We start from the raw sequence: 51,378 nt of genomic DNA, 5'->3' as shown, positions 1-51,378 counted from the left end.
CTACAATTGTGTGCGAATTCAAGAAAAATTAAACCACCTATCCCCTAAAGAATATAGGGAACAGATGGTTTAGGTGTTTTGATATGTGTCCCGTTTTCGGGGTTCACTTCAATTTAAGATAAGGCTTTTTTCTTTGTATAACTTTTACTATTAGAAGGATCATAGCATCGCCATCAAGATAAGATTTTGAAGTACTTTCAATAGGGGGTTCGATGGTCAAGATAGAAAAAATCGTTTGGAATCGTCTTATTAGCTCTAAATCATATAATAGGCATAGAGGGAGTTAACTGCTTTTCTTGTTTTTGGTTGGTGTCGTTATTCGCATTATACAAGAATTTGGAATGGTACTCCTTTTTGTGTCCTCAAAACCCTTGGTATATTAGAATTGGAAATTATGAAATTGATTCATATGATAAAATTGGATCGCATGTAATTTTGAACATTTCCGTAGAAAATAAAAGACGGAAAATCGAAAAGAGTCTGGATTGTATCAAAATTCTTTTTGTAGAGAGTAGGGTGAATACATGAACGAACAATATTATGATGCAGTACTAAATATAAAAACAGTAGGAGAACAAAAGGGATTCAACAAGTCGTTGCACTACCACCGTTATGAACCGACGCCATATAGCGCATTGGAAACATTATTTAATCAATATGAACTAAGCAGCAGTGAGCGAGTTGTTGATTTTGGATGCGGAAAAGGCCGGCTGAATTTCTATATTCATCATGCATGTGGTGCGTCAGCTGTTGGAATAGAAATGAACGAGATGTTCTACAAAGAAGCAATGGGAAATTTAGAACGTTATGCAAAGAAATCGAGAAATAGTAAAGATAAAATTCAATTTCAATGCTGCTTAGCGCAAGAATATGAGATTGATCCGCGTGACAATCGATTTTATTTCTTTAATCCATTTTCAGTGCAAGTGTTTATGAATGTAATCAATAATATATTGCTTTCGGTGGAGGAAGTAGAGAGAGAAATAGAGATTATTTTATATTATCCATCGGAAGATTATATCTTTTTCTTAGAGAATCAAACGGCATTTGAATTGAAAGAGGAAGTTAGATTGCCTGGGGTGTATGAGCGGAATGGGAACGAGAGGTTTTTGATTTATGGATTGAGAAGCTAGAAGGAGTAAAAAGATAAATAGTAAATGTCAGTGAGTATTTAGAATTAAATACGGTGAATCGTATCATAAATAAAACATAATGAAGTACAGGATATTTGAACTTTGCTCATTATGTAAGATTGATAGGGGATAAAGCGTATTAAATAAAAAGGAAGCAAGAAGATCTTAAAATACAAAAGTAGCTTCTCGTTTTCATATAGGAAAACATTGACTCCCATCCCCAACAAGCTATAATAAAAACTAGATGTTCGGTTCAAACAAAATATGATACAAAAAGAACATATAACATAGATTGAAAAAATACTTTCAATCTATTATTTTTGCGGCTTTTAGAAAACGCTTACATTTAGTGTGGAGGGAGAAACCATGTCTAAGTTCACAGAGTATTTTTTAATGGAAGCTAATAATGTTATTGAGTATGTGAAAGAGAAGTTACCAATGTTTGAAAACGCAAAAGATTTGCAGTGCAAGGAAATTGGGGATGGCAATTTAAATTATGTGTTTCGTGTTTGGGATAAGGGGAAAGGAACTTCTGTCATTGTGAAGCAAGCCGGAGATACGGCGCGTATTTCAGATGAGTTTAAGTTGTCTACGAATCGAATTCGCATTGAATCAAACGTTTTACAGTTAGAGGGGAAGCTGGCACCTGAGCTTGTACCAGATGTATATTTATTTGATAGCATGATGAATTGCTGTGTGATGGAAGATTTATCAGACCATACAATTTTACGGACGGCACTGATTAACCATCAAATGTTTCCAAAGCTTGCGGATGATTTAACTACTTTCATGGTAAACACGCTTTTATTAACATCTGATGTAGTGATGAATCATAAGGAGAAAAAGGAACTTGTGAAGAATTATATCAATCCAGAGTTATGTGAGATTACAGAGGATCTTGTGTACTCGGAGCCATTTACAGATCATAACAAGCGCAATGAGTTGTTTTCGTTAAATGAAGGTTGGATTCGGGAGCATATATATGGAGATGAAGCACTTCGTATGGAAGTAGCGAAGCTTAAGTTTTCGTTTATGACGAATGCGCAGGCACTACTTCATGGTGATTTACATACTGGCTCTGTGTTTGTACGAAAGGATTCTACAAAGGTCATTGATCCAGAATTTGCTTTCTATGGTCCGATGGGATATGACGTTGGGAATGTGATGGCAAATTTAATATTTGCTTGGGTGAATGCAGATGTAGCGATGGTTGATGGAGTGGAAAAAGATACCTATATGAGTTGGCTGGAGTCTACGATTATAGATGTAATCGACTTGTTTAAGAAGAAGTTTTTAGAAGCGTGGAGCACGCATGTAACAGAGATTATGGCAAAGGAAACTGGCTTTGATTGTTGGTATTTGCAATCTGTGTTAGTGGATACAGCGGTTGTGACGGGTTTAGAGTTGATTCGCCGCATTGTTGGATTAGCAAAGGTGAAAGATATTACATCGATTTCAAGTGATGAAGCTCGGGCGAGAGCAGAACGGATTTGTTTACAGGCAGCGAAGAAGTTTATTTTACGAGCAAATGAATATAAAACAGGCGCTAGTTTTTTACAAACGTTAAAAGAGCAGTCTGTCCATAGTGCAAAGTAAGGAGAGAAGATGATGACAGAGCAATTAATACCAATTCAGTGGAAAGATGATGCTTTAGTTTTATTAGATCAAACTCTATTACCGAATGAGGTAGTCTATGAATCTTTTACAACAGCTGAGGGTGTATGGGATGCCATTCAAGTAATGAAAGTACGCGGGGCACCGGCGATTGGTGTTTCAGCAGCTTACGGTGTGTATTTAGGTGTAAAAGAGACATCCGAAGATTCAGTGGAGTCATTTATAGAAGAAGTAAATAAAGTCTGCACGTACTTAGCGACATCTCGACCGACAGCGGTGAACTTATTTTGGGCACTTGAGAGAATGGAAAATGCGGCAAAAGAACATTCCCATTTATCTATCGCTGATTTGAAAAATAGGTTATTAGAGGAAGCAAAAGGAATTCATAAAGAAGATGAAGAGATTAACCGCCAAATTGGGGAATATGCATTAACATTGTTCCAAGATGGCATGGGTGTACTAACGCATTGTAATGCAGGTGCGTTAGCAACAACGAAATATGGTACTGCAACAGCGCCGATGTACCTAGCGAAAGAAAAGGGATGGGATTTAAAGATTTATTCTGATGAGACACGTCCTAGATTACAAGGATCTACGTTAACAGCACTAGAACTTCAGCGAGCTGGGATTGATGTAACAGTCATTACGGATAATATGGCGGCAATGGTTATGTCACAAGGAAAAATTGATGCAGTTATTGTTGGCTGCGATCGTGTAGCGGCAAACGGTGATGTGGCAAATAAAATTGGAACGCTTGGTGTATCCATTTTAGCGAAATATTATAACATTCCATTTTATGTTGCAGCACCGACTCCGACAATTGATGTAAAAACACCAACAGGTAAGGAGATTCCAATCGAGGAGCGTGATGCTTCTGAAGTGATTAACCGCTTTGGGCAATATTCAGCTCCAAAAGAAAGTAAAGTATATAATCCAGCGTTTGATGTAACACCRCATGAGAATGTAACAGCAATTATTACGGAAAAGGGAATTGTTAGGGCTCCATTTACCGAGAATTTAAGAAAGTTATTTTAGTAATTATGAAATATATAAGTACAAATTGAAAAACTGATATAAAACCTTTCTTTTTAGATGGGGGAGAGCGTCCGTCCATGCATAGAAGCGGCCAGAGCCTCATTCTGCCCCATACCAAGTTAAAACAGGGAGAGAAAACGAGTGCAGATCATGTGTTGTTTTCATAGCAGTAACTTATATGTGAAAACCAAAAAGGAGTTATCCCTAAAAAACACGATAGGAAATGGAAATTTCACTTTATATAAGTACAAATTGGAAAAACGATTTAAAACCTTTCTTTTTAGGTGGGAGAGAGCGCCTGTCCATGCATAGAAGCGGTCAGGTCCTCTTCCTGCCCCATGCCAAGTGAAAACAGAGAGAAAACAAGTAGCGATCATCTTTTGTTCTTCGTAGTAGCGACTTATATGTTGAAAAATCAGGATGGGTTTATATAGAAAATTGCTTATGTATATTAGACATATAAGAAAATAACTAAAAAGAGGACCGATTATCATGTCTAATTCACCGGTAGAGAGAAGAAATAAAATCATTGAGATGCTTGAACAAAGGGAGCACGTGGATGTTTCATATTTAAGCGATGCTTAGTAAATCGAATGAAGTCATTGTTTTAGCAGATCATACGAAGCTCGGAAAGGTTGCTTTCTATAAGGTTTGTGATAAACAGGGTATTACAAAAATTATTACAGATGAGCTCATACCGTTGACACCACTGCAGCAAGAATGTATTAACAGCTATAAAGAATATGGTACACCCATTATTCTAGCAAACTAGTCGTCACAAGGTTCACACCAAGGGGGATGTATATATATGTTACTACAAAAAGAAAGAGAAGAGATTGTAGCGTATGGAAAGAAAATGATCGCTAGCGGATTAACAAAGGGGACTGGGGGTAATATTAGTATTTTTAATCGTGAACAAGGTCTTATTGCAATAAGTCCAAGTGGTTTAGATTATTTTGAAACAGTGCCTGAAGATGTAGCTATATTGAATTTAGATGGTGAAATTGTGGAAGGTGATAGAAAGCCTTCTAGTGAACTAGATATGCACCTTATTTATTATAGAAAGCGTGAGGACATCAACGCACTTGTTCACACGCACTCCCCTTACGCAAAAACAATAGCATCATTAGGATGGGAACTTCCCGCAGTATCTTACTTAATTGCTTTCGCAGGGCCGAATGTACGTTGTGCGCCGTATGAAACATTCGGAACAAAGGAACTAGCAGAAGCGGCTTTTGAAGGAATGATTGATCGCCGTGCGGTTTTACTTGCTAATCACGGCTTAATGGCCGGTGGGAACAATATAAAAATGGCGTTTACTGTTGCGGAGGAAATTGAATTTTGCGCGCAAATTTATTATCAAACGAAGTGCATTGGAGAGCCAAAATTGTTGCCAGAGGAAGAGATGGCAAGATTGGCGAAGAAGTTTGATGGGTATGGGCAACAATAGAATTAATAAATAGAAAAAGTCCCTCGAGAACAAATCGATTCTCAAGGGATTTTATTTTTATTTCTTAAGTAACAAATACATAAAATAAGGAGCACCAATCAAAGCAACCATGATCCCCGCTGGAATTCCACTTGGCTCTACAATATGACGACCAATTGTATCTGCAAGTAACAATAGCCATCCCCCAATTAAAATGGCAACAGGAAGAAATAATTGATGCCTCGGCCCGACTAAAGATTTTGCGATGTGAGGAGCCATAAGTCCGATAAAGGCAATTCCTCCTGTGACTGAAACGGCAGAAGCTGCTAATGCAACGGCTACTATAAGGAGTGAGCGGCGTTCTTTTTCGAGTGCGACACCAACACCAATTGCTACATGCTCGTTTAAAGCAAGGAGATTTAAGCGATTTGCTTTATAGAGAGTAAATGGAATGAGTACAGCTAACCATGGAAGAAGGGCGAGAACAAAAACCCAGTCATCTCCCCAAATGTTTCCGGCAATCCATTTTGCGATAAAGTCTACTTTTGCACGTTCAGCAGATGAAATGAGAACAATCATCGTTCCAGAAAGTGCGAATGCAAATCCAATTCCTGTTAGTGTCAATCTTATTGGCTGAAGCCCAGCAGTTTTACTATATGAAAATACATAGATGAGACAAGCTGTAAGAAAGGCACCGATAAATCCCACAATTGGCAGGAAGTAAACAAATGAGCCTGCGTCTATTGGAAAATATAAAAAGAAAAGGGCAACTGCAACGCCTGCCCCTGAGTTAATACCGATAATACCAGGCTCGGCTAGATCATTACGCGTTATACCTTGTAGTATAGCTCCTGATAAGGCAAGTGCCATACCAGCTAATAGTGTAATCACAATTCGTGGTAATCGAAGAGAAAATAAAATAAATTCTTCTTTAAATGTACCTTGGCCAAAAAGTGTAGGTAGCAGTCTATCATAGGACAATGAAGCTGCTCCTAAGCCCATTCCAATTGTAATGGTTGCTGCAATAAGCAGGAGTAAGGCAAGTACGATTACTCGTTGTTTTTTAGCTTGTTGAATCATGAGAACGACCTTCCTCCTTTACGTACGATGAATAGGAAGAATGGTAAGCCTACGATTGCGACAATGGCAGCTATTGGTGTTTCATAAGGAGCGTTAATTGTGCGTCCAAGTGTGTCAGCTAATAGCATAAAAGAAGCACCCGCAATAGCAGACATCGGTATAACAAATCGATAGTCAGGTCCGACAATAGGGCGGACCATATGAGGTATCATTAAACCGATAAATGCCATGTTTCCAACAAGTGCGACAGAAGCACCAGCGAGTAAAATGATGACAATAAAAAGAATGATTTTAATGACGATGATTTTTTGACCGAGTCCTATTGCTACTTCTTCGCTTAAGCTAAGAATCGTCAATTTCTTTGAAAATAAGATTGCAATGAATATACTGATTGAAATAACTGGAACAATGACCTGTAATTGGCTCCATGATGTTCCGATTATGCCCCCGGCAGTCCACATGGATACATCTTGTGAGATTTTAAAATAAATCCCGATGCCTTCTGAAATCGCGACTAAAAATGCTGAAACCGCGGCACCAGCAAGTACGATACGAAGAGGAGAAAGCCCACCTTTTTTCATCATACCAATTCCGAAAACCATAATGGCGCCGATAGCAGCACCGATAAAACAAGCAATCATTATATAAAAATAGTTTACAGAAGGAATAAGGGCAAGTGTAATTGCCAAGGCAGCGTTGGCACCACCAGTTAGCCCGAGTAATCCTGGATCAGCGAGTGGATTTCGCGTTATACCTTGCATAATCGCACCAGAAACAGCGAGCCCAGCTCCAACAAAAATGGCTGCAATTTCACGTGGTAAGCGAAGTTCACGGATAATGGAGAACTTTTCTCCATTAGCATTAGAAGTAAGCGCTATCCATACATCCTTTATAGTGGTATCTGCTGCGCCAAATACCATGGCAGCCATAAATATAATAAAGAACACAATGGTTCCTAAAATGAGCTTGTATACAAAGGAAGTGGAACGTAGATTGTCTTTTGTCATTAGTTTCACATCTTTTCTTTTCATAGAATAAAGGAAGAGGAATTCTTTAAATAAGAATTCCTCATTGTTGTGTTATTTACCAAGAAAGCTTTTCTTGAAGAAATCTAGTTGGAAATCTAATGTGATTGGATCATTAAAATAGAATTCTTTCGCGTTTATTTCAAATGCTTTATTGTTTTTAACAGCTGGAATGTTTTTGTACGATTCTGTTTCTTGGAATGAATTATTCGTATCGTTGTTTTTACTTATAATTAAGTAATCCCCAGCATACTCAGGTAGAACTTCAGCAGATAATGCATAGTAGCCATCTTTTAACGCTTTTTCTTTTACTTTTTCCGGCATTTTTAATTTCATTTCTTGATACAGGATTTCTGTTCCACGGCCCCAGTTATCGCCGAATACATAGATTTGTTTGTCAAAGTTTTCAATAACAGAAACGGTTGTATCTTCACCAATTTTTGCTTTAATATCTTTTCCTGCAGCAGCAGCACGTTTTTTGAAATCATCAACCCAAGCTTTTGCTTCTTTTTCTTTATTTAGTAGTTTACCGATTTCTAAATGTTGTGTTAAGTAGTCAACTTTTCCATATGTGAATGTTACAGTAGGAGCGATTTTCTTTAACTTATCGATATTTTTAATGTTTGATAAACCAATGATTAAATCTGGATTTAATTCGATAATTTTTTCAACATTTTCATCAGATACTTCTGTAACATCTTTTAATTTATTCTCAAAACGCGGATTCATTTTAGACCATGAATCTACACCAACAAGGTTTACACCTAAAGACATTACGTTACCTGCGAATGATGATAGTACAACAACGCGTTTTGGATTTGCAGGAACTTCAACTTTACCATTCTCAGATTGGTATGTAATTGTTTCTGATTTGCTTCCCTTTGCATTTGAATCGTTTTTCTGATCTGTCGAACCGTTGCTACAAGCACTCATAACGAGTACGAATAGAACTGTAAGTGAAATGAATAACTTTTTCATTTTTTCTTTCTCCTTTTTTATATAGCTTTCTAACGGGATAGATGTCGTGCACTTAGTAGTTAAGGAATCTTATAAATCTTGATATCGAGATTTATTATAATAAAATACTTGAGTGATCTATAAATAAACGAGCCGCTATTTCCCCTACAAATTTGTTAATAGTTTACAAAACGATAATGATTATCAATATCGATTCTTTAATAATATAATTTTATATTTTTTTATTGTCAATAGTTATTTTGATTGAAAACCTGAAGGAAAAAGGTTATATTTTATTGAGAATGATAATCAATTGTATTTGATAGCTGGGGAGTGAACATAAATGAATCCAGAAGAATTATTTGATGTGACCGTGATTGGAGGAGGTCCGGCAGGGCTTTATTCAGCGTTTTATAGTGGACTAAGAGAGATGAAAACAAAAATAATTGAATTTCAACCACAGTTAGGTGGAAAGATACACGTTTATCCAGAAAAAATGATTTGGGATATCGGGGGACTGCCGCCAGTTACTGGAGCGCAGTTAATTGAGCAGCTTGTGGAGCAAGGGTTAACATTTCATCCAGAAGTAGTGTTGAATGAAAAGATAGAGTCAATCACTCGGAATGAAGAGGGAGTTTTTGTGCTAACAATTTTCTCTGGTCAAAAGCATTTTTCAAAAACAGTTATTGTAGCTACTGGAAGTGGAATATTAAAACCACAAAAGTTAGCAATTGAAGGTGCAGAGAGGTTTGAAGTATCAAATTTAAATTATACTGTCAAATCTTTAAAGAGTTTTAAAGATAAGACTGTAATTATTTCAGGTGGAGGAAACTCAGCGATCGATTGGGCAAATGAATTAGAGCCCATTGCGAAAAAGGTTTATTTAACATATAGAAAAGATACCTTAGCTGGTCATGAAGCACAAGTTACTCAGCTTATGAATAGTTCAGTGGATTGTCTCTTTAATACGTCGATTACAAAGTTGATGGCTGATGATAATCACGAAGCAATTGAATATATTGAGTTAACGAATCATGAAACAAGTGAAGTTTCTCATTTACCTATTGACGAAGTCATTATTAATCATGGGTATGAACGTGATATGACATTATTGGAAAATAGTGAACTAAATGTTGAAATCGTTGATAATTATTTTATTGCCGGGAGTGCGAACAGTGAATCTTCAATAGAAGGGCTATATGCTGCTGGAGATATTTTAAAGCATGAGGGCAAATTGCACTTAATAGCTGGTGCTTTCCAAGATGCTGGAAACGCTGTAAATAAAGCAAAACAATTTATCCAACCAGATGCGAGTGAATATGGAATGGTCTCTTCTCATAATGATGTTTTCAAACAACGTAACCGAGAACTTATTAAGCAAATGATGAAATAATGGGTAGTGTTGAGAAGTTTAAAGAGTGGAAAGAAATAAATAGAGAAGAATATGTAAATGAATTATGAGAGATTTGAAATAAGTATCTTTTTAATAGATAAACACCCAGTTACTTTCCCATCTTTATTAAGTAAGGAAGTAGGCTGGGTGTTTATCTGTTTACTATCTTTTTTCTGATTTGTATTACACCGGTTTCTTCAGTTCACGTCTTTTACATGTATTTTGAGAAGAGAATACATGTAAAAGACGTGAACATTTGACTTGTAAATCTTTTTTGGGGGTTTATATTTTTTATAGACAAGGAAAATTATGCTGTTCCTTGTGCGTACTGATCAGGAAAGTGCTTATTTTGCACAGAGGCAATATATTGTTTCCCGTGTTTTCTAGCCAAAGATTCTAGTATGTGACGTACACGTTTTGTAAGATGCCCCTGGTTTTGTAACGCTTCACAGTATGCATCATAGTAAGCATATTTAGCCCAAAGAAAATCGTCTTGTTGAAATATGAAATGATGTTTATACCATTCTCCAATTGTATTATAGTTTACGCTTTCATTTGCAGCCTTTGTTTGTTCAATGATTCTTTTTGGTAAAGCTTTAGAAAGCTGAGAAGCAGTATTTGTTGTTTCAGTTTGTAATGATTGCTCTAACATTGTAATGATGTGACGAGTAGCCATATGTTTAACTCTCCTTTGTGTAAATGGATAAATGCCATCTATATTTTTTAATACTTACTATATTATTATACAATATATGGAATGCATCTACCTGCTTTTTGATTTGTATTTACAAAATCTTTTTATTTTATTTATAAAAATCTTTTATAATAATGTAGACATAAAAAATAATAAGGGAATGAAACAATTGTATATAACGGTAAAAGAAGCAGCAGAATATTTAAATCTTCCGGAATCTTACATTGAAGAACTAGTTCAGCAAAAACGAATTCGTGCCGTGTATGACGGTGAGCAATATTTGCTGAATAAAGAACAGTTCAATACGCATTTAGAGCAAATGGAAAAATATAAACAGTTAGTAGAAGAAATATTAAATGAGCCAATTCCAGAGGATATGGATGTAAAAGACGAAGATTAAAACTCATGGGCCTATAGCGTAGTACTCTATGAAAAATGATACAGAATCATTTTTATCCTGCTATTTGTGGGCAGTAATATTCCCACTTTAATTTCAACAAAAGTAAAGAAGCTAGGTGGAGAATAAACTGCCCGTAAAAGCCCGATTGGTGAGGGCTAATACTAGTGGAGGATGAAAAATCCTCTACTAAGTAAAGTTTCACTTTATAAATACTGTTTCAAGATCTGTAGGATAAGTATCTTGAAGCGGTATTTTTTTATGATGAAATAGTAAAATTGTGTGCATAAATGGCGGCTAATGACATGCTGGGTATTGATAGAAGCCATGTTAGTCTTTTGTACATCAGAGATATACATATTGGATAGATGTACCCCCGTGTTAAAAACATATTTTTATATAATGGGACAGTCATAGAGAACGTAACCTGTACAGATACATATACTATCAGTGCAAACGACTTATAAAACAATGAAAGGGGTTTTCTCATGAGCACGATTAGTAGTGATTTGTTGTATGGATTGATTGGAGAGAGTGTTAGAGTGAATCGAGGTGGACCAGAGTCTCAAAAAGGTACAGTGGTCGCAGTGTATTCGGATCATTTTATTTTATTGAGTGAAAACAGAACGTTTTACTATTATCAGTTTCAACATCTAAAAAGTATTACAAAAAATGCGAAAGATGTTGCTGCAGACATTGGAGTTTTACCAACATTTGCACAAGGTGAAGATTTTCAAGGTTTGCTTCAAAATTTAAAGTATCGTTGGGTGAAAATTAACCGCGGCGGCCCAGAAAAGATTGAAGGAATTCTACAAGATGTTTCTTATGAATATGTGACATTAATTGTAAAAGAGGAAGTTGTACAGATTCCACATTTCCATATTAAAAGTATGAATTATGGTCTGCAAGCACTAGAAGAAGATGACTATCAGTCAAATAACCAACAATCCGATCAGACAGCATATGTTCAATATTCAAGAGCAAGAGCAACAAAACAATCAAGTCGATATAATCGATCCAAATAATAACAAAAGAGGGGAAGGAGGGATGAAATTGGAAAATATATTTCCTGAAAATCAAATAAAAAGCTTGGTTTATCAAGGTGTAAAAGTAAACCTTGGTGGACCAGAAAGCCGTACAGGTGTGTTGCTGGCAGTAGGTGATGATTATCTTGTTCTGCAAGGAAATACAGGAGAGGTCATTTATTATCAACAGAAGCATGTAAAGGGTGTTGTAAAAAAAGCAAAAGAGATAGAGTTAAATCCTTATTTTATTGAGCAATCCTATGCGGATGGTGCAACGTTTCAAGAGATACTAGGTAGTCTTAAGTATAAATGGGTCAAAATTAATCGCGGTGGTCCAGAAAGCGTAGAAGGTTTATTAAGTGATGTAAATGAAGAATACGTTACATTAGTGAACCGCGATGAGGTAATTTACGTTATTAACTTTCACATTAAAAACGTCAATCAAATCGTTAAAACCAATAAAGATGAAGAAGAGTAATGTTTGATAAATAAGAGGGGGCAGTATGGAATAGGTAGTGGCGAATGTTTTTTGTTCAATTGCTATTATTTTACTATAGTCTAAATGTCCCCCTCTACTATTCATACAGATAGAAAGAGAGCATTGTATCACTTTGCATACATGTTTTAGCTCCCTATTATTCTTTTTTAGCTACATGTGAATGAGAGATAAAGAGGAAGTTACGCTTTGGAGAAAGGAGGATACAGATGAACGAACTAAGCAAAAATATTGGAGAACATATCTATGTTAAATTAATTGGCGAGAAAAGGTTTAAAGGATTATTAATTGATGTAGGCAATGATATTGTTGTTATTTATGATGGGAAAGACTACATCTATATTTCCTTATATCATATACAATATTATAAATTTATGGCGAGTCTTGTGACCGAAATACAAAAGCCAGAAACAGATTCTGTTATTAAAAGAGAGTCACCGTCAATTTCCCTTCGAAAAGTACTGAGCACATCTAAAGGGATTTTTACGGAGATTTATGTAGTTGGTGGTTATCCTATTCATGGTTATGTTGCAAGTGTTATGAATGATTATTTAGTATTCTATAGCCCTGTGTACAAAACAGTATATATTTCTTTAAAACATCTAAAATGGTTAATCCCCTATCAAGAAAATCAAATTCCGTATTCCCTCAATAAAAATGAGCTTCCAGTTAATCCATTAAATATTACACTAGCTAGAACATTTGAAGAACAACTAATCAAAATGGCAGGAAAAATTATGGTGTTTGATTTAGGCGAACATTCAAATAAAATTGGGAAGATGACGAAAATTGAAGATGGTCATATTGAATTGATCAAGGCGCGTGATGAAAAAGTATATTTAAATATTCAACATGTAAAATCGGTTCATTTTCCGTAAGTTTGTTAAGAAGGCTTGCTTTTTCTTTTATGGGTGTAAAAGAAAAGGTCGAGCCTATTTTTATCCCCTAAAAGCCCGATTGGTGAGGGCTAATAATCAGTGTGGAATGAGGCCGCCACTAATTAAGGTTTCATTTTATGTAATTGTTAACAGGGGGAGTTTGTTCACTCTCTCTTTTAGTGTTGTGGTATGAAAGGGAGTTAGAATAAAAATAGTATAGCTATTTAATATAGGATAATATTACTAGAAATTTCACATGACGTAAAAGTTAGATAGGAATGACTTTAAAGGGCTTTACTCAAATTCAAAAAGAGCGCAATCAAGCTGATAATGCTAGTTATGATATTATGCTGCAGGAAATTGAGAGAATCGATGGATTTGTTAGTGAGTTAATGTTACTTGGAAAATCGAAACCAACAATGTATCAATTATGTGATATGCGAAAAGTTCTGTTATATGTTGTTCATTTGATGGAAAGTTATGCAATGCAGTACGCTGTGAAAATTCATATGCAAGTAGATGAGGCTTTACCTGATATAAAGGGTGATGAAAAACAATTAAAGCAAGTCTTATTAAACCTTGTAAAAAATGGGATTGAATCGATGATGCATGGTGGGAGTTTGAAAATTACTGTCTATAAAACAATAGAAAAAAATTGTTTATTTGTATTCAAGATGAGGGATGCGGTATGGATAGCGAAAGAATAGAGAGACTTGGAAAAGTTGTTTACACGACAAAGGAGAATGGAACAGGTCTTGGTTTAATCATTACACATAAAATTATTGAAGAGCATCAAGGAATGATTCAATTCAAAAGTAACATTGGCACAGGGACAAAAGTAGAAGTGACATTGCCAACTATATAGAATTTAAAGACAAGAGTACTTTTCAGAAAAGTGCTCTTGTTATGTAAATATAAACATTTTATAAAAAGCTTCAAGAATGCTTTTTTTTATAAAAAACTTAGTTTATAATGGAGGAAAATATCGACATGTAGTTTTATTACTCATGTACCGGTTTGTAGTTTTTACTTGTATGAATGTTTATATTGAATTGGGTTTTATGTGAATTAAAAAAGAGGGGTGCACATGCATCCTTTTTTCTATGCTGATATTATGACAGAGGTGGTACGATGGAACTAACATTAAATTCGACCGTATGTTTACACACGATTCAATTTCGAAAAGATCAAAAGAATTATATTGTAAAGGATACAATTACAGGAGAAAAATATGAAATGCCGCCACTTTGGATTGATGCACTTGCAATGATGCGTGACGGATTTTTATTGGGAGAAATTGAAGAAAAGCTAAAGGAAGAGTATCCAAAAGAAGAAGTGAATATTCTAGAATTTACGAGGCAATTGTTAGAACTAGAGCTTGTCGGAATGGTTGATGGAAAAGAAATTATTTGTAAGAAAAAGAAAGATAAAGATTATTTTGCATGGGTTCGTCCTCGGATTGAACAGTTTTTTCTTAATTTAAATCGAAAATATCGAAGCAGAGGTCAATGATGATCTCTGCTTTTTTGTTGCAAGAATGAAATTAGGTATTCACCCAATTAAAGCCTCAAGCATATTGTAACTTATGTAAGTAGACTGCTATAAAGGAGTGAGGGCAGTGACAGGGAAAATTTTAAATTATTATGCTGGAGGAAATACCGCGAGAGGTTTTTATAGTTTATATGAGGAAAATGTAAGGGGATTGGAAAGACTTTTCATTTTGAAAGGTGGTCCAGGGACAGGGAAATCCTCATTGATGAAAGCAATTGGGCGTGAGTGGGTTGGAAAAGGATATGATATTGAACTGTTGCATTGTTCTTCTGATAATAAATCCATCGATGGTGTTATTATTCCAAAATTAAAAGTAGGAATTGTAGATGGAACAGCACCACATGTCATTGAGCCAAAAACACCTGGAGTTGTAGAGGAATACGTGAACTTAGGAGTTGCATGGGATTCAGAGAAATTACGAAAACATAAAGGTGAAATTACACATTATATTTCTGAAGCAAGTGATGCATTTCAATCAGCGTATGCTTGTTTTAAAGAGGCGCTAGCTATACATGATGATTGGGAGAGAATTTATATTGATAATATTGATTTTCAAAAAGCGAATGAATTAACAAAGCAGCTTATACAAAAGCTATTTGCAGATAACAAAGGAAAACAAGCGGTGGTAAAGCACCGTTTCTTAGGGGCAGCAACACCAAAAGGGGCGGTTGATTTCGTTCCAAATTTAACAGAAGATATCCCGCATCGTTATTTTATAAAAGGACGACCGGGTTCAGGAAAATCAACGATGTTAAAAAAATTAGCAGGGGCAGCGGAAGAGAAAGGATTTGAAGTTGAAGTATATCATTGCGGCTTTGATCCAAATAGCCTAGATATGATTATTGTAAGAGAATTAGGTTTTGCGATCTTTGACAGCACCGCGCCACATGAATATTTTCCAGAGCGAGAAGGTGATGAGATTATTGATATGTATGATCTCATTGTTACGCCAGGAACGGATGAAAAATATGCAACAGAAATTCGGGATGTTTCCATTCAATATAAAACAAAAATGAGTGAAGCAATGTCGTTCTTAGCGAAGGCAAAAGCAGTTCGAGATAAATTAGAACGGATTTATATTGCTGCGATGGATTTTACAAAAGTAGATATGTATAAAAATGAAATTCAGGGTGAGTTTGAGCGAATTGCAAAGCTTGTTAGCGAGCAACAAAAATGAAATGTTTATAGAGCTGCCAGGGAAGGCCTAGCAGCTTCCTTTTAAATTTAGTTATGTTACATACTATAGAGTTACTGAGATATTGATGTTGAAAGTAGAATAACACGCCAATAATAAGTAGATTATATTTGTCGAATTTCCAGGTAAATGATCAGAAAATGAGGATGATACATATGAGAGACAAAATTCAATTGGAATTAAGGAGAATTGAGAAAGCGAATAATGTGAAGGTTTTATTTGCGGTGGAATCTGGAAGTCGTGCATGGGGATTCCCGTCGAAAGATAGTGATTATGATGTTAGATTTGTATACATTCATCCAGTAGATTGGTATTTATCTATAAGTGAAAAATGTGATGTTATTGAATATCCAATTAGTGATGCTTTAGACATAAGTGGTTGGGATATTAGAAAAGCTCTGCAGCTATTTGCAAAATCAAATCCTGCATTATTAGAATGGATTCGTTCGCCAATCTTTTATTCTAAGAACTCTGATCTTCCAGAGCGTCTACAGAAAATGAGCGGAAATGATTTTGATCCTAAAGCAACGATTTATCACTACTTACATATGGCTTCAAAAAACTATCGTGAATTTCTACAAGGAGAGAGCGTGAAGTTGAAAAAGTACTTCTATGTATTGCGTCCTATTTTAGCTTGCAAATGGTTAGAAGAGAAAGGGACATTGCCGCCTGTAGAGTTTGAGAAGTTAATTACTGAACTAGTGTTAAAACAAAATATTTTAGCTGAGATTAATGATTTACTAATAAAGAAAAAAGATGGTATTGAGCTGGATATTGGTCTGAACATTACATTATTAAATGAATTTTTGGAAGAGCAGATTGCCTATTATCAAGAATATGTGAAAAGAATTGAAAAAGGGAAGGGCATTGAAGTTGAGAAGTTGAATGGTTTATTTCGCGATATGTTATTTGAAGTAATGGAAACAGAGCACCGATAATTTGGTGCTCTGTTTCTGTTAGCAGATTTTATTCTCCATCAACCCGTTTCAAAGGTTCATCCGCCGGCCCCTCAATTACATCCCCTTCAATTGAAAAGCGTGATCCATGACAAGGACAATCCCACGTACAATCACCGCTATTCCATTCTACTTCACAGCCAAGGTGTGTACAGGTCGTATCAACAATATGCAATTTTCCTTCGTTGTCTTTATAAGCGCCTGCACGTTTTCCATGTACTCTTACAACGGCACCTTCACCATTTTCAAGATCTTCTGGTTTACGCAGAGCAAATTCTAACTTGCCTTCAATCAGATGTTTTGCTACATCAAGGTTTTGAGAAACAAATGTTTTTATATCTGGATCTGCATGGAATCGTGATGGGGCAAAGAGTTCTTTATACGGGTTATCTATTTTTGTAATAGAGTCCTTTAGTAGCTGGGCTGCAGCAGTTCCTGTTGTCATCCCCCATTTTCGATAACCTGTTGCAACGAATATATTTGGATTATTTTCATTAATATGGCCGATGTAAGGTAGTTTATCTAGGGTAATTAAGTCTTGTGTTGACCATCTGTAAGGGATTGCATCTATTCCAAATGTTTCTTCTGCGAAAGAGTACAATGCTTCATAATGAAGCATTGTATTGATTCCTTGTCCTGTTTTATGACTTTCACCCCCAACAAGAATAATTTTTTCTCCATTTACTGTTGTGTAACGTAAGGAGCGTGTAGGAGTGTCTATGCTTAAATACATGCCTCCGGGATAATCTTTTTTTGCTTTTATAGCTAGAACGTAGGAACGTTCTGCATACATTCTTGTGAAGAAAAAGCTATTTGCATCATAGAAAGGAAAATGAGAACAGGAGACGACATATCCACATGTAATACGATGGCCATCTTTTGTAATGACTTGCGGATAGAATCCTTTCTCGATATCGATTGCAGTGGTTTGCTCATAGATTGTTCCACCTGCTTCAATGAACTGTTCAATAAGATTTTTTAAATAATGAAGAGGGTGGAACTGTGCTTGTTTTTTCATAACAAGTGCTCCCTGAACTGAGATAGGAAGTGGAATGGACTCTACATAGTCACAAGGAATATTTAGCTTTTTATAAGCTTCATATTCTTTTGTTAATTTCCGTAATCCGTCATTGCAAGTTGTATATAAGTAGGCGTCTTCTTCAGTAAAGTCACAATCAATGTTATTTGTTCGGACTGTTTCTTTTATAAATCGCAATGCTTTTTCGTTTGCCTCATAGTATAGGCGTGCTTGATCAGCTCCAAAATGATCAATGAGCTCATCATAAATAAGGTCGTGTTGCGCAGTAATTTTTGCGGTCGTATGGCCTGTCGTTCCATTTAAAATATTTCCGGAATCGATTAAAACAACTTTCATGCCCTCTTTTGCAAGTAAATAAGCAGTTGTGATGCCTGTAATTCCAGCACCGATAATTGCAACTTCTGCTTTTATATTTTCTGATAGCTTGGGGAAAATAGGGAATGAAGTAGAGTCACGCCAGTACGGTTCTGGAAATTGGGGAAATGAATTGTTTGTCATCGTATGTCCCTCCTGTTTTAAAATAATTTACTACTTATTTTTTCCAATTTATATAAAATTCATGTAGATTATTTTCAATCTAGGAGAAGGAGATAATGTACAGTGAACAGAAGAAATTAAGAATAAGTTTTAAATATTTACAAAACATAAATATTATTCTAATATAATAAAAATGAGTATTCCTTTATAAGGTTATTTTAAATGACAGTCGATTCTATAAAGAATTATTGATGTTCATATATAAGCTGTTCTTGAGTGAAGCAGACYTTCTTATATGTGAAAGTATTTATATATATATAATGGATAAAAGCTTATAAAACCTATGCTTTTCCTTTGGTGAAATAAAATATTATTATGAAAATATAACCACATTTTATTACTAGGTCATAAAAGCTATTGACAATGTAGAAAGTCTATTGATATGATTCATCATGTGGAAAGGTTGATAAAGAGTAAAAAGAGAAATGTTTTTCATTGATAATAAAAGCGAAAATGAGTGACGATAGAGTGAGTATGATTTACTTATTATAAATGCTTTTTGTAATTAACTAGTATTATCAATCTGGAAACAAGAATTGATTTATGCAAGTTGCGTAAGCGCGGCATAAGAAAGGGGCAAAAGGATGAAGGAGCTTCATACGTTTGGATGGTATGCAGCACGTGTATCGCCGCATTTGCCAAAAAAAGCATTTAAACCAGTTCCAACTCGTTTGTTTGGTGGACTGGCTTATTTACTTGTGGCGGTAGCTGGGTTAATAGCGATTGGTTTATTCGATTTGAATGTGTGGGCAAATCTTGGAATTGCAATTGTTCTAGGATTATGTTTTGCTTCACTTGGGTTTTTAGGACATGAAATTTTGCACGGAACAGTTGTAAGGAAAGCATGGCTTCGTGATTTTTTAGGGGCAATTGCATTTATGCCATTATCTACAGGACCGAAATTGTGGAGAAAATGGCACAATGCGACGCACCATGTTCATACACAGCATGAAGAACATGACCCTGATGCGTGGCCAACACTTGAAAAGATGAAGAAGAGTAAATTTTTAAGATGGGTGTATCGTATGCCCTTGCATGTACGTTCTTTCTTCAGTTTTCTGTCACTAACAATTCAATTTACAATACATTCAACTCGTATGTTCTTTCATTTTATAAAAGAATTTAAGTCATCGAATCAGAAGTCTGTATGGCTTCAACTTCTTTTGCCATGGACGGTTTGGATTAGTTTGCTATTTATTATGGGGCCTACGAAGTGGTTGTTTGCTTATGTGATTCCATTATTAATTGCAAACTTTATTGTAATGGGCTATATTGCAACCAATCACCGCTTAAATCCAATTGTTCCTGTAAATGATCCATTAGCTAACTGTTTATCTGTAACAGTGCCGCGCTGGGTTGATGTTTTGCATTTTAACTTCTCATATCATACGGAACATCATTTGTTCCCTGCTATGAGTTCTAAGTATTACCCATTAGTAAAAGAAAAAATTAAAGAAATGTGGCCGGAGCGTTATCATGAAATGCCGATGACGAAAGCAATGGCAGCACTTTGGAACACACCTCGCGTATATTATCAAGGCAGTGAATTAGTTGATCCTCATAGGGAACATTTCTATGGTTCTTTAGGGAATGGGTTAGACCCTAATAATATTGCATATCGTGAGGAGCATATAAAAGAGCAGGAAACTATCAAAAAAGTGAATCCATGATTCTGGAATAGATTATTTAGAACCCTTTAACTAAAAAAAGCAAGCTACCTAAAAAGTAGCTTGCTTTTTTTAGTTTGTATTTTGATTGTTTTTTTGCATGTAATAGTAACTTTTCATTGATCCCTTTTTCAATCTAATAGATGAAAGGGTTGCTACAATTCTTCCTATAAAGAGACTGCTTTTTCTTTCTCTTTATTTACTTGTAAAGAATTACTCTGTTTACGCTGAAGTCTTTTTTCTAAGAGGTTTACGAGATAGGTAAATAAAAGGACGAGTGCAAGATAATATATACCAACAACAATATATGTTTCTAATTGTTGGAAATTCCCAGCCGCTATAGAAAGACCAGAGCCCCATAATTCTGGCATACCTACATAGGCAACAAGTGAAGAATCCTTTAACCCGATAATAAATTGGTTTCCTAGGGGCGGAATAGAGAGACGAAATGCTTGTGGTAAGATAATGCGTCGCATAGCCAGTGGATAAGACATCCCAAGGGAACGGGCAGCCTCTAATTGTCCACGATCGACGGATTGAATAGATCCGCGGAAAATTTCTGTAATATATGCTCCGTTATGAATAGCTAAAGCGATTGCCCCCGCCCAAAAAGGTGTGAAGACAATGATAGATGTAATCCCGAAGTAAAGAATGGCAATTTGTACGATTAAAGGTGTACCACGGATAATAGCAATGTAAACATGTGCAATACTATTTAATACTTTATTATTAGAAATACGAAAGAAGGCAAATAGTAGTCCGATTAATGAACCGAGTAGTAAGGAAGTTAATGTTAATTGTAATGTTATGCCAACAGCCTTTAGAAGTGTAGGGTACGTAGATATGAAAATTTCAAACATTAATTTCACCTCAATATAGAATTTATTTTAGGAAATAGATGCAAATACCCCACGGCTGAGGTGGGGCATCGCTTATGGATTAAAAATGATTTGTTTTTTAGAAGGGTAAATCATTTTATTTTGTCTTTTCCTCTTCTCCAAGAATATTTTTTCCAAACCATTTTTTACTGATTTTTTCATATGTGCCATCTTTAATAATTTCCTCCAATGCTTTGTTTACTTTCTTCACCATTTCTTTATCATCTTTGCGAATTGCAATTCCCATTTCCTCAAGATTTAATGGTTTGCCAGCTTCTTTTATATTTGATTTCCCTTCTTTTATCATGCGAAGACCAACCATTTGATCCGTAATAACAGCATCTACTCGGCCTGGTTCTAAATCCATAAGAGCTGTAATGTCACTGTCGTATTCTGTGATTTGATCTGTATGTTTTTCCACAAGTGTTTTAAATGTACTAGCTTTTACAACACCGATTTTTTTTCCTTTTAAGTCTTCTACTGAAGAAATGGAATTGTTCTTTTTAGCTACGAAAATTTGTGCACCAGAGCGATAGTATGGATTCGTAAAATTAACGGCTTTTAGGCGGTCTTCTGTAATTGCCATACTTCCTAATATGACGTCATATTTTTTTGCTTTTAGACCTTGAATCAATGTTTCCCAAGGATTTGTAACTGGAACAGGCTTCATTCCCATTTTTTTTGCGAGTGCCTCACCAATTTCGACATCAAAACCAACTAGTTTTCCGTCATTTTCTTTGAAATTAAAAGGTTTATATAAGCCGCTCATTGCGTAGCGAAACTCTTTCCCTTCATTTGTTGAAGTTTCCTTACTACAGGCTCCAAGGACGAAGGATATACATAGTGTAATTGCTGCAAAAACAGTAAGTATTTTCTTTCTCATAAAACCCCTCCTATGATTTATCCTACACATATGGGCAGTATAGCCACGTTTTTTTATATGCTATAGAAAGTTTCTATAGATGAGGCGGTTATGCTACCCGTATGAGTTTTAAGTGTTTAAACATGCATGAAGAGTAAAATCCCTCTCTATAAAATGTTTCGTAAAAACTGTTTTGCTCTCTCATTTGACGGTGCTGAAAAAAATTGTTCTGGTGGTGCATCCTCTACAATTTGTCCATCATCCATAAAAATGACGCGATCTGCTACATCTCGTGCAAAGTTCATTTCATGGGTGACGATTACCATTGTCATTCCTTCACCAGCAAGCTCTTTCATAACTTGGAGTACTTCTCCAACAAGTTCAGGATCAAGAGCAGATGTAGGTTCATCAAATAGCATGATTTTAGGATTCATTGCAAGTGCGCGTGCGATCGCAACACGTTGTTTTTGTCCACCAGATAAAAGGTGAGGTGTCACGTTTGCTTTGTCTTGTAATCCAACCTTTTGTAATAGGTCGGTTCCAATTTCTTTCGCTTTTGTTTTGTCCATTTTTTTTACATGAATAGGTGCTTCTATGATGTTTTCTAATGAGGTCATATGTGGAAAGAGGTTAAAATGTTGAAATACCATTCCAACATTTTCGCGGACTTTGTTTAAGTTTGTACTTTTAGGATTAATTCGTTTCCCTTGTAAGTGAATTTCTCCTTCATCGTACATTTCTAAAAAGTTGAGACAACGAAGTAAAGTGCTTTTTCCTGAACCGCTCGCGCCAATTAAAACAACAACTTCTTTTTCTTTTACTTCTAAATYRATYCCTTTTAAMACGTCTAATGAACCAAATGACTTTACTAGATTTTGAACTTGAATCATACCAATCCCCCAGTCAAACTTGTATTTTACAAATGTTTCCCCTTATTTTTGTTATTAGTCATAAAGTGCCAAAACCCTTTATTTTTTGCGAAAAACATTGTCTAGGGGACGTGAAATTAGGAAGATGATTACGGTTAGTAAGGTGATAAAAAGAGGCTTTGAAAAAAATAAAAAAGTGAGAGAAATTTATATTTTATTTATGGAAGGGAGGGATGCTTTGTGGGAATCGAAAAACATTACAAGGGTCATATACTGTTTTGACAGAAGACAATTATGCAGGGGAGCTTTGGAAGACTTAAATTTAAGTTTATGCGAGCTACATTATATTCAGGATCTTCTGGAGTTACAATGCGCCCTGTTAATTTTGTTTTTTTCATTATATTGTTCCTTTCCATATGAGATTGGTTCTTATTATTGTATGAGAAAGCTTGTTTGAGAGTGTTTGAATCATAAATTGTATGTATATGAAGAATGAATAGGGTGATTAAAATGTTAGTATATTTTTTAGAGGATTTAAGTAAAAATGGAAACGTATGGATGTGTATTCGGCAGTATGTATTTAGTGTTGCCATACTAGATACTATAGAAATTTTTAGCAGTACTCCAACAGAAGTCCCCTTTCTCAAGCACGTGCAGGACATAGTCCAGGATGAAATCATATAAGAGGGATAATTAAAAACTATGAACGTTTCCGCAACATTTACCTTTATCTCTTTCGAATGGAAATTATAGCAAGATATAATAAAGTTATAATATTCGAAAGGATGTCTTTTATGAAAAAGGAGAAAAGACAACGGCTAATTAAACAATTGATAAGAGAGTGTGAAATAGATACACAAGAGAAATTAGTAGAATTGTTAGAAGAACATGGTGTAGTAGTTACACAAGCAACGATTTCACGAGATATTCGTGAATTAAATTTAATAAAGGTAGCCTCTGCAAGTGGATTAACAATATATAAGATTTTTTCAGAAGACAGTTTACAAACGGATATGAAATTAAAGAAAAAACTAAAAGAAGTTGTTGTGAAAATTGATTGTGTAGAGCAATTAACAATCATTAAAACATTACCGGGAAATGCCCATGTTATTGGTGTATTATTGGATTCTTTAGATTGGAAAGAAAAAGTAGGATGTATATGTGGAAATGATACGTGCCTTGTGATTTCTCGATCACAATCGGATAGGAAGGTTCTAGAAGAAAGATTGAAATTGATTATGTAAGTGAAGATCCTATTTCTAATTTTTATTAGAAATAGGATTTTTTTTTTGAAATTTTAATATGAATTAATAAAGGGTTATTCATTATATATACGTAATATATAGCTGTTTTGTGAAATATGGGATAAAAAAACTTATAAAAATACAAATATATATTATTTTAAAAAATAACTTGTGAAATATTCCACTTAATAATGTTAGCGTTTTCACAAAGGAGGAAGCACGTACCGTTTATTATGTACTTGTAGACATCAAACAAATTTAAAAGGAGGTACAACAAATGAAACATCCGATACATGTTACTTCAGAAATTGGGGAATTACAAACGGTTTTATTAAAACGTCCTGGTAAAGAAGTGGAAAATTTAACGCCAGATTATTTGCAACAATTATTATTTGACGATATCCCATATTTACCAATTATTCAAAAAGAACATGATTATTTTGCACAAACATTACGCAATCGGGGTGTTGAAGTTCTTTATTTAGAAAAACTAGCAGCTGAGGCGTTAGTTGATAAAAAACTTCGTGAAGAATTTGTTGATCGTATTTTAAAAGAAGGACAGACTGACGTAAATGTTGCACATCAAACTTTAAAAGAATATTTACTTTCCTTTTCAAATGAAGAATTGATTCAAAAAATTATGGGTGGCGTGCGGAAAAACGAAATTGAAACGAGTAAAAAAACGCATCTGTATGAATTAATGGAAGATCATTATCCATTTTATTTAGATCCAATGCCAAATTTATATTTTACTCGTGATCCAGCAGCTAGTATAGGTGACGGTTTAACAATTAACAAAATGAGAGAACCGGCACGGAGACGTGAATCATTGTTTATGGAATATATCATTAAACATCATCCACGATTTGCAAGTCATGATGTGCCAGTTTGGTTAGATCGTGATTATAAATTTCCGATTGAAGGTGGCGACGAACTGATTTTAAATGAGGAAACAATTGCAATTGGCGTATCTGCTCGTACTTCAGCTAAAGCGATTGAGCGTTTAGCTAAAAATTTATTTAGTCGTCAAAATAAAATTAAGAAAGTAGTGGCGATAGAAATTCCAAAATGTCGAGCGTTTATGCATTTAGATACAGTATTTACAATGGTCGATTACGATAAATTTACAATTCACCCGGCTATTCAAGGACCAAAAGGAAATATGAATATATATATATTAGAAAAAGGAAAGGATGAAGAAACTCTTAAAATTACCCATCGTACATCTTTAACTGAAGCTTTAAAAGAAGTATTAGGATTAAGTGAATTAGTACTTATCCCTTGCGGAGGAGGAGATGTAATCGCTTCTGCTCGTGAACAATGGAACGATGGATCTAATACATTGGCAATTGCGCCAGGAGTAGTTGTTACATATGATCGCAACTATGTCTCCAATGCTTTATTACGTGAGCATGGTATAGAAGTTATTGAAGTACTCAGTTCGGAATTATCTCGCGGTCGTGGGGGTCCACGTTGCATGAGTATGCCGATTGTTCGAAAAGATATTTAGTATAAATAACGGAGAAAGTAGGGATGAATCATGTTAATGACTAAACCAAACTTAAAAGGAAGAAGTTTTCTTGCTGAAAAAGATTTTACGGAAGAAGAATTATTATACTTTCTAGATTTAGCAGCAGAATTAAAAGAGAAAAAGAAAAATGGTATCCCGCATCATTATTTAGAAGGTAAAAATGTAGCACTCTTATTCGAAAAAACTTCAACTCGTACACGGTGTGCATTTACAGTAGCTTGTACAGATTTAGGTGCAAACCCTGAATATTTAGGTAAAGGTGATATTCAGCTTGGAAAAAAAGAATCTGTTGAAGATACAGCAAAAGTTCTAGGGCGTATGTTCGATGGAATTGAGTTCCGTGGCTTCGCTCATGCAACAGTAGAATCTTTAGCAGAAAATTCAGGTGTGCCAGTATGGAATGGTTTAACAGATATGTGGCATCCAACACAAACACTTGCAGATTTATTAACAATAAGAGAGCATGTGGGACGTTTAAAAGACGTTAAGCTCGTTTATGTTGGAGACGGGCGGAACAATGTAGCAAATAGCTTATTAGTCGGCGGTGCAATTGTTGGAATGGAAGTCCGTATTTGTACACCAGAATCATTATGGCCAGCACAAGAAGTGATTGATTTAGCGAAAAAATACAATGACCGTGTAATGGTAACAAGTAGTGTGGAAGAAGCTGTTGCAGGTGCAGATGTAATTTATACGGATGTATGGGTATCCATGGGAGAAGAAGATAAATTTGCTGAACGTATTGAACTACTGAAACCATATCAAGTAAATATGCAAATGATTAAAGGAACTGGAAATGATAATGTTATGTTCTTACATTGTTTACCTGCATTCCATGATGTGGAAACATTGTACGGGGAAGAGATTTATGAAAAATATGGAATAAAAGAAATGGAAGTAAGTGACGAAGTCTTCCGTAGTAAGCATTCAAAAGTATTTGATCAAGCAGAAAATAGAATGCATACAATTAAAGCAGTTATGGCAGCTACTTTAGGAAATATGGAATAAAGAAGGGGGTTAATCCTCCTTCTTTCTCCTCCTTTAGACACTATCATTCACTATTGTTGTTTTATTCTTATTGCAATTAAAGAGAGGTGAGTGTAATGGGTGAAGAAAAGAAATTAGGATTACTTACTTTAACAGCCCTTGTAGTTGGCTCTATGATCGGTGGTGGCGCATTTAACTTAGCAAGTGACATGTCAAAAGGTGCTGGTGCCGGGGCTATTATTATCGGTTGGGTTATAACGGGAATTGGAATGATTGCTCTTGGATTATCATTTCAAAATTTAACTGTAAAAAGACCAGATTTAGATGGTGGTATTTTTAGTTATGCAAAAGCAGGATTTGGTAATTTTATGGGGTTTAATAGTGCGTGGGGATATTGGCTATCTGCTTGGCTTGGGAATGTAGCTTACGGTACATTGCTATTTTCTTCATTAGGCTATTTCTTCCCAGTTTTTGAAGGTGGACAAAATATAGCATCGATTATTGGAGCAAGCATATTACTGTGGTGTGTTCACATGTTAATTTTACGCGGTGTACAATCAGCTGCACTTGTAAATTTAGTAACTACAATTGCAAAGTTAGTACCTGTATTTGTATTTATTGTTGTAGGAATTTTCGCTTTTCATATCGATATTTTCTTAGATGGATTTTGGGGACAAGCTGGTTCCTTTTCTTGGGGAGCGGTAGGTAGTCAAGTTAAGAGCACAATGCTTGTAACTCTTTGGGTATTTATTGGTGTAGAGGGAGCTGTTGTTCTATCAAGTCGTGCAAAAAATAGAAGTGATATTGGGAAAGCAACTGTCATTGGATTAATCGGCACACTCATCATTTATATCCTGCTTACATTATTATCTCTTGGTCTTATGCAACAAGCTGATGTTGCTAATTTGAAAAGTCCATCTATGGCGTATTTATTTGAAAGCGTTGTCGGAAAATGGGGCGCTATTTTTATTAACTTAGGTTTAGTCATTTCTGTATTAGGTGCTTGGTTAGGATGGACGCTACTCGCATCTGAAATTCCATATTTAGCTGCTAAAGACGGAGTATTTCCAAAGTGGTTTGCGAAAGAAAATAAGAACAAAGCTCCTGTAAATTCATTATGGATAACAAATGGTTTAATTCAAGTTTTCTTATTAACATTTGTTGTTTCAGATCAAGCATATCATTTTGCATTTTCTCTCGCTTCCTCTGCAATTTTAATTCCGTATGCCTTGTCAGCATTCTATCAATTTAAGCACAGTTTACAATCTGAAGACAAGGATCGAACAAAAAATATAATAATTGGTTTGGTAGCAAGTATTTATAGAATTTGGTTAGTTTATGCAGCTGGTTTAGACTACTTATTACTAACAATGACATTATATGCACCAGGTATTTTCATCTTTTACAATGTTCAAAAGCAAACGAATCCAAAACAAATATTTACACGTGTGGAACTGGCATCTTCTGTAGCTATTGGTGCCTTAGCATTTTTTGCGATTTACGGATTAATTACAGGGAGTATCACTTTATAAAATTTTGTGAAAATGAAATCAATTGGAGGGTTGAAATATGAAACGAAGAAAAATCGTAGTTGCACTAGGGGGAAATGCTATACAATCTGGAAAAGCCACTGCCGAGGCGCAGCAAGAAGCATTAGAAAGAACAGCAGAACAACTTGTTAAAATTATGGAAAATAACGTTGATATTGTTATTGCACATGGAAATGGCCCGCAAGTAGGTAATATTTTATTGCAACAAAAAGCAGCAGATACGGAAAAAACACCGGCAATGCCGTTAGATACTTGTGGTGCGATGAGCCAAGGGATGATCGGATATTGGATGGAAAATGCAATTGAGAAGGCTTTGAAAAAGCGTAAAATAAAAAAAGAAGTAGCCACGGTTATAACACGTGTTGTCGTGGATGAAAAGGATGAGGCATTCCAAAATCCAACAAAACCAATTGGTCCTTTCTATACAGAAGAAGAAGCAAGAAAGTTAATGGAAGAAACAAAAGCTGTATTTAAAGAGGATGCAGGAAGAGGATGGAGACGCGTTGTGCCATCACCAAAGCCTGTGAGTATTCATGAACATAAAATAATCAATTCATTAGTGGAAGATGGAAATATAGTAATTGCTGTTGGAGGCGGTGGAATCCCGGTTATTGACTCTGAGGAAGGTTTAAAAGGTACTGAAGCTGTCATTGATAAGGATTTCGCAGCTCAAAAGTTAGCGGAATTAGTAAATGCTGATACGCTTGTTATTTTAACTGCAGTTGATTATGTTTATGTGAATTTTAATCAACCTAATCAAAAGAGATTAGAGGCTGTTACAGTTAATGAATTAGAAGGGTATATACAGGAGAATCAATTTGCAGCAGGGAGCATGCTTCCAAAAATTGAAGCTGCTATTAGTTTTGCAAATGCAGATTCAAAACGAAAAACAATTATTACTTCTTTAGAGAAGGTATATGAAGCATTAGAAGAAAAAGCAGGTACTATTATTTCTAAGCAGGAAGTATGGGTTTGTGTATAAACATAGCTCTTCTATTACTAGTAATTTCAAAAAGAATGAGGTTAGTAACTTCATTCTTTTTGTTTGTTAATTTTTAGGGAAAATGTTCATAAAGTATTCATGATAAGCAAAAGCTGTGTAGGTTAAGTGTGATAAAATAAAATTGAATACGCTTTCTTGATGTTTCACTCCGATATATAGCAAGAGAGAAGGAATTTTATGAACAGACGGAACGTAGTTAAAGACTTGAAGCAGTTTGAATTATTTTCTCATGTAACAGATACAAAATTAAAAAGCCTATCAGAGTTTGTTTATTGGCGAACTTATAAGAAAGGTCAGTTTTTATTTTTAGAAGGTGATTCAAGAGAAAGAATTTATTTTGTGCTAGATGGTTTTGTAAAGTTAGAGCGAGTAAATCAAAACGGGAATTTATTATATGAAGACTATGTAAAGCGACTTTCTATTTTCCCTTATGGTGGTATGTTTACAGACAATGCATATAATTATACAGCGGAAGCAATGACAGATGTGGATGCTTACTATATTCCTACAGTGATTTTTGAAGATATGGTAAAAGCAAGTCGGACACAGCTAATGTACGTTGTTCAGCAGTTATCCTCTATATTAAAAATTAACGAAAATCGGGTGCAAAATATTACAATCCCAAATGCACAAGATCGTGTTATCCAGACATTAAATTATTTAATGAATGATTTAGGAGAACAAGATGGTGAGGAAATTGTAATCGCATGTCCACTTACAACAATTGAAATTTCAAAGATATCTGGAACATCTCGAGAGACTGTTAGCGGTGTATTAAAACAATTAAAAAATGATAGTATTGTTACGGTTCTAGGTAAAAAAATTACCATACATGATCCAACGTACTTTGAGGAAATTTCGATGTGAAAACTTCATATTGTATATTAATAAAGTTCTTTATATATTTATAAGGAACTTTTTTATGTTATTCCCTATAAAAAGATTGTATATTCCGATAATTTTAGCTAAAATCGATAATAAAAAACAAAGGAGAAGGGAGAAAGAATGATTCGGATTGAATATGATCGATTAGTAGCCATTTTTTACAGTGTCGGAGTATTACTATTAATAAAAATGCCAAATGATAATGAATTAATTGGAGAAAAATTATTTCACGCATACGGGATTCCAGTAGATACATATATTTATATGGGGTATAAGATTTCGAATATCTGGATTTGTTCTTTTGCATTACAAGCAATTTCTTTTCTATTTCTTATAAAGTGGTTAGAAAAGAAGGATTCTAATTGGTTAAAAAAGCTAAATAACATAAAAGTAGTGTGTATGAGTGTCTTGATTATCATAATGCCGTTTACTTTAAATGAAATACTTCAAACTCTTGATAAAACATGGCATTACACAGGGAAAAAAGGACTAGAGGCAATTGAATACAAAAAAGAGGATAGCCAATGTACGATGGAGAAAAAGGGAGATAATTTTGAACAAAATTGCGTCGTCACTTTAAAAAATTATCGCAATCATTCACAAGCATTACAACTTGTTTTATATCAAGATGCAAATCAAAAATTAAAGAGTTATCAGGTACCAACACCTTTTTACTTACAGCGACATGAAACAAAGCAATTTGAGTTTCAAGTTCCAGTTGTTTATGATGACATCGTAGTGAAAAATAAAGCACCAAATATTAAATTGCGGTCATTAAAATGAAAATCATAAGACAGATAATTAGTTTATGAAAATGAGGTTTGTTATTAGGAGAAAGAATTAGAAATGAAAAAAAAGTAAACTTTAGTCATCCAAAATGTTGCGAATAATCGGGCATAAATTGGATGATTTTTTATTTGTAATTAAGACCCACACATCAAAATTTAGGGAACCAACTGTCCGTAAAAGCCCGATTGGTGAGGGCTAATAATCAGTGGGGGATGAAGAATCCCCACTGATTAAAGTTTCACTTTATTAATGATAAAGGGGAATGAGAAATTCCCACCAAGTATGTACACCATAAAAAATATGTAAGGTTAATGAAATGAGGTATTGTTTCTTAAAGAAAAGTAGATATTTAGTAATAAGATGAAAATTCTCATTGCAAACTCTCCATATTTTGTTATGATAGTGTTACGAAAACGTTTGCATAAATTTTCAAATAGATGCAAAAGGAGAGAATTATTATGAATAAAACATGGTGGAAAGAAGCTGTCGCTTATCAAATTTATCCGCGTAGCTTTATGGATTCTAATGGTGATGGTATYGGAGATTTACAAGGTATTATTGCAAAGCTTGATTATTTAAAGGATTTAGGAATAGATGTAATTTGGATTTGTCCAATGTATAAATCGCCGAATGATGATAATGGCTATGATATTAGTGATTATCAAGACATTATGGATGAGTTTGGTACGATGGCCGATTTTGATGAATTACTAGATGAAGTGCATAAACGTGGTATGAAGCTCATTATTGATTTAGTTATTAATCACACGAGTGATGAACATCCTTGGTTTATTGAATCGCGTTCGTCTAAAGATAATCCAAAACGTGATTGGTATATTTGGCGCGATGGTAAGGATGGAGAAGAACCAAATAATTGGGAAAGTATCTTTAGCGGTTCTGCTTGGGAATATGATGAAGTAACAGATCAATATTTCTTACACATATTCTCACGTAAACAACCAGATTTAAACTGGGAGAATGCACAGGTCCGTGAAGTTTTATATGATACTGTAAACTGGTGGCTAGATAAAGGAATTGATGGTTTCCGTGTAGATGCAATCAGTCATATCAAAAAAGAAGAAGGCCTAAAAGACATGGCAAATCCGAAAGGGTTAAAGTATGTGCCTTCTTTTGATAAACATATGAATGTAAATGGAATTCAGCCACTTTTAGAAGAGTTGAAGGAGAATACATTTTCAAAATACGATATTATGACTGTTGGGGAAGCCAATGGTGTCAAAGTTGAAGATGCTGATCTTTGGGTTGGAGAAGAAAACGGTAAATTTAATATGGTATTTCAGTTTGAGCATTTAAGTTTATGGGATGCAGAAAAGAAAAAGGAACTTGATGTTGTGGAACTGAAAAAGGTGTTAACGAAGTGGCAAAAAGGTTTAGAAAATAAGGGATGGAATGCGTTGTATATTGAAAATCATGATAAACCACGGATTGTTTCTACGTGGGGAGATGATAAACAGTATTGGCGTGAAAGTGCAACAGCTTTAGGAGCAATGTACTTCTTTATGCACGGAACACCGTTTATTTATCAAGGACAAGAAATTGGTATGACAAATGTTCAATTCCCAAATATTGAAGATTATGATGACGTAGCAATTAAGAATTTATATCGCGAGAAAATTGAAGAAGGCGTATCACATCAAGAGATGATGGAAATTATTTGGGCATCTTGTCGTGATAATTCACGTACACCAATGCAATGGAATGATGAAGAAAACGCTGGTTTTACAACAGGGAAACCGTGGTTTGGAATGAACCCAAATTATAAAGAAATTAATGTTCAAAAGCAGCAAGTAGAGGCTAGTTCTATTTTTAATTTCTATAAAAAGATGATTGCACTTAAAAAAGAGCATGATGTATTTAATTATGGCACATATGATTTGATTTTAGAGAATGATCCGCAGATTTATGCGTATACGCGTACGTTGAATGATGAAAAAGTTGTTGTGATTAGTAATATATCTAAAGAAAATGCTGTGTATAATGAGGATACATTCTCTTTAGAACGCAAACGTTTGCTTTTAAATAACTATGAAGTAGTGGAACATAATAAATGTACTACAATTACTTTAAAGCCTTATGAAACAAGGGTTTATCGTATTTATTGATAAAAAAAGATGCTCTCGTAGCATCTTTTTTTATGAAAAATAATAAATTTATATTGCAATGTGAAAACGCTTTTATTAAAATAGATTTATGAAAACGTTTGCGTTAAAAAGGTATCGTTTTCGTAGGCAAAAAGAAATTATTATCTATATTAGTAGGGATTTTATAAATAAAGAGGAGGAAAAAACAGATGAAAATTACGTCTTTTGATTTTTGGCAGAAGTTCGGGAAAGCATTGCTAGTTGTTGTAGCTGTTATGCCAGCTGCTGGCTTAATGATTTCCATCGGTAAGCTAATTGGTATGTCTGCTGGGGATGTAAATGCAGTACATACAATTGCTAGAGTAATGGAAGACATCGGTTGGGCAATTATTACAAACTTACATATTTTATTTGCTGTAGCGATTGGGGGATCTTGGGCGAAAGATCGGGCAGGTGGTGCATTCGCAGCGCTGTTAGCATTCGTCTTAACGAACCGAATTACAGGAGCTATATTTGGTGTTAACGCTGAAATGTTAACGGATTCAAAAGCGAAAGTTTCCTCATTATTAGCAGGTGATTTAATTGTTAAAGATTATTTCACTTCAGTACTTGGTGCACCAGCATTGAACATGGGAGTTTTCGTAGGGATTATTACAGGGTTCTTAGGAGCTACCTTATATAACAAATACTATAATTATAATAAATTACCACAAGCATTAGCGTTCTTTAACGGAAAACGATTTGTACCATTTGTTGTAATTGTATGGTCTACAGTTACTGCGATTGCTTTATCACTTTTATGGCCATTTATCCAAAGCGGATTAAATGAGTTTGGTCGCTGGATCGCAGCATCAAAAGATAGTGCACCAATTGTTGCACCATTTGTATACGGAACATTAGAGCGTTTACTATTACCGTTYGGWTTACAYCATATGTTAACGATTCCGATGAACTATACRGAGCTWGGYGGAACATATACGATGTTAACTGGAGCAAAAGTTGGTCAGGTTGTTGCGGGACAAGATCCATTATGGCTTGCATGGATTACTGATTTAAATAACTTGTTAGCAAAAGGGGATACAAAAGCATATAACGATTTATTAAATAATGTTGTGCCAGCTCGTTTCAAAGTTGGGCAAGTTATTGGTTCAACTGCATCATTAATTGGTATTGCATTTGCGATGTTCCGTAATGTCGATAAAGATAAACGTGCAAAATATAAACCAATGTTCTTATCTGCAGCATTAGCAGTATTTTTAACAGGTGTAACGGAACCAATTGAATTTATGTTCATGTTCATTGCACCAGTATTATATATTGTATATGCAATTATAACAGGACTTGCATTTGCGTTGGCGGATCTTATTCACTTACGTGTCCATGCTTTTGGTTTTATTGAGTTAATTACACGTACACCAATGATGATTAATGCAGGATTAACAAGAGACTTAATTAACTTTGTTGTTGTGTCAGCGGTATTCTTCGGTTTAAACTTTACAGTATTTAATTTCTTAATTAAAAAATTCAATTTACCAACGCCAGGACGTGCGGGTAACTATATTGATAATGAAGATGAATCTTCAGAAGGAACAGCAAATGTAAAAGATGGTTCTTTAGCAATGAAGGTTATTGATTTGTTAGGTGGAAAAGATAATATTGCGGATGTAGATGCTTGTATGACACGTTTACGTGTAACAGTGAAAAATTTAGAAGCTGTTGCACCAGAGGCACAGTGGAAGCAAAACGGTGCTTTAGGTCTCATTGTAAAAGACAAAGGTGTTCAAGCGGTATATGGTCCGAAAGCTGATGTGTTGAAATCAGACATTCAAGATATGTTAGGTGCATAATAAATGAAGTTACTCACTTTAAACTGTCATTCTTGGCAAGAAGCGAATCAAATAGAAAAAATAAGACATCTTGCTAAAACGATTCAAGAGGAAGATTACGATGTTATTGCCTTGCAAGAAGTTAGTCAGTCTATAAAAGCTCAAAATGTATGCGATAACAAGAAAAAGGATAACTTTGGCCTTGTATTACTTGCAGAGCTTGAGAAGCTAGGTTTAGGAAATTACAACATTGTTTGGGATTACTCGCATATTGGTTATGACATATATGAAGAAGGTTCAGCTATCATAACGAAACATTCTATTGTGAAACAAGATTCTTTCTTTGTATCAGAAAGTAAGGATATCTCTTATTGGAAAGCGCGTAAAATTGTTAGCGTAACAATCTCTTATAAAAGTAAAAATATAACCTTTTATTCTTGTCATCTTGGTTGGTGGAATGATGAAGAAGAATCGTTTCAACGACAAGTCGATTGTTTAATAAAGCATATGAATGAAAACGAACTTTCAATTTTAATGGGCGATTTTAATAATAATGCCCGTTTACAAGGAGAAGGATACGATTATCTCATGCAAAAAGGGCTTTATGACACATATGAGCTAGCTTTGGAAAAAGATGAAGGAACAACTGTACAAGGAAAAATTGCTGGTTGGGATGAAAATAAGCAAAATTTACGAATTGATCTTATTTTAAGTAACAAACCAAAAACAGTTATTTCTTCAAAAGTCATTTTCAATGGTATAAATCGAAATATTATTTCAGATCATTTCGGAGTAGAAGTTCAATTGGATATATAATAATAGAAGAAATCCTCATAGCAATGTAAGCGCTATGAGGATTTTTTTTGTGAATACAAGTATTTCCAAGATAAAATACTTGTATTTTTTATGACATTTCCTATATATTTGTTATTACTGAATGTAAAACCGATTTGGTCATTTTGTATGAATACTTTATCGACTTCGTTATATAATGAAGTAAGTAAAAGATTTTGGGAAAATAGTACACTTTCGTTTAATCCACGATGAGGAAAATGATATAATTGCAAAATGCATGCACCATTTTCTAAAGAAGGAAAAATATATAATTAGGTGATAGCTTATATGAAACAGATATGGCGTATTTATACGACAGACTTACGGAACGTAGCCAAACATTGGGCTGCGATTGTAATTGTATTAGGACTTATGATTTTGCCATCGTTATATGCATGGTTTAACATTAAAGCTTCCTGGGATCCATATGGGAACACGAAAGATGTTCCAATTGCAGTTTCTAACCAAGATGCTGGATCAAATTTACGAGGAAAAGATATTAACATCGGGAATGAAATTATAGATTCGCTCAAAAAGAATAAAAATATGGGATGGAAATTCGTTGATGAAAAGCAAGCAATTTATGGAGTAGAACACGGGGATTATTATGCAAGTATTACGATCCCGAAAGATTTCTCTGAAAAAATTGCAACGGTAATTAGCGATAACCCGCAAAAGCCAGAACTTGATTATTTTGTGAATGAGAAGGTCAATGCCATTGCACCGAAAATTACAGCAAAAGGTGCATCAGGTATAACAGAAGAAATTAGTAAAAACTTTGTTAAAACAGCAAACGGTGAGATTTTTCAAATCTTTAATGATCTTGGAATCGATTTAGAAACAAACTTACCAAGTATCGAAAAAGTAAAAGATCTTGTATTCAAGTTAGAAGCACAGTTCCCGGAAATGTATACACTTGTGAATACAGCGTTAGATGATGCGACTAGAGCGCAAGATCTTGTGAAAGTTGCACAAGAAGATTTACCGGTTGTGGAAAGTGTGATTAACGATGGGCAGGAAACGCTGGGGAACTTAGATAAGTTCTTTGCAAACAATGACCAAAGGTTAAAAGACGCTCCTGGAGCGATACGAAACGACTTAACTGTGGTGAAAGATGGCATGGATAAGGCAACAGCTGTTACTAATTTTTTAATGCATCCAGGTATTGATTTGAATCTTCCTGATATATCTAAGATACCTCCACTTCCTGAGTTTCCATCACTTTCTGGACTTCCACAGTTTAATGATGAAGGATATAAAAATATTGCCAGAAATATTAATCAAACGGTAAACAATGTGTTGAGTTCAGCACGTACGGGAACTGCATATGCACAAGGCGTTATGAATGGCTTGCAAAATGGAAAGTTTGATCCAGCGAGAGCGAAGCAAGAACTCAATCAGGCTTCCGATAATCTGCAAGGCCATACTGACGGTGTTTCTTATCTTATTGATATGTTGACTAAGCTTAAAGAAGCGGAACCAAATAAGGGAGAAGCGTTTTTCCAAAAGGGGATAGATCATTTAACTAATTTAAAAAATGGTATGGAGAATGCAAACAATGGTATTAAAGATCTTGTAAATATTATTGGTACAGGTCAAGAAGTAAAACAAGATGTGAGAGATGCTGTTAATCAAAAATTAAATGCAGTGAATGGCTTAATTGATCAAGCTGAAAAAGATTATAATGAAACTTTTGTAGCAGATTACAAAAAAGCAGTTCAGTTTAAAGAACAAACAGAAAACAAGATAAATGAGGATTATGAGAAAGCAAAGACTGAATATAATAAAGTAAGAGATGGTATTGAGAATGCTAAATCTGATGCTCAAAAAGCAATGGAAGACCTGCAAAATAAAGGTGTAAATGGCTTGGATTCAACGAAAGTAGCTTTAAACAGCTTAAATGGCCAATTCCAAGCAGGTATTAGTATGATTGATGATATGATTCCTGTACTAGAAAGTGCGAATAAGGTTTTAGCTGATGTAAATAGTGATAAAAACCTTGATAATGGGATTGCAAAATTAAATAAAGCAAAAGACGCTCTTCAAAAGGGTGCCGATGCAACCAATAAAGGAATCACACTTATTAACAATGGGCAACAACCTACAAAAGATGTAATTGAAAGCATTAATGAAGCATCGAAAAATGGTTCAGCACAATTGGGAGACTTCTTAGCAAGCTACGATTCAGAAATCGTTCCGAACTTCAATGCAGCAATTGCTCGTACAAAAGAGATGTCTAAAAATACATCTAAGATCTTAAACGACGCAGATAAAAAGCTTCCAGATGTAAAAAAACTGCTAGAAGATTCATCTAAAGGCTTAGTAGAAGGCACAAAGAAAGTGGAAGATATTAAAGCAGAAATGCCAGCTGCTGAGAAAAAGATTAAAGAATTAGCAGATAAAATTCGTAAATTTGAATCGGAAGAAGATATAAAAGATGTCATCAAGTTATTGAAAAATGATGTTGAACAGCAAAGTGATTACTTTGCAAATCCAGTAAATTTAAAAGAAAATAAATTATTTGCGATGCCAAACTACGGTTCGGGGATGTCACCATTCTATACAGTGCTTGCATTATGGGTAGGGGCACTTTTAATGGTTTCATTATTAACAGTAGAAGTACATGAGCCAGAGGCAAATTATAAGAGTCATGAGATTTACTTCGGACGCTTTTTAACATTCTTAACGATAGGTCTTGCACAGGCGTTTATCGTATCGATGGGAGATATTTTCTTACTTGGTACGTATGTAGTTGATAAGTTTTGGTTTGTTCTATTCAGCTTATTCATTGGTGGAGTCTTTGTTTGTATCGTGTATTCACTCGTTTCTGTTTTCGGAAACATTGGGAAATCGATGGCAATCATTTTACTCGTACTACAAGTAGCTGGATCAGGCGGAACATTCCCAATTCAAATGCTTCCAAAATTCTTCCAATTGATATATCCGTTCTTACCGTTCACATATGCAATTAGCGTGATTCGTGAAACAGTGGGCGGAATGCTTTGGGATATTGTGATAAGAGATCTTCTCGTGTTAAGTGTCTTTGTGGTAATCATGCTTGTACTTGCATTGGTACTGAAAACACCGATTAACAAGTCGAGTGAGAAATTTGTTGAGAATGCAAAAGGAAGTAAAATTATTCATTAAAAAAAGTTCCTACCGAGAGCGGTAGGAACTTTTTTTATTCAAATTTTAACTTTTTTAATGCTTCTGCTAGTGCGTTATTTAATGGCTCTTCTTCTTCTTTTTGTTGCTGCTTCATATATTTTTGAACGTAGCGTTTATCTGCTTTATTTCCTGATTCTTTCTTGCGGCGCTCTTGGAATGTAGAAAGCTTCTCGCGATATCCACATTTACATGCGAAGATTTGCCCATCTCCTTCACCGCGAAGTTCTAGTTTTTTCTTTTGTTCCCATTCAGCAGTTAGTGTAGGAGATTTTAGTTCTTCCGGTACTAAATCAAGTAACTGACGACCTTTTGATGTAATGTGAATATCTTTACCACGTTTTTCAATCAAGAATGAATTAAATAGTTTGTCAATAATGTCAGCTCGTGTAGCCACAGTACCTAATCCACCAGTTGATTTTAACGTATCAGCAAGTTGTTTATTTTGCGTATCCATGTATTTTGTAGGGTTTTCCATTGCTGAAAGTAACGTTGCTTCATTAAAGCGTGCAGGTGGTTTTGTTTGACCTGATGTTTGAGCAATTAGTTTTACGCTTAATGTATCGCCTTTTTCAATGCGAGGTAAAATTTGCTCTTTTAAATCTTCAACTGCATCGTCATCTTCAAAGCGGTTTTCATATACTTCTTTCCAACCAGAATGTAAAATCGTTTTGCCACGTGCAACAAACGTTTCATCACCAATTTTCGTGCGTAATGTTAGTTGTTCATATTCAAAGGCTGGGAATAAGACTGCTAAGAAACGTTTTACCACTAAATCATAAATTTTGCGTTCTTTATCTGTGAAAGCTGAGAAATTCACATAGCTTTCCGTTGGGATGATTGCGTGATGATCGCTTACTTTACTATCATCAACAAATGCTTTAGTGGATTTTATAGGCTTATTTAAAATTTTATGAGCTAAAGGACGATATTCTCCTACTCCACACGCTTTTAGACGCTCTGGAAGTGTTCCGACGATATCAGATGAAATATAGCGCGAATCTGTACGAGGGTAAGTGAGTACTTTATGTTGCTCATACAATTTTTGCATAATATTTAACGTTTCTTTTGCAGAATAACCAAAGATTTTATTTGCATCACGTTGTAGCTCTGTTAAGTCATAAAGACCAGGAGCAAATGATTTTTTCACCTTTTTATCGATTTCTACCACAGTTGCATTTTGTTTATCCAGTTTTGTCACAATGGTATCGATTTTTGCTTTATCAAAACTGCGACCATTCCCTCTAGCGTCTTGCCAAGTCAATTTTAACTTTTCTGTTGTTTGAGCTTCAATGCCGTAGTATGTTTGTGCTTTGAAGTTTTTAATTTCGTCCTCACGACCTGCAATGATAGCCACAGTAGGTGTTTGTACACGACCACAGTTTAGTTGAGCATTAAATCGAGTAGTTAATGCACGTGTTGCATTAAGCCCGATATACCAGTCAGCCTCCGAACGTGCGACAGCTGAAGCGTATAAATTTTCATATGCTTTACCTGGCTTTAAGTTTGCGAAGCCATCTTTGATTGCTTTATCGGTAACAGATGAGATCCATAGGCGTTTAATAGGTTTATTAATTCTAACTTTATCAATAATCCAACGCGCGACTAATTCTCCCTCTCTTCCAGCGTCTGTAGCCACTATTATTTCAGTAACATCTTTTCTAATCAGTTGACTTTTAACGGCATTAAACTGTTTGCCAGTTTGCTTAATCACTGTCAATTTCAAACGTTCAGGTAGCATTGGTAAATCTTCTAGATTCCACTTTTTATATTTTATATCATAGCTTTCTGGGTCTGCTAATGTAACAAGATGCCCTAAAGCCCAAGTAACGATATATTTATTACCTTCAAGATAACCATTTCCTTTTTTATCACACTTCAATACACGTGCAATATCACGTGCAACAGAAGGTTTCTCAGCAATTACAACACTTTTTGCCATATTTAAAACATCCTTTCAAGTTTCCGTAAGTTAAATATAGCATAGATCCTTTGCGGATTCAGTTATGCCGAAGATTCTAACCTTTTGTTATTAATTAAATACTCTATATCTTTGACTAGTTAAGAGGGGGAAATTTTAGTATTTCGGATATAACAAAATAGTAGGATATCTTTGTCCTTTTTTAAAAGGACAAACCATTATTTCACAAGGCGAAAAAGTATCAAAACGCGATGTTGCGAAGTATATGAAACAATAAAATCAAGATGATGAGCCGCGTAATCCTGCGTTAGCGGAAGCTTTGGCAAAATTGAAATTTGGTTCAAAAGAAAAAAGGGAACTGCTCTCATTTTCTCACTTTGTTTGAACTTGGCATGGGGCTAAAAAAGGACCTGACCGCTTCTATGCATGGCCGGATGCTCTCTCCCACCTAAAAAAGGGTTTTTATCGTTTTTTCAATTTGTACTTATATATTAAGATGACAAAAACGTGTAACTTGTTATTTTAAGAGAATAAGAGTAGACTCTGAATTAGATGAATAAGAAAACACATGGGAGTTTGCGGATGCAGACTGAGAGTACGACTAATCTGTCGTTGACCATTAGAACCTGTTGGATAATGCCAGCGTAGGGAGAGTGTAACAGCACATGTTCAGGCACTTTGCATACGCGAAGTGTCTTTTTGTGTATCTCCCATTATAAAGTTAGGAGATGAAAAGAATGAATATAAAAGAAATCGCAAAAGTAGTGGAGACAGTGAGAGCGGCTAATCCTCTTGTGCATAATATTACAAATGTCGTTGTAACAAACTTTACGGCCAATGGTTTACTTGCATTAGGAGCTTCACCAGTTATGGCATATGCAAAAGAAGAAGTGGCAGAAATGGCTAGCATTGCCGGAGCACTTGTTTTAAATATGGGTACACTTCGTCCTGAAGAAGTAGAAGCGATGTTAATTGCCGGGAAGTCTGCGAATGCACATCATGTACCTGTGTTATTTGATCCAGTTGGTGCAGGGGCAACGTCTTATCGAGCAGAAGTTGCAAGACATATTCCGAGTGAAGTGAAATTAGCGATGATTCGCGGGAATGCAGCGGAAATTGCTAATGTTATCAATGAAAAGTGGGAGATTAAAGGTGTCAATGCTGGGGCTGGAAACGGTGATGTTGTAGGAATTGCGAAACAAGCAGCAGATGAACTAGATACAATTGCGGTGATTACTGGAAAAGAAGACGTTGTAACAGATGGTGAGCGAACAATCATTATTCGCAATGGACATCCAATTTTAACGAAAGTGACAGGTACAGGTTGTCTATTAACTTCTGTAATGGGGGCATTTGCAGCGGTTGAAAAAGATTATGTCAAAGCGGCAGTTGCTGCATTAACGTTTTATGGTGTAGCAGCGGAAATAGCTGCAAGTAAAACAGTAGAGCAAGGACCAGGAAGTTTCCAAATTGAATTTTTAAATCAGTTAGCAAACACTACTGCAAATGAGATTGTACAATATGGAAATATCCAAGAGGTGCAATAAGAAGGGGTAAAAGAAATGGCAAGTATTGATCAACAACAAATGTCCAAGTTATTGCAAGTGTATTTTATTATGGGAAGTAATAACTGTGAAAGAGATCCATTACAAGTAATGAAAGAAGCGTTAGATGGCGGAGTAACGCTTTTCCAATTTCGTGAAAAAGGTGAAGGAGCTTTAGCTGGGGAAGAACGAGTGCGTTTTGCTAAGCGGCTACAAATGCTTTGTAAAGAATATGATGTACCTTTTATCGTGAATGATGATGTAGAATTAGCAATTGAATTGGGTGCAGACGGTGTTCATGTTGGACAAGATGACGAAGGAATTACATCCGTTCGTGAAAAAATGGGAGATAAAATTGTCGGGGTATCTGCTCATACGATAGAGGAAGCTCGTTTTGCAATTGCAAATGGGGCGGATTATTTAGGAGTAGGACCTATTTTTCCGACGAGTACGAAGAAAGATACAAAAGCGGTGCAAGGAACGAAAGGGTTGCGTTATTTTAGAGAAGAGGGAATTACAATCCCGATTGTTGGTATTGGAGGAATTACACTTAAAAATGCTGCTTCTGTTATAGAGGCAGGGGCTGATGGAGTTTCTGTTATTTCTGCAATTAGTTTAGCAGATTCGCCTTATGAAAGTACGTCTTTACTGACAGGTATTTTTAATGATAAATAGTGAAAATCGTTGATATATGGGAAGAACCATTTCTAATGTGAAGAAATGGTTTTTTTGTCGTATAAAACAAAGTGTGCGGCTCAAACTAATATGTATGAACATATATCGTTTCGGAGGTACAATATGATTTCATTACAGGATATTATAGCTGCTCATGAGAAGATGAAAGGCATTGTCCATATGACACCACTAGATTATTCAAGTACATTTAGTGAACTATCGCATAATGAAGTATATTTGAAACTCGAAAATTTACAAAAGACGGGTTCTTTTAAAGTACGTGGTTCTTATAATAAGATGGTTTCTCTTGATAAAGGTGAATTAGAAAATGGGGTTGTTGCAGCGTCTGCTGGAAATCATGCACAAGGTGTCGCCTATTCTAGTAATATGCTCGATATTCCCTGTACGATTGTGATGCCAAAAGGTGCACCGCTTAGTAAAGTGCTTGCGACTAAGCGATATGGTGCACATGTAGAGTTGCAAGGTGATGTATTTGATGATGCATTAGCGTATGCGCTAGATTTGAAAGAACAAACAGGAGCAAAGTTTGTACATCCATTTGATGATGAGGCTGTAATCTCTGGTCAAGGGACGGTAGGTTTAGAAATATTGCAGCAGCTTGATGACGTCGAAGCAGTTATTTGTCCTGTTGGTGGTGGCGGCTTAATTGCAGGTGTTGCGATGGCGATTAAAGAACAAAAACCGTCGGTGAAAATATATGGTGTACAAGCGCTTGCTTGTCCGGGGATGAAGCAATCCTTAGAGGGAAAGAAAGTTATTACTGTGGAATCTTCACCAACTATGGCAGATGGAATTGCAGTGAAAAGACCGGGAGAACTTACATTTCAGCTTGTAGAGCGATATGTAGATGATATTTTTTGTGTGGATGAAATGGAAATTGCACGAACGATGCTAATGCTACTTGAACGCAATAAATTATTAGTAGAGGGGTCCGGTGCTAGTTCATTAGCGGCGCTACTATATCAAAAAATTCCTGTGAAAGAGAAAAAAGTTGTGTCGATTTTAAGTGGTGGAAATGTTGATGTTAACTTCATTACTCGTATTATTGAACATGGGATGGTTGAAGCCGGCCGCTTTGTTCATATTGCAACAATGATTAAAGATAAACCAGGACATTTGCAACATTTACTCGAAATTGTAACAAGTTTTGAAGCAAATGTATTACATATTCATTTAGAGCGGATTGGAACAAAAGTGTTTCCTGGGTATACGCAGCTCCATTTATCATTAGAAACGAAAGATAAAAACCATATTGAAGAAGTGCTAAGTGGGATAGAGAAAAAAGGATATAATGTAGAAGTTATTGAATAAAGAATTTAAACAAACGTTTGATTAAATAAAAAGCACAAACTTTATTCAGAAAAAGTTTGTGCTTTTTGTATGTTAAAACATAATGGAAATTAAGAGCATCCCAATTCCAATGGAAGCAAATGTTGCGACCAGACCAGGAATCATAAAGCTATGATTTAATACATATTTACCAATACGTGTTGTTCCTGTACGGTCAAAGTTGATCGCAGCAACAATTGTTCCGTAGTTCGGAATGAAGAAATATCCGTTTACTGCAGGGAACATCGCAATAAGAAGTGTTGGTGAAATGCCAAGTGATAATCCGAGTGGCACTAACGCACGTACTGTTGCTGCCTGGCTATACAGTAAAATAGATAGAATAAATAATGCAATAGCGAATAACCATGGTGCGCTTGTTACTAAGTGTTGAATCGATCCTTGAATCGTACTTAAGTTTCCGTTAAAGAATGTGTCTCCCATCCAAGCGATACCGAAGATTGCAACAACGGCTGTAGCACCGGCTTTGAAGACATTTCCAGATACAATGCTTTCTACATTTGGTTTACAGAAGATAATAATAAGAGCAGCAATTGTAAGCATGACCATTTCAATTGTATTTGGCATTGAAAGACGAACTAATTTTCCATCTATCATCCATCCTGGACGAAGTGTTTCGAATGAACCAAGGAGAACAACAAAAATAGTTGCAAATAAGAAGAGAACAACAGATAACTTGGCACCTTTTGCACCGATAAATTCTTTCTTTTCTTCAAGTTTAGGAATCATGCCTTCTTTCAATCGTTTTAAGTATTCAGGGTCTTCATTTAACTCTTTACCCATTTTGCTCGCAACGAAAGCTGCTAACATACAAGCGATAAAAGTAGAAGGAATACTTACTTTTAAAATATCTAACAATGTAATTTTATAATCAGCTAGCATTGCTAACAGGGCCACAGTTGCAGCAGAGATTGGACTTGCTGTAATTGCTTGTTGCGAAGCGATTACGGCAATTGACATCGGGCGTTCAGGTCTAATTCCTGATTCACGTGATACCTCTGCAATAACGGGAAGTACGGAATAGGCAACATGTCCAGTTCCAGCGCACAATGTAAATAAATATGTCACAATAGGTGCGAAAAATGTAATGCGCTTCGGGTTTTTACGAAGTGCTTTTTCTGCAAGATGAACAAGGTAATCCATTCCACCTGCAGCTTGTAAGGCACCTGCAGCTGTAATGACTGCTAAAATCATCAGCATAACGTCAATAGGAGGAGCTGTAGGTTGTAAATGGAATATGAATACGAGGATTGCCATACCAACTCCACCCATTACCCCTAGTCCAACTCCACCAAGGCGTGCGCCGATAAAAATGCAGAGTAATAAGGTAATAAATTGTAGCCAAAACATGATAAATTACCTCCAAAATCCATATGGTAAGATATTTTTGAATAATTTAATTTGAATGCCGATTATTAAATTAAACAAATAAAGACCTGTCAAATCAACCTTTTTATTATATAACACATAAAATGTAACATTCACTATATTTCGTGACATTATTTCGGAAAATCAATTACTTTAATTTAATATATAAATAAGAAATAATGGACRTATAGTAAATGTGTTGCAAAGAAAAAAGCAGAAACGAATTCATCCGTTTCTGCTTTTTTCTTATGAAAGAGACTTATTTTAGAGATTCTTTAATTTGTGTGAAAATATTAATAGCAAAAATGATAATGGCAAGAACAACAATAATACTTCCACCGGCAACAAAAGGTATAACTGCATGATAGCCATAAATCTCAAAAGCGAGTGCAATCATCATAATCGGTAGCCCGATATGTAAGAGCCAAAAATACCATTTACCAAGTTTCGAGGCACCAGCTTCTTTGAAAATATAATATAAAATACCTGCTAACATCATAGAAGTCCAACCTAATAATAAAACATGTACATGAACGGCGGTCAATTTGTAATTAGCTGAAATTGACATGAATAACCCCATACAAACACCGATGACAAAATAAATAGAAGAGATTTTAATGAAACGAATTCCCATTTTTAGCCCCCTTAATATACTTGTATGTTTGCTACAATAAAATATATGACCAATAGATTGTGAGCAGTATCATATTATAAAAAAATGTGGATTTGTTTGTTTGAAAAAATAAATCATGCTACAATGAAAACGAATTAAGACCGGGGAGCCAATTGGCTGAGAGGATGTAAGTAAACATCGACCCTCAACCTGATCTGGATAATGCCAGCGTAGGGAGTTACTTAAAGTGATGTAAGCAGATGTTATTGTATAATAACTTGCATACAAGGCTTTCCTGCGTAGTTTGTAGGAAAGCCTTTTCTTTTTACAAAACATATTTTGCAAGGGGGATTTTCGGATGTCACAACAAGTTACAATTTCATTTTCAGTCGTACCACAAGCAAAAACGAAAGATGTGTATGCCGTTGTTGATAAAGCAATTGAAGTCGTACAACAATCGGGTGTTCGTTATGAAGTAGGTGCGATGGAAACAACACTAGAAGGAGAATTAGACGTGCTTCTTGATGTCATTAAGCGTGCACAACAAGCTTGTGTCGATGCTGGAGCAGAAGAGGTTATTACTTCTATTAAAATTCATTATCGTCCAAGTACAGGTGTAACGATTGATGAGAAAGTTTGGAAGTACCGTGATGAATATGAAAAAACGGAAACGATCTAACATAACAATTACAACGATTTGGCTTATCCTTCTCATTGCTATATGGGAAGGATCTGTTTCATTATTCCGAATTGAACCGTGGATTTTACCCAAGCCTTCTACTATTGTACAGGAACTCATTGGAATGAAAGATTTATTGTTGCCAAATACAATGCAAACACTACAAGAAGTTATCATCGGATTATTCTTTGCGATTTTACTTGGAACGAGTATTGCAATTATTATGGACGTTATTCCGTTATTTCGCATTTTAATTAATCCGTTACTCGTAATATCACAAACGATACCGATTGTTGTGCTAGCACCTTTATTCATTATTTGGTTTGGGTATGGGATGCTGCCGAAAGTGATGGTCGTGATTCTTGTTTGCTTCTTTCCGATTGCCTTGAGTATTTTAGAAGGTTTCCAAACAGTAGATAAGAACATGCTTAAGTTATTACAAACAATGCGCGCGACAAAATGGCAAATCTATCAGAAGGTAAAATTCCCAGCCGTGCTTCCATACTTTTTCTCTGGGCTGAAAATTGCGGTTACATATAGCGTAATGGGAGCGATTATTGGGGAATGGCTTGGTGCGAGTGAAGGGTTAGGTGTTATGCTTACGCGTGCAACAAAATCCTTTTTAACAGCGCGTGTATTTGGTATCGCAGCAATTATCGTAATGGTGACATTGCTCTTGTATTTTATCGTAGAATTTATGGCAAGACTAACAGCACCATGGATATACAGAAAGGACGACAGAAAATGAAAAAAGGCTTAAAAGTTATGCTAGCAGCGTTGCTAGCGGTAGGCGTGGTCGGTTGTAATGCGGCGAAGAAAGAAGAGAGTACAGATAAAGGGAAGAAAGTAAAAGTTGTTTTAGATTGGTTTCCAAACACAAACCACACTGGTTTATATGTAGCGAAGACAAAAGATTACTATAAAAAGCAAGGCTTAGATGTAGAAATTATTCAACCAGGTGATAATGTGTCAGCAGAGCAAATGATTGCTTCAGGAAAAGCTGATTTCGGTGTAAGTTATCAAGAAAATGTAACATCAGCTCGTGTTGAAGGAATCCCAGTCGTTTCAATTGGAGCAATTATTCAACATAATACATCTGCATTTGCGTCGTTGAAAAAAGATAATATTACTTCTCCGAAAGATTTTGAAGGAAAACGTTATGGAGGCTGGGGAGCGCCAGCAGAAGAAGCGACGTTAAAAACAATTATGGATAAGCATCAAGCTGATTTTAGTAAAGTAGAAAAGGTTGTTCTTGGACAAACAGATTTCTTTAAATCGATTGGTAAAGATGCAGATTTTGAATGGATTTATTATAGCTGGGATGGCATTGAAGCGAAACGACAAGGAAAAGAATTAAATACAATCATGGTAAAAGATTTAGATCCAGCACTAGATTTCTATAGCCCTGTCATTATTACAAGTGAAAAGCATACAAAGCAAGATAAAGATTTTGTGAAAAAATTCATGAACGCAACGGCAGAAGGATATAACTTTGCAATTAAAGAGCCAAAAGAAGCGGCTGATATTTTAATTAAAAATGTACCGGACATTAATAAAGAGTTAGTACAAGAGAGCCAAAAATGGTTAAGTACGAAGTATCAAGACGATGCGAAAGCGTGGGGAGTACAGAAGGAAGAGGTTTGGACAAATTACATGAATTTCTTACACGATAACAAAGTTATTAAAAAGAAAATTGATGTAAAAGATGCCTTTACAAACGAGTTCCTTCCAAGCGAAAAATGAACGGATTACAAATAAAAGATGTTGTGAAAGCATTTGATGGGAAAAATGTACTAGAAAAGATTAGTGCTTCTATACAAGAAGGTGAGTTTGTCTCGTTTGTAGGCCCAAGTGGTTGCGGAAAAAGTACGTTATTAAATCTGATTGCGAGTGTTGAAGAGGCAACTAGTGGTGAGGTAATCTATAACGATACCCTTGTTCAAAAACAGGATATTGTAAGTTATATGCCGCAACAAGATTTGTTGCTCCCGTGGCGTTCAGCACTACAAAATATTGTTCTTCCATTAGAAATTGATGGGAAGCCAAAGAAAGAGCGACTTACAGAAGGAATGGAAGCCTTACAACAATTTGGTCTAGCTGAATACGCAAATCATTATCCAGATGCATTATCCGGTGGTATGCGTCAGCGTATTAGCTTCCTTCGTACTTATTTATGTGAAAAACCTATTATGTTGCTTGATGAACCGTTTGGGAAGCTCGACGCATTTACAAAAATGGAAGTGCATCGTTGGCTTTTGGATTCTTGGCATCAAGAGAAACAAACGATTGTGATGGTAACGCATGACTTGGATGAAGCAATTCTATTATCTGATCGTGTATTCATTATGTCACAAAGGCCAGCTACGATTGTTGGTGAAGTGCATGTGAATTTACCACGTCCTCGTACGATGGATATGTTGACATCTCTTGAGTTAAAAGAAGATAAGGCCGAGATTTTAGGGATATTGGCTCCTTATATGCGGAAGTAATGAAAGCTTCTTAACAGTTTTTGTGACTGTTAAGAAGCTTTTTGTTTTAGAGGGAGAAACAGTGGGTTAAATGATTGAACAAAGAGTGGATTCACTCATTTTAGATTTTACAAGTCTGTATGCAATGGAGAAAATGTCCAAAGAAATTTTTAAAGAAAAAGAGGAACAAACAGATTCATAACGAATAAAATATAAGAGCATGGTGTATGCTTATTATAAGACAATAATGATTTATAAAGGAGTGAAAGGATAAGATGACTTTATCAACTGTTCTTCAAATGGTTTTAGCTTGATATGGGAGAAGTCTGCCCATTTTTAAAGTTTAAGCCAAATTGAAGACAGCAGGTAAAGAACCTTGATCCTTTTTTACAATAATAATTTGTAATGGGTAAGGTGTGTTCACCTTACCCATTTTTTGTACACAATTAAATAAGATCTTTATTTTGCTGTTCTCTCTATTTGGCTTGTTAGTTATAAAGAAAAGGAGAGAACAAAAATGAGCGTATTAACAGTAGAAAATCTTACACATACGTATGGAGATAAAACCATTTTATATAATGCTTGTTTTCGATTATTACAAGGTGAACATGTGGGGCTTGTCGGAAGTAATGGTGCAGGGAAGTCAACATTGCTTCGGCTTTTAATAGGAGAAGTCTTGCCTGATGGGGGGATGATTGAATGGCTTCCACATGTAAAGGTGGGGGTTTTAGAGCAGCATATTGATTTACAAGAAGGAATGACAATTGAGGAATACTTGCAAGGTGCATTTTCTCATCTATATACGATTGAACGTGAAATGATAGCTATTGCTGAAAAGATGGCAAAGGGAACGGATTTAGAGAAGCTATTAGTACGATATGGGGAGTTACAAAATGTATTAGAGGGCTCAGATTTTTATCAAATTCATACCAAAATAGAAGAAGTAGCAGCTGGTTTAGGTTTGTTAGACTTAGGTATGAAAAAAGATGTTTCAAAATTAAGTGGTGGCCAGCGTACAAAGTTATTACTTGGGAAGCTTCTTTTAGAGAAACCGCATGTTTTACTATTAGATGAGCCAACAAACTATTTAGACACAGTTCATATAGATTGGCTAAGAGCATATTTACAAGTGTATGAGCATGCTTATATTGTTGTTTCACATGACGAATCATTTTTAAACAATATTACGAATGTTATTTATCATTTAGAGGGGCAAACAATTAAGCGCTATACAGGAAATTATGAGAGGTTTTTAGAAAGTTATCGCTTGCAGAAACAGCAATTACAAGTGGCTTATACGAGACAACAAAAGGAAATTGCAAATTTAGAGAGTTTTATTCAAAAAAATAAAATTCGAAAAGCAAAGCAGGCAAAAAGCCGTGAAAAGGTATTGGAGAAAATGAAAAAAATTGAAAAACATAACGATGTACCACGGCCGCGTTTTCATTTTCAGATTCACACTGAGCCTGTGAGCCGCATATTACAAGCACAGCAAATTCAAATTGGTTATGTGGAGCCATTGTTTCCATCCCTTAATTTACAAGTGAAAAGGCGCGAAAAGATTGCAATTGTGGGTCATAATGGAATTGGAAAAACAACAATGCTAAAAACGTTGTTAGGACAATTAGAACCATTAAGCGGGAGAGTTCATATTGGAGAGCGGGTACAACCTGCATATTTTGCGCAAGAAGAATTTAGTGCAGAAACTACACCGCTTGAACAAGTATGGTCAGGACGTCCGGATATGACGCAAAAAGAAATTCGTCAATCTTTAGCAAGATGTGGTTTAAAGGAAGAACATATTCGGCAGTCTCTTTGCATTTTAAGTGGTGGAGAACAAACGAAGGTACGTTTATGTGAACTTATGTTAATGCGGAGTAATGTTTTAATTCTAGATGAGCCGACGAATCATTTAGATGTACAGGCGAAAGAGGCATTGAGAGAAGCTTTAGAACACTATCAAGGAACAATTTTACTTGTTTCTCATGAACCTTCTTTTTATGAATCTTGGGTGACGCGAGTTTGGAATCTGGAGGAAATGAACGTTACTAAAAAATAATAGAGCCGTTTATTTAGGAGACGTTACTAAAAAATAATAGAGCCGTTTATTTAGGAG

Annotated in this window: 46 protein-coding genes, 2 pseudogenes and 2 riboswitches; of the genes and pseudogenes, 35 read left to right on the top strand and 13 right to left on the bottom strand. The window is 35.3% G+C overall.

Going from position 1 to position 51,378, the window contains the following annotated elements; translation table 11 throughout:
• The 6 genes from AC1DIT_RS11945 to AC1DIT_RS11920 form a co-directional block, all read left to right on the top strand.
• A partial coding sequence (locus AC1DIT_RS11945) for an IS3 family transposase (RefSeq protein ID WP_375337733.1) occupies positions 1 to 73 on the top strand: 73 nt, incomplete at its 5' end.
• Between the two features lie 451 nt (positions 74 to 524).
• Complete coding sequence (locus AC1DIT_RS11940) at positions 525 to 1,133, top strand: class I SAM-dependent methyltransferase (RefSeq protein ID WP_016112874.1); 609 nt, start codon at positions 525 to 527, stop codon at positions 1,131 to 1,133.
• Between the two features lie 366 nt (positions 1,134 to 1,499).
• The gene (mtnK, locus tag AC1DIT_RS11935) at positions 1,500 to 2,729 is read left to right on the top strand and encodes an S-methyl-5-thioribose kinase (RefSeq protein WP_016112875.1); all 1,230 of its coding nucleotides are present in this window, start codon (positions 1,500 to 1,502) and stop codon (positions 2,727 to 2,729) included.
• Between the two features lie 12 nt (positions 2,730 to 2,741).
• Entirely contained in the window at positions 2,742 to 3,782 is a 1,041-nt protein-coding gene (gene mtnA, locus AC1DIT_RS11930; RefSeq protein ID WP_033670960.1) for an S-methyl-5-thioribose-1-phosphate isomerase, read from the top strand.
• Between the two features lie 577 nt (positions 3,783 to 4,359).
• A complete protein-coding gene (locus AC1DIT_RS11925) occupies positions 4,360 to 4,554 on the top strand; it encodes a DeoR/GlpR family DNA-binding transcription regulator (protein WP_033670964.1) in 195 nt (64 codons plus the stop codon).
• Positions 4,555 to 4,590: 36 nt separating this feature from the next.
• Entirely contained in the window at positions 4,591 to 5,232 is a 642-nt protein-coding gene (locus AC1DIT_RS11920) for an L-fuculose-phosphate aldolase (protein ID WP_016112878.1), read from the top strand.
• 57 nt (positions 5,233 to 5,289) lie between these two features.
• Here AC1DIT_RS11920 and AC1DIT_RS11915 read toward each other — a convergent pair whose 3' ends face one another.
• Genes AC1DIT_RS11915 through AC1DIT_RS11905 form a run of 3 tightly spaced genes read right to left on the bottom strand, consistent with a single transcriptional unit; the run spans position 5,290 to position 8,294 of the window.
• Positions 5,290 to 6,291: a FecCD family ABC transporter permease gene (locus AC1DIT_RS11915; protein ID WP_016112879.1), complete on the bottom strand. Its 1,002-nt coding sequence runs from the start codon at positions 6,289 to 6,291 to the stop codon at positions 5,290 to 5,292.
• Entirely contained in the window at positions 6,288 to 7,322 is a 1,035-nt protein-coding gene (locus tag AC1DIT_RS11910; RefSeq protein ID WP_016132325.1) for a FecCD family ABC transporter permease, read from the bottom strand. The genes AC1DIT_RS11915 and AC1DIT_RS11910 overlap by 4 nt, the downstream gene beginning before the upstream one ends.
• A 48-nt stretch (positions 7,323 to 7,370) precedes the next feature.
• Entirely contained in the window at positions 7,371 to 8,294 is a 924-nt protein-coding gene (locus tag AC1DIT_RS11905; RefSeq protein WP_016112881.1) for an iron-hydroxamate ABC transporter substrate-binding protein, read from the bottom strand.
• A gap of 322 nt (positions 8,295 to 8,616) precedes the next feature.
• Between AC1DIT_RS11905 and AC1DIT_RS11900 the strand changes: the two genes are divergently transcribed.
• Positions 8,617 to 9,666 (top strand): NAD(P)/FAD-dependent oxidoreductase, encoded by a 1,050-nt coding sequence (locus tag AC1DIT_RS11900; protein ID WP_016112882.1) that lies wholly within the window; start codon positions 8,617 to 8,619, stop codon positions 9,664 to 9,666.
• Between the two features lie 307 nt (positions 9,667 to 9,973).
• Here AC1DIT_RS11900 and AC1DIT_RS11895 read toward each other — a convergent pair whose 3' ends face one another.
• Positions 9,974 to 10,342 carry a hypothetical protein gene (locus AC1DIT_RS11895; RefSeq protein ID WP_016112883.1) on the bottom strand — a complete coding sequence of 123 codons (369 nt, stop codon included), beginning with the start codon at positions 10,340 to 10,342 and terminating at the stop codon, positions 9,974 to 9,976.
• Positions 10,343 to 10,520: 178 nt separating this feature from the next.
• Here AC1DIT_RS11895 and AC1DIT_RS11890 point away from each other — a divergent pair, with 178 nt between their 5' ends.
• From AC1DIT_RS11890 to AC1DIT_RS11855, 8 genes and pseudogenes are all read left to right on the top strand, one after another.
• Positions 10,521 to 10,760 carry a helix-turn-helix domain-containing protein gene (locus AC1DIT_RS11890; protein WP_077295014.1) on the top strand — a complete coding sequence of 80 codons (240 nt, stop codon included), beginning with the start codon at positions 10,521 to 10,523 and terminating at the stop codon, positions 10,758 to 10,760.
• Positions 10,761 to 11,245: 485 nt separating this feature from the next.
• Complete coding sequence (locus AC1DIT_RS11885) at positions 11,246 to 11,782, top strand: hypothetical protein (RefSeq protein WP_016112885.1); 537 nt, start codon at positions 11,246 to 11,248, stop codon at positions 11,780 to 11,782.
• A 22-nt stretch (positions 11,783 to 11,804) separates the two neighbouring features.
• The gene (locus AC1DIT_RS11880) at positions 11,805 to 12,260 is read left to right on the top strand and encodes a hypothetical protein (protein ID WP_016112886.1); all 456 of its coding nucleotides are present in this window, start codon (positions 11,805 to 11,807) and stop codon (positions 12,258 to 12,260) included.
• A gap of 227 nt (positions 12,261 to 12,487) precedes the next feature.
• Entirely contained in the window at positions 12,488 to 13,156 is a 669-nt protein-coding gene (locus tag AC1DIT_RS11875; RefSeq protein ID WP_016112887.1) for an LSm family protein, read from the top strand.
• A gap of 284 nt (positions 13,157 to 13,440) precedes the next feature.
• Positions 13,441 to 14,021: pseudogene (locus tag AC1DIT_RS11870) on the top strand (ATP-binding protein); the annotation flags it as partial.
• A 266-nt stretch (positions 14,022 to 14,287) separates the two neighbouring features.
• A complete protein-coding gene (locus AC1DIT_RS11865; RefSeq protein ID WP_003194716.1) occupies positions 14,288 to 14,668 on the top strand; it encodes a hypothetical protein in 381 nt (126 codons plus the stop codon).
• A 106-nt stretch (positions 14,669 to 14,774) separates the two neighbouring features.
• Positions 14,775 to 15,884: a PRK06851 family protein gene (locus tag AC1DIT_RS11860; protein ID WP_016112890.1), complete on the top strand. Its 1,110-nt coding sequence runs from the start codon at positions 14,775 to 14,777 to the stop codon at positions 15,882 to 15,884.
• 173 nt (positions 15,885 to 16,057) lie between these two features.
• Complete coding sequence (locus AC1DIT_RS11855; protein WP_016112891.1) at positions 16,058 to 16,840, top strand: nucleotidyltransferase domain-containing protein; 783 nt, start codon at positions 16,058 to 16,060, stop codon at positions 16,838 to 16,840.
• Between the two features lie 28 nt (positions 16,841 to 16,868).
• Here AC1DIT_RS11855 and AC1DIT_RS11850 read toward each other — a convergent pair whose 3' ends face one another.
• Positions 16,869 to 18,395, bottom strand: coding sequence for an FAD-dependent oxidoreductase (locus AC1DIT_RS11850; RefSeq protein ID WP_016112892.1), 1,527 nt, complete (start codon positions 18,393 to 18,395; stop codon positions 16,869 to 16,871).
• A gap of 623 nt (positions 18,396 to 19,018) precedes the next feature.
• Between AC1DIT_RS11850 and desB the strand changes: the two genes are divergently transcribed.
• On the top strand, positions 19,019 to 20,104 hold the full coding sequence (gene desB / locus AC1DIT_RS11845) for a Delta(10) desaturase DesB (protein WP_016112893.1): 1,086 nt from the start codon (positions 19,019 to 19,021) through the stop codon (positions 20,102 to 20,104).
• Positions 20,105 to 20,268: 164 nt separating this feature from the next.
• Here desB and AC1DIT_RS11840 read toward each other — a convergent pair whose 3' ends face one another.
• The 5 genes and pseudogenes from AC1DIT_RS11840 to AC1DIT_RS11820 all read right to left on the bottom strand — a co-directional run.
• A complete protein-coding gene (locus AC1DIT_RS11840) occupies positions 20,269 to 20,961 on the bottom strand; it encodes an amino acid ABC transporter permease (protein ID WP_016112894.1) in 693 nt (230 codons plus the stop codon).
• 115 nt (positions 20,962 to 21,076) lie between these two features.
• On the bottom strand, positions 21,077 to 21,862 hold the full coding sequence (locus tag AC1DIT_RS11835) for an ABC transporter substrate-binding protein (RefSeq protein ID WP_016132515.1): 786 nt from the start codon (positions 21,860 to 21,862) through the stop codon (positions 21,077 to 21,079).
• Between the two features lie 146 nt (positions 21,863 to 22,008).
• Positions 22,009 to 22,731, bottom strand: a complete 723-nt coding sequence (locus AC1DIT_RS11830) for an amino acid ABC transporter ATP-binding protein (RefSeq protein WP_476998206.1) — start codon at positions 22,729 to 22,731, stop codon at positions 22,009 to 22,011.
• 193 nt (positions 22,732 to 22,924) lie between these two features.
• Positions 22,925 to 23,002 (bottom strand): BBE domain-containing protein, encoded by a 78-nt coding sequence (locus AC1DIT_RS11825; protein WP_077295055.1) that lies wholly within the window; start codon positions 23,000 to 23,002, stop codon positions 22,925 to 22,927.
• Positions 22,986 to 23,108, bottom strand: a pseudogene (locus tag AC1DIT_RS11820) (hypothetical protein); the annotation flags it as partial. The gene AC1DIT_RS11825 and the pseudogene AC1DIT_RS11820, both read right to left, overlap by 17 nt.
• Positions 23,109 to 23,504: 396 nt before the next feature.
• Between AC1DIT_RS11820 and argR the strand changes: the two are divergent.
• From argR to AC1DIT_RS11765, 11 genes are all read left to right on the top strand, one after another.
• Positions 23,505 to 23,954 carry an arginine repressor gene (gene argR / locus AC1DIT_RS11815; RefSeq protein WP_016132516.1) on the top strand — a complete coding sequence of 150 codons (450 nt, stop codon included), beginning with the start codon at positions 23,505 to 23,507 and terminating at the stop codon, positions 23,952 to 23,954.
• Positions 23,955 to 24,231: 277 nt separating this feature from the next.
• Positions 24,232 to 25,464 carry an arginine deiminase gene (arcA, locus tag AC1DIT_RS11810; protein ID WP_016112900.1) on the top strand — a complete coding sequence of 411 codons (1,233 nt, stop codon included), beginning with the start codon at positions 24,232 to 24,234 and terminating at the stop codon, positions 25,462 to 25,464.
• A gap of 30 nt (positions 25,465 to 25,494) precedes the next feature.
• The gene (gene argF, locus AC1DIT_RS11805) at positions 25,495 to 26,493 is read left to right on the top strand and encodes an ornithine carbamoyltransferase (protein ID WP_016112901.1); all 999 of its coding nucleotides are present in this window, start codon (positions 25,495 to 25,497) and stop codon (positions 26,491 to 26,493) included.
• 95 nt (positions 26,494 to 26,588) lie between these two features.
• Entirely contained in the window at positions 26,589 to 28,004 is a 1,416-nt protein-coding gene (arcD, locus tag AC1DIT_RS11800; RefSeq protein ID WP_476998205.1) for an arginine-ornithine antiporter, read from the top strand.
• 37 nt (positions 28,005 to 28,041) lie between these two features.
• Entirely contained in the window at positions 28,042 to 29,004 is a 963-nt protein-coding gene (gene arcC, locus AC1DIT_RS11795; RefSeq protein WP_016132335.1) for a carbamate kinase, read from the top strand.
• 198 nt (positions 29,005 to 29,202) lie between these two features.
• Positions 29,203 to 29,892, top strand: coding sequence for a Crp/Fnr family transcriptional regulator (locus tag AC1DIT_RS11790; RefSeq protein ID WP_016132517.1), 690 nt, complete (start codon positions 29,203 to 29,205; stop codon positions 29,890 to 29,892).
• Between the two features lie 138 nt (positions 29,893 to 30,030).
• Positions 30,031 to 30,693, top strand: coding sequence for a hypothetical protein (locus AC1DIT_RS11785; protein WP_016112905.1), 663 nt, complete (start codon positions 30,031 to 30,033; stop codon positions 30,691 to 30,693).
• Positions 30,694 to 31,157: 464 nt separating this feature from the next.
• A complete protein-coding gene (locus AC1DIT_RS11780) occupies positions 31,158 to 32,822 on the top strand; it encodes a glycoside hydrolase family 13 protein (protein WP_016112906.1) in 1,665 nt (554 codons plus the stop codon).
• A 188-nt stretch (positions 32,823 to 33,010) separates the two neighbouring features.
• Positions 33,011 to 34,648, top strand: coding sequence for a PTS transporter subunit IIBC (locus tag AC1DIT_RS11775; protein ID WP_016112907.1), 1,638 nt, complete (start codon positions 33,011 to 33,013; stop codon positions 34,646 to 34,648).
• A 3-nt stretch (positions 34,649 to 34,651) separates the two neighbouring features.
• Positions 34,652 to 35,443, top strand: coding sequence for an endonuclease/exonuclease/phosphatase family protein (locus tag AC1DIT_RS11770; RefSeq protein WP_016132518.1), 792 nt, complete (start codon positions 34,652 to 34,654; stop codon positions 35,441 to 35,443).
• 306 nt (positions 35,444 to 35,749) lie between these two features.
• Positions 35,750 to 38,608: a YhgE/Pip domain-containing protein gene (locus AC1DIT_RS11765; protein WP_016132337.1), complete on the top strand. Its 2,859-nt coding sequence runs from the start codon at positions 35,750 to 35,752 to the stop codon at positions 38,606 to 38,608.
• Between the two features lie 34 nt (positions 38,609 to 38,642).
• Here the strand turns inward: AC1DIT_RS11765 and AC1DIT_RS11760 are convergent, their stop codons facing one another.
• Positions 38,643 to 40,568, bottom strand: a complete 1,926-nt coding sequence (locus AC1DIT_RS11760; RefSeq protein WP_476998204.1) for a DNA topoisomerase III — start codon at positions 40,566 to 40,568, stop codon at positions 38,643 to 38,645.
• Positions 40,569 to 41,105: 537 nt separating this feature from the next.
• Positions 41,106 to 41,215, top strand: a riboswitch (TPP riboswitch).
• Positions 41,216 to 41,284: 69 nt separating this feature from the next.
• Here AC1DIT_RS11760 and thiM point away from each other — a divergent pair.
• From thiM to ilvA, 3 genes are all read left to right on the top strand, one after another.
• Positions 41,285 to 42,094: a hydroxyethylthiazole kinase gene (thiM, locus tag AC1DIT_RS11755; protein ID WP_016132339.1), complete on the top strand. Its 810-nt coding sequence runs from the start codon at positions 41,285 to 41,287 to the stop codon at positions 42,092 to 42,094.
• A 15-nt stretch (positions 42,095 to 42,109) separates the two neighbouring features.
• Positions 42,110 to 42,766: a thiamine phosphate synthase gene (gene thiE / locus AC1DIT_RS11750; protein ID WP_016132340.1), complete on the top strand. Its 657-nt coding sequence runs from the start codon at positions 42,110 to 42,112 to the stop codon at positions 42,764 to 42,766.
• Between the two features lie 123 nt (positions 42,767 to 42,889).
• Positions 42,890 to 44,098, top strand: coding sequence for a threonine ammonia-lyase (gene ilvA / locus AC1DIT_RS11745; RefSeq protein WP_016132519.1), 1,209 nt, complete (start codon positions 42,890 to 42,892; stop codon positions 44,096 to 44,098).
• Between the two features lie 72 nt (positions 44,099 to 44,170).
• Here ilvA and AC1DIT_RS11740 read toward each other — a convergent pair whose 3' ends face one another.
• Positions 44,171 to 45,484: an anaerobic C4-dicarboxylate transporter family protein gene (locus AC1DIT_RS11740; RefSeq protein WP_016112914.1), complete on the bottom strand. Its 1,314-nt coding sequence runs from the start codon at positions 45,482 to 45,484 to the stop codon at positions 44,171 to 44,173.
• Between the two features lie 277 nt (positions 45,485 to 45,761).
• On the bottom strand, positions 45,762 to 46,136 hold the full coding sequence (locus AC1DIT_RS11735; RefSeq protein ID WP_016132520.1) for a hypothetical protein: 375 nt from the start codon (positions 46,134 to 46,136) through the stop codon (positions 45,762 to 45,764).
• 131 nt (positions 46,137 to 46,267) lie between these two features.
• A riboswitch (TPP riboswitch) is annotated at positions 46,268 to 46,369 on the top strand.
• A gap of 104 nt (positions 46,370 to 46,473) precedes the next feature.
• Between AC1DIT_RS11735 and AC1DIT_RS11730 the strand changes: the two genes are divergently transcribed.
• From AC1DIT_RS11730 to AC1DIT_RS11710, 5 genes are all read left to right on the top strand, one after another.
• Entirely contained in the window at positions 46,474 to 46,794 is a 321-nt protein-coding gene (locus tag AC1DIT_RS11730; protein ID WP_016132521.1) for an MTH1187 family thiamine-binding protein, read from the top strand.
• Positions 46,766 to 47,542 (top strand): ABC transporter permease, encoded by a 777-nt coding sequence (locus tag AC1DIT_RS11725; RefSeq protein WP_016132522.1) that lies wholly within the window; start codon positions 46,766 to 46,768, stop codon positions 47,540 to 47,542. Before AC1DIT_RS11730 ends, AC1DIT_RS11725 begins: the two co-directional genes overlap by 29 nt.
• A complete protein-coding gene (locus tag AC1DIT_RS11720; RefSeq protein WP_016112917.1) occupies positions 47,539 to 48,537 on the top strand; it encodes an ABC transporter substrate-binding protein in 999 nt (332 codons plus the stop codon). The genes AC1DIT_RS11725 and AC1DIT_RS11720 overlap by 4 nt, the downstream gene beginning before the upstream one ends.
• Entirely contained in the window at positions 48,534 to 49,283 is a 750-nt protein-coding gene (locus AC1DIT_RS11715) for an ABC transporter ATP-binding protein (RefSeq protein ID WP_016112918.1), read from the top strand. The genes AC1DIT_RS11720 and AC1DIT_RS11715 overlap by 4 nt, the downstream gene beginning before the upstream one ends.
• Positions 49,284 to 49,779: 496 nt before the next feature.
• The gene (locus AC1DIT_RS11710) at positions 49,780 to 51,321 is read left to right on the top strand and encodes an ABC-F family ATP-binding cassette domain-containing protein (protein WP_016112919.1); all 1,542 of its coding nucleotides are present in this window, start codon (positions 49,780 to 49,782) and stop codon (positions 51,319 to 51,321) included.
• The last annotated feature ends 57 nt before the right edge of the window (positions 51,322 to 51,378 follow it).

Source organism: Bacillus sp. 05T22 (assembly GCF_056396765.1).
The sequence above is the reverse complement of the archived record's forward strand: the minus strand, read 5'-3'. Positions and strand labels throughout refer to the sequence as shown.

Coding starts and splice junctions, on each gene's coding strand:
- AC1DIT_RS11735 (WP_016132520.1), bottom strand. CDS start 46,136: ATGGGAATTCGTTTCATTAAAATCTCTTCTATTTATTTTGTCATCGGT.
- AC1DIT_RS11865 (WP_003194716.1), top strand. CDS start 14,288: ATGGAACTAACATTAAATTCGACCGTATGTTTACACACGATTCAATTT.
- mtnK (WP_016112875.1), top strand. CDS start 1,500: ATGTCTAAGTTCACAGAGTATTTTTTAATGGAAGCTAATAATGTTATT.
- AC1DIT_RS11765 (WP_016132337.1), top strand. CDS start 35,750: ATGAAACAGATATGGCGTATTTATACGACAGACTTACGGAACGTAGCC.
- desB (WP_016112893.1), top strand. CDS start 19,019: ATGAAGGAGCTTCATACGTTTGGATGGTATGCAGCACGTGTATCGCCG.
- AC1DIT_RS11890 (WP_077295014.1), top strand. CDS start 10,521: ATGAAACAATTGTATATAACGGTAAAAGAAGCAGCAGAATATTTAAAT.
- AC1DIT_RS11905 (WP_016112881.1), bottom strand. CDS start 8,294: ATGAAAAAGTTATTCATTTCACTTACAGTTCTATTCGTACTCGTTATG.
- AC1DIT_RS11915 (WP_016112879.1), bottom strand. CDS start 6,291: ATGATTCAACAAGCTAAAAAACAACGAGTAATCGTACTTGCCTTACTC.
- arcA (WP_016112900.1), top strand. CDS start 24,232: ATGAAACATCCGATACATGTTACTTCAGAAATTGGGGAATTACAAACG.
- AC1DIT_RS11790 (WP_016132517.1), top strand. CDS start 29,203: ATGAACAGACGGAACGTAGTTAAAGACTTGAAGCAGTTTGAATTATTT.
- AC1DIT_RS11835 (WP_016132515.1), bottom strand. CDS start 21,862: ATGAGAAAGAAAATACTTACTGTTTTTGCAGCAATTACACTATGTATA.
- argR (WP_016132516.1), top strand. CDS start 23,505: ATGAAAAAGGAGAAAAGACAACGGCTAATTAAACAATTGATAAGAGAG.
- arcD (WP_476998205.1), top strand. CDS start 26,589: ATGGGTGAAGAAAAGAAATTAGGATTACTTACTTTAACAGCCCTTGTA.
- AC1DIT_RS11715 (WP_016112918.1), top strand. CDS start 48,534: ATGAACGGATTACAAATAAAAGATGTTGTGAAAGCATTTGATGGGAAA.
- arcC (WP_016132335.1), top strand. CDS start 28,042: ATGAAACGAAGAAAAATCGTAGTTGCACTAGGGGGAAATGCTATACAA.
- AC1DIT_RS11740 (WP_016112914.1), bottom strand. CDS start 45,484: ATGTTTTGGCTACAATTTATTACCTTATTACTCTGCATTTTTATCGGC.
- argF (WP_016112901.1), top strand. CDS start 25,495: ATGTTAATGACTAAACCAAACTTAAAAGGAAGAAGTTTTCTTGCTGAA.
- thiM (WP_016132339.1), top strand. CDS start 41,285: ATGAATATAAAAGAAATCGCAAAAGTAGTGGAGACAGTGAGAGCGGCT.
- AC1DIT_RS11885 (WP_016112885.1), top strand. CDS start 11,246: ATGAGCACGATTAGTAGTGATTTGTTGTATGGATTGATTGGAGAGAGT.
- AC1DIT_RS11770 (WP_016132518.1), top strand. CDS start 34,652: ATGAAGTTACTCACTTTAAACTGTCATTCTTGGCAAGAAGCGAATCAA.
- AC1DIT_RS11940 (WP_016112874.1), top strand. CDS start 525: ATGAACGAACAATATTATGATGCAGTACTAAATATAAAAACAGTAGGA.
- AC1DIT_RS11840 (WP_016112894.1), bottom strand. CDS start 20,961: ATGTTTGAAATTTTCATATCTACGTACCCTACACTTCTAAAGGCTGTT.
- AC1DIT_RS11850 (WP_016112892.1), bottom strand. CDS start 18,395: ATGACAAACAATTCATTTCCCCAATTTCCAGAACCGTACTGGCGTGAC.
- AC1DIT_RS11855 (WP_016112891.1), top strand. CDS start 16,058: ATGAGAGACAAAATTCAATTGGAATTAAGGAGAATTGAGAAAGCGAAT.
- AC1DIT_RS11720 (WP_016112917.1), top strand. CDS start 47,539: ATGAAAAAAGGCTTAAAAGTTATGCTAGCAGCGTTGCTAGCGGTAGGC.
- thiE (WP_016132340.1), top strand. CDS start 42,110: ATGGCAAGTATTGATCAACAACAAATGTCCAAGTTATTGCAAGTGTAT.
- AC1DIT_RS11875 (WP_016112887.1), top strand. CDS start 12,488: ATGAACGAACTAAGCAAAAATATTGGAGAACATATCTATGTTAAATTA.
- AC1DIT_RS11925 (WP_033670964.1), top strand. CDS start 4,360: ATGCTTAGTAAATCGAATGAAGTCATTGTTTTAGCAGATCATACGAAG.
- AC1DIT_RS11785 (WP_016112905.1), top strand. CDS start 30,031: ATGATTCGGATTGAATATGATCGATTAGTAGCCATTTTTTACAGTGTC.
- AC1DIT_RS11760 (WP_476998204.1), bottom strand. CDS start 40,568: ATGGCAAAAAGTGTTGTAATTGCTGAGAAACCTTCTGTTGCACGTGAT.
- AC1DIT_RS11710 (WP_016112919.1), top strand. CDS start 49,780: ATGAGCGTATTAACAGTAGAAAATCTTACACATACGTATGGAGATAAA.
- AC1DIT_RS11920 (WP_016112878.1), top strand. CDS start 4,591: ATGTTACTACAAAAAGAAAGAGAAGAGATTGTAGCGTATGGAAAGAAA.
- AC1DIT_RS11895 (WP_016112883.1), bottom strand. CDS start 10,342: ATGGCTACTCGTCACATCATTACAATGTTAGAGCAATCATTACAAACT.
- AC1DIT_RS11725 (WP_016132522.1), top strand. CDS start 46,766: ATGAATATGAAAAAACGGAAACGATCTAACATAACAATTACAACGATT.
- AC1DIT_RS11910 (WP_016132325.1), bottom strand. CDS start 7,322: ATGAAAAGAAAAGATGTGAAACTAATGACAAAAGACAATCTACGTTCC.
- ilvA (WP_016132519.1), top strand. CDS start 42,890: ATGATTTCATTACAGGATATTATAGCTGCTCATGAGAAGATGAAAGGC.
- AC1DIT_RS11900 (WP_016112882.1), top strand. CDS start 8,617: ATGAATCCAGAAGAATTATTTGATGTGACCGTGATTGGAGGAGGTCCG.
- AC1DIT_RS11730 (WP_016132521.1), top strand. CDS start 46,474: ATGTCACAACAAGTTACAATTTCATTTTCAGTCGTACCACAAGCAAAA.
- AC1DIT_RS11880 (WP_016112886.1), top strand. CDS start 11,805: ATGAAATTGGAAAATATATTTCCTGAAAATCAAATAAAAAGCTTGGTT.